At 63.8% G+C, this 55,631-nt stretch carries 54 protein-coding genes and 1 tRNA gene (2 of these 55 running past the window's edge); 35 read left to right on the plus strand and 20 right to left on the minus strand.

The features are described 5' to 3' along the window. A protein-coding gene (locus tag HG250_RS09545) for a terminase large subunit (RefSeq protein ID WP_170005031.1) crosses the window boundary here: on the plus strand, positions 1-1,485 show its 3' portion. Its footprint begins 111 nt before the window's first position; 1,485 of the gene's 1,596 nt are visible here — the last part of the coding sequence; the start codon falls outside the window, past its left edge; it ends in the stop codon at positions 1,483-1,485. Here the strand turns inward: HG250_RS09545 and HG250_RS09550 are convergent. Next, positions 1,482-1,673 carry a hypothetical protein gene (locus HG250_RS09550; protein WP_170005033.1) on the minus strand — a complete coding sequence of 64 codons (192 nt, stop codon included), beginning with the start codon at positions 1,671-1,673 and terminating at the stop codon, positions 1,482-1,484. The genes HG250_RS09545 and HG250_RS09550 overlap by 4 nt on opposite strands. Positions 1,674-1,772: 99 nt before the next feature. On the opposite strand from HG250_RS09550, the gene HG250_RS09555 reads away from it, so the two are divergent. The 7 genes from HG250_RS09555 to HG250_RS09585 all read left to right on the plus strand — a co-directional run bounded on the left by HG250_RS09555 (position 1,773) and on the right by HG250_RS09585 (position 7,093). Beyond that, complete coding sequence (locus tag HG250_RS09555) at positions 1,773-2,135, plus strand: hypothetical protein (RefSeq protein WP_170005035.1); 363 nt, start codon at positions 1,773-1,775, stop codon at positions 2,133-2,135. 94 nt (positions 2,136-2,229) lie between these two features. After that, positions 2,230-2,751 (plus strand): hypothetical protein, encoded by a 522-nt coding sequence (locus HG250_RS09560; protein WP_170005037.1) that lies wholly within the window; start codon positions 2,230-2,232, stop codon positions 2,749-2,751. A 153-nt stretch (positions 2,752-2,904) separates the two neighbouring features. Further along, complete coding sequence (locus tag HG250_RS09565) at positions 2,905-4,119, plus strand: phage major capsid protein (protein ID WP_170005039.1); 1,215 nt, start codon at positions 2,905-2,907, stop codon at positions 4,117-4,119. Then, positions 4,119-4,661 (plus strand): HK97 family phage prohead protease, encoded by a 543-nt coding sequence (locus HG250_RS09570; RefSeq protein WP_170005041.1) that lies wholly within the window; start codon positions 4,119-4,121, stop codon positions 4,659-4,661. Before HG250_RS09565 ends, HG250_RS09570 begins: the two co-directional genes overlap by 1 nt. Further along, positions 4,658-5,830 carry a phage portal protein gene (locus HG250_RS09575; protein ID WP_240957042.1) on the plus strand — a complete coding sequence of 391 codons (1,173 nt, stop codon included), beginning with the start codon at positions 4,658-4,660 and terminating at the stop codon, positions 5,828-5,830. The genes HG250_RS09570 and HG250_RS09575 overlap by 4 nt, the downstream gene beginning before the upstream one ends. A gap of 4 nt (positions 5,831-5,834) precedes the next feature. Beyond that, positions 5,835-6,032, plus strand: a complete 198-nt coding sequence (locus HG250_RS09580) for a hypothetical protein (protein ID WP_170005046.1) — start codon at positions 5,835-5,837, stop codon at positions 6,030-6,032. Continuing rightward, entirely contained in the window at positions 6,029-7,093 is a 1,065-nt protein-coding gene (locus tag HG250_RS09585) for a tyrosine-type recombinase/integrase (protein ID WP_170005048.1), read from the plus strand. The genes HG250_RS09580 and HG250_RS09585 overlap by 4 nt, the downstream gene beginning before the upstream one ends. Before the next feature lie 33 nt (positions 7,094-7,126). Here the strand turns inward: HG250_RS09585 and HG250_RS09590 are convergent. Beyond that, a tRNA-Gln gene (locus HG250_RS09590) sits at positions 7,127-7,200 on the minus strand. Positions 7,201-7,387: 187 nt separating this feature from the next. Here HG250_RS09590 and HG250_RS09595 point away from each other — a divergent pair. Further along, complete coding sequence (locus HG250_RS09595) at positions 7,388-8,704, plus strand: Ppx/GppA phosphatase family protein (protein WP_170005050.1); 1,317 nt, start codon at positions 7,388-7,390, stop codon at positions 8,702-8,704. After that, positions 8,701-9,366, plus strand: a complete 666-nt coding sequence (locus HG250_RS09600) for an RlmE family RNA methyltransferase (protein ID WP_170005052.1) — start codon at positions 8,701-8,703, stop codon at positions 9,364-9,366. The genes HG250_RS09595 and HG250_RS09600 overlap by 4 nt, the downstream gene beginning before the upstream one ends. Before the next feature lie 102 nt (positions 9,367-9,468). Here HG250_RS09600 and HG250_RS09605 read toward each other — a convergent pair whose 3' ends face one another. Next, entirely contained in the window at positions 9,469-10,167 is a 699-nt protein-coding gene (locus HG250_RS09605; protein ID WP_170005054.1) for a c-type cytochrome, read from the minus strand. Positions 10,168-10,354: 187 nt separating this feature from the next. On the opposite strand from HG250_RS09605, the gene HG250_RS09610 reads away from it, so the two are divergent. The 7 genes from HG250_RS09610 (at position 10,355) to HG250_RS09640 (ending at position 16,971) form a co-directional block, all read left to right on the plus strand. Continuing rightward, positions 10,355-11,269, plus strand: coding sequence for a prephenate dehydratase (locus HG250_RS09610; protein ID WP_170005057.1), 915 nt, complete (start codon positions 10,355-10,357; stop codon positions 11,267-11,269). 105 nt (positions 11,270-11,374) lie between these two features. Then, positions 11,375-12,688 (plus strand): mechanosensitive ion channel, encoded by a 1,314-nt coding sequence (locus HG250_RS09615; protein ID WP_170005059.1) that lies wholly within the window; start codon positions 11,375-11,377, stop codon positions 12,686-12,688. 58 nt (positions 12,689-12,746) lie between these two features. Then, entirely contained in the window at positions 12,747-13,259 is a 513-nt protein-coding gene (locus HG250_RS09620) for a GNAT family N-acetyltransferase (protein ID WP_170005061.1), read from the plus strand. A gap of 189 nt (positions 13,260-13,448) precedes the next feature. Beyond that, positions 13,449-14,582, plus strand: a complete 1,134-nt coding sequence (ispG, locus tag HG250_RS09625) for a flavodoxin-dependent (E)-4-hydroxy-3-methylbut-2-enyl-diphosphate synthase (protein WP_170005063.1) — start codon at positions 13,449-13,451, stop codon at positions 14,580-14,582. 5 nt (positions 14,583-14,587) lie between these two features. Further along, complete coding sequence (locus HG250_RS09630; RefSeq protein ID WP_170005065.1) at positions 14,588-15,334, plus strand: hypothetical protein; 747 nt, start codon at positions 14,588-14,590, stop codon at positions 15,332-15,334. Between the two features lie 37 nt (positions 15,335-15,371). After that, positions 15,372-16,277 carry a histone deacetylase family protein gene (locus HG250_RS09635; RefSeq protein ID WP_170005067.1) on the plus strand — a complete coding sequence of 302 codons (906 nt, stop codon included), beginning with the start codon at positions 15,372-15,374 and terminating at the stop codon, positions 16,275-16,277. A 70-nt stretch (positions 16,278-16,347) separates the two neighbouring features. Beyond that, a complete protein-coding gene (locus HG250_RS09640; protein WP_170005069.1) occupies positions 16,348-16,971 on the plus strand; it encodes a murein L,D-transpeptidase catalytic domain-containing protein in 624 nt (207 codons plus the stop codon). Between the two features lie 78 nt (positions 16,972-17,049). Here HG250_RS09640 and HG250_RS09645 read toward each other — a convergent pair whose 3' ends face one another. Then, positions 17,050-18,474 (minus strand): L,D-transpeptidase family protein, encoded by a 1,425-nt coding sequence (locus HG250_RS09645; protein ID WP_240957043.1) that lies wholly within the window; start codon positions 18,472-18,474, stop codon positions 17,050-17,052. Positions 18,475-18,638: 164 nt separating this feature from the next. After that, entirely contained in the window at positions 18,639-18,839 is a 201-nt protein-coding gene (locus HG250_RS09650) for a hypothetical protein (RefSeq protein WP_170005071.1), read from the minus strand. Positions 18,840-19,115: 276 nt separating this feature from the next. On the opposite strand from HG250_RS09650, the gene acnA reads away from it, so the two are divergent. After that, positions 19,116-21,791 carry an aconitate hydratase AcnA gene (acnA, locus tag HG250_RS09655; protein ID WP_170005073.1) on the plus strand — a complete coding sequence of 892 codons (2,676 nt, stop codon included), beginning with the start codon at positions 19,116-19,118 and terminating at the stop codon, positions 21,789-21,791. Positions 21,792-22,073: 282 nt separating this feature from the next. Continuing rightward, on the plus strand, positions 22,074-22,877 hold the full coding sequence (locus tag HG250_RS09660; protein WP_205763594.1) for a hypothetical protein: 804 nt from the start codon (positions 22,074-22,076) through the stop codon (positions 22,875-22,877). Positions 22,878-23,422: 545 nt separating this feature from the next. Here the strand turns inward: HG250_RS09660 and ruvB are convergent. Together ruvB and ruvA are read right to left on the minus strand one after the other, a co-directional pair. Next, positions 23,423-24,463 carry a Holliday junction branch migration DNA helicase RuvB gene (gene ruvB / locus HG250_RS09665; RefSeq protein WP_170005075.1) on the minus strand — a complete coding sequence of 347 codons (1,041 nt, stop codon included), beginning with the start codon at positions 24,461-24,463 and terminating at the stop codon, positions 23,423-23,425. 7 nt (positions 24,464-24,470) lie between these two features. Continuing rightward, positions 24,471-25,070, minus strand: a complete 600-nt coding sequence (gene ruvA / locus HG250_RS09670; RefSeq protein WP_170005077.1) for a Holliday junction branch migration protein RuvA — start codon at positions 25,068-25,070, stop codon at positions 24,471-24,473. Between the two features lie 103 nt (positions 25,071-25,173). Here ruvA and aroC point away from each other — a divergent pair, with 103 nt between their 5' ends. The 4 genes from aroC (at position 25,174) to ahpF (ending at position 31,191) form a co-directional block, all read left to right on the plus strand. Then, positions 25,174-26,247, plus strand: a complete 1,074-nt coding sequence (gene aroC / locus HG250_RS09675; protein ID WP_170005079.1) for a chorismate synthase — start codon at positions 25,174-25,176, stop codon at positions 26,245-26,247. Positions 26,248-26,421: 174 nt separating this feature from the next. Beyond that, the gene (gene katG / locus HG250_RS09680) at positions 26,422-28,626 is read left to right on the plus strand and encodes a catalase/peroxidase HPI (protein ID WP_170005081.1); all 2,205 of its coding nucleotides are present in this window, start codon (positions 26,422-26,424) and stop codon (positions 28,624-28,626) included. A gap of 252 nt (positions 28,627-28,878) precedes the next feature. After that, entirely contained in the window at positions 28,879-29,460 is a 582-nt protein-coding gene (ahpC, locus tag HG250_RS09685) for an alkyl hydroperoxide reductase subunit C (protein ID WP_420821324.1), read from the plus strand. A 141-nt stretch (positions 29,461-29,601) separates the two neighbouring features. After that, on the plus strand, positions 29,602-31,191 hold the full coding sequence (gene ahpF, locus HG250_RS09690; RefSeq protein ID WP_170005085.1) for an alkyl hydroperoxide reductase subunit F: 1,590 nt from the start codon (positions 29,602-29,604) through the stop codon (positions 31,189-31,191). Between the two features lie 30 nt (positions 31,192-31,221). On the opposite strand, the gene HG250_RS09695 is transcribed toward ahpF, so the two are convergent. Genes HG250_RS09695 through HG250_RS09705 form a run of 3 tightly spaced genes read right to left on the minus strand, consistent with a single transcriptional unit; the run spans position 31,222 to position 33,744 of the window. After that, a complete protein-coding gene (locus HG250_RS09695) occupies positions 31,222-31,827 on the minus strand; it encodes a Smr/MutS family protein (protein ID WP_170005087.1) in 606 nt (201 codons plus the stop codon). Beyond that, positions 31,824-33,062 carry a murein transglycosylase A gene (mltA, locus tag HG250_RS09700; RefSeq protein ID WP_240957044.1) on the minus strand — a complete coding sequence of 413 codons (1,239 nt, stop codon included), beginning with the start codon at positions 33,060-33,062 and terminating at the stop codon, positions 31,824-31,826. The genes HG250_RS09695 and mltA overlap by 4 nt, the downstream gene beginning before the upstream one ends. Before the next feature lie 16 nt (positions 33,063-33,078). Continuing rightward, positions 33,079-33,744, minus strand: coding sequence for a Tim44/TimA family putative adaptor protein (locus HG250_RS09705; RefSeq protein WP_170005089.1), 666 nt, complete (start codon positions 33,742-33,744; stop codon positions 33,079-33,081). A 290-nt stretch (positions 33,745-34,034) separates the two neighbouring features. Between HG250_RS09705 and secB the strand changes: the two genes are divergently transcribed. From secB to HG250_RS09725, 4 genes are all read left to right on the plus strand, one after another. Beyond that, a complete protein-coding gene (gene secB / locus HG250_RS09710) occupies positions 34,035-34,550 on the plus strand; it encodes a protein-export chaperone SecB (RefSeq protein WP_170005091.1) in 516 nt (171 codons plus the stop codon). 49 nt (positions 34,551-34,599) lie between these two features. Continuing rightward, positions 34,600-36,198 (plus strand): murein biosynthesis integral membrane protein MurJ, encoded by a 1,599-nt coding sequence (gene murJ, locus HG250_RS09715; RefSeq protein ID WP_170005093.1) that lies wholly within the window; start codon positions 34,600-34,602, stop codon positions 36,196-36,198. A gap of 37 nt (positions 36,199-36,235) precedes the next feature. Beyond that, entirely contained in the window at positions 36,236-37,258 is a 1,023-nt protein-coding gene (trpS, locus tag HG250_RS09720) for a tryptophan--tRNA ligase (protein WP_170005095.1), read from the plus strand. A 170-nt stretch (positions 37,259-37,428) separates the two neighbouring features. Next, positions 37,429-38,130, plus strand: a complete 702-nt coding sequence (locus tag HG250_RS09725) for a DUF4136 domain-containing protein (RefSeq protein ID WP_240957045.1) — start codon at positions 37,429-37,431, stop codon at positions 38,128-38,130. A gap of 73 nt (positions 38,131-38,203) precedes the next feature. Here the strand turns inward: HG250_RS09725 and dut are convergent, their stop codons facing one another. Together dut and HG250_RS09735 are read right to left on the minus strand one after the other, a co-directional pair. Further along, a complete protein-coding gene (dut, locus tag HG250_RS09730) occupies positions 38,204-38,668 on the minus strand; it encodes a dUTP diphosphatase (protein WP_170005097.1) in 465 nt (154 codons plus the stop codon). Further along, positions 38,661-40,418 carry a bifunctional phosphopantothenoylcysteine decarboxylase/phosphopantothenate synthase gene (locus HG250_RS09735; protein WP_170005189.1) on the minus strand — a complete coding sequence of 586 codons (1,758 nt, stop codon included), beginning with the start codon at positions 40,416-40,418 and terminating at the stop codon, positions 38,661-38,663. Before HG250_RS09735 ends, dut begins: the two co-directional genes overlap by 8 nt. Before the next feature lie 262 nt (positions 40,419-40,680). Here HG250_RS09735 and HG250_RS09740 point away from each other — a divergent pair, with 262 nt between their 5' ends. Further along, positions 40,681-41,094, plus strand: coding sequence for a DUF4345 family protein (locus HG250_RS09740; protein WP_170005099.1), 414 nt, complete (start codon positions 40,681-40,683; stop codon positions 41,092-41,094). Here the strand turns inward: HG250_RS09740 and ubiB are convergent. Further along, positions 41,091-42,656, minus strand: coding sequence for a 2-polyprenylphenol 6-hydroxylase (gene ubiB, locus HG250_RS09745; RefSeq protein ID WP_170005101.1), 1,566 nt, complete (start codon positions 42,654-42,656; stop codon positions 41,091-41,093). The two genes, HG250_RS09740 and ubiB, sit on opposite strands and share 4 nt — an antisense overlap. Positions 42,657-42,661: 5 nt before the next feature. Next, complete coding sequence (locus tag HG250_RS09750) at positions 42,662-43,435, minus strand: class I SAM-dependent methyltransferase (RefSeq protein ID WP_170005103.1); 774 nt, start codon at positions 43,433-43,435, stop codon at positions 42,662-42,664. A gap of 75 nt (positions 43,436-43,510) precedes the next feature. On the opposite strand from HG250_RS09750, the gene mutM reads away from it, so the two are divergent. The 4 genes from mutM to HG250_RS09770 all read left to right on the plus strand — a co-directional run bounded on the left by mutM (position 43,511) and on the right by HG250_RS09770 (position 47,722). Then, on the plus strand, positions 43,511-44,323 hold the full coding sequence (gene mutM / locus HG250_RS09755; protein ID WP_170005105.1) for a bifunctional DNA-formamidopyrimidine glycosylase/DNA-(apurinic or apyrimidinic site) lyase: 813 nt from the start codon (positions 43,511-43,513) through the stop codon (positions 44,321-44,323). A 213-nt stretch (positions 44,324-44,536) separates the two neighbouring features. Next, entirely contained in the window at positions 44,537-44,797 is a 261-nt protein-coding gene (gene rpsT / locus HG250_RS09760; RefSeq protein ID WP_170005190.1) for a 30S ribosomal protein S20, read from the plus strand. A gap of 567 nt (positions 44,798-45,364) precedes the next feature. Beyond that, a complete protein-coding gene (dnaA, locus tag HG250_RS09765) occupies positions 45,365-46,837 on the plus strand; it encodes a chromosomal replication initiator protein DnaA (protein ID WP_420821319.1) in 1,473 nt (490 codons plus the stop codon). A gap of 96 nt (positions 46,838-46,933) precedes the next feature. Beyond that, a complete protein-coding gene (locus HG250_RS09770) occupies positions 46,934-47,722 on the plus strand; it encodes a HesA/MoeB/ThiF family protein (RefSeq protein WP_170005109.1) in 789 nt (262 codons plus the stop codon). Here the strand turns inward: HG250_RS09770 and HG250_RS09775 are convergent. Beyond that, positions 47,708-48,433 (minus strand): NAD-dependent deacylase, encoded by a 726-nt coding sequence (locus HG250_RS09775; protein ID WP_170005111.1) that lies wholly within the window; start codon positions 48,431-48,433, stop codon positions 47,708-47,710. The two genes, HG250_RS09770 and HG250_RS09775, sit on opposite strands and share 15 nt — an antisense overlap. 35 nt (positions 48,434-48,468) lie before the next feature. Between HG250_RS09775 and dapB the strand changes: the two genes are divergently transcribed. The 3 genes from dapB to HG250_RS09790 all read left to right on the plus strand — a co-directional run bounded on the left by dapB (position 48,469) and on the right by HG250_RS09790 (position 50,404). Continuing rightward, positions 48,469-49,224 (plus strand): 4-hydroxy-tetrahydrodipicolinate reductase, encoded by a 756-nt coding sequence (gene dapB / locus HG250_RS09780; RefSeq protein ID WP_170005113.1) that lies wholly within the window; start codon positions 48,469-48,471, stop codon positions 49,222-49,224. Further along, entirely contained in the window at positions 49,221-49,919 is a 699-nt protein-coding gene (nth, locus tag HG250_RS09785; RefSeq protein WP_170005115.1) for an endonuclease III, read from the plus strand. Before dapB ends, nth begins: the two co-directional genes overlap by 4 nt. Before the next feature lie 68 nt (positions 49,920-49,987). Beyond that, positions 49,988-50,404 carry a hypothetical protein gene (locus HG250_RS09790; protein ID WP_170005117.1) on the plus strand — a complete coding sequence of 139 codons (417 nt, stop codon included), beginning with the start codon at positions 49,988-49,990 and terminating at the stop codon, positions 50,402-50,404. Positions 50,405-50,415: 11 nt separating this feature from the next. Here the strand turns inward: HG250_RS09790 and HG250_RS09795 are convergent, their stop codons facing one another. The 5 genes from HG250_RS09795 to yidC all read right to left on the minus strand — a co-directional run. Further along, a complete protein-coding gene (locus HG250_RS09795; RefSeq protein ID WP_170005119.1) occupies positions 50,416-51,654 on the minus strand; it encodes a dicarboxylate/amino acid:cation symporter in 1,239 nt (412 codons plus the stop codon). A 113-nt stretch (positions 51,655-51,767) separates the two neighbouring features. Then, the gene (gene dapE / locus HG250_RS09800; protein WP_420821320.1) at positions 51,768-52,943 is read right to left on the minus strand and encodes a succinyl-diaminopimelate desuccinylase; all 1,176 of its coding nucleotides are present in this window, start codon (positions 52,941-52,943) and stop codon (positions 51,768-51,770) included. Continuing rightward, positions 52,943-53,605, minus strand: coding sequence for a glutathione S-transferase family protein (locus HG250_RS09805; protein ID WP_170005121.1), 663 nt, complete (start codon positions 53,603-53,605; stop codon positions 52,943-52,945). The genes dapE and HG250_RS09805 overlap by 1 nt, the downstream gene beginning before the upstream one ends. Before the next feature lie 162 nt (positions 53,606-53,767). Next, positions 53,768-54,445, minus strand: coding sequence for a ribosome biogenesis GTP-binding protein YihA/YsxC (gene yihA / locus HG250_RS09810; RefSeq protein WP_170005123.1), 678 nt, complete (start codon positions 54,443-54,445; stop codon positions 53,768-53,770). Then, on the minus strand, positions 54,442-55,631 hold the 3' portion of the coding sequence (yidC, locus tag HG250_RS09815; protein WP_170005125.1) for a membrane protein insertase YidC. Its footprint extends 646 nt past the window's final position; the window shows 1,190 of its 1,836 coding nt (coding positions 647-1,836); the start codon falls outside the window, past its right edge; it ends in the stop codon at positions 54,442-54,444. The genes yihA and yidC overlap by 4 nt, the downstream gene beginning before the upstream one ends.

A 55,631-nucleotide genomic window follows, 5' to 3' on the forward strand; every position in this document is an offset into this window, starting at 1 on the left:
CGCGTCATCGCCTTTCTGGAAACCCTACCGATCGTCTCTGGCCTTCGCGCTGGCGAGAAGCTGGAGCTGCTAGAGTTCCAGCGGCAATTCGTGCGCGGCGTCTATGGGCCGCGTGCTGCTGACGATACGCGCCTGATTCGCCTTGCTGCGCTGAGCGTGGCGCGCGGCAACGGTAAATCCGCCCTGCTGTCGGGGCTGTCGCTGGCGCACCTGCTAGGGCCGTGCCATGAACCCTATGGCGAATGCTATGCGGCTGCGCTTGATCGGGAGCAGGCTGGCGTCCTGTATCGGCAGACGCGGGCCTATATCGAGGCAACGCCGTGGATGGCGGCGCGGGTGAACGTTCGCGACCAAACAAAGGAAATCACCGACGAAGAAACCGGCTCAATCTGGCGGGCGCTCACGTCCGACGCTCGCAAGGCGCACGGCCTCGCCCCTTCCTTCTGGGTGGCTGACGAGGTGGCGCAATGGCGCAGCCGGGAACTGTGGGACAATCTGGCGACCGGCATGGGCAAGCGGACGGCCGCGCTAGGCGTCACTATCAGCACCCAGGCTGCTGACGATCTGCATTTCTTTTCCGAGATGCTGGACGGGGAACCCGTGTCGACGGTTTACACGCAGCTGCACGCTGCACCCGATGATTGCGCGCTGGATGATTGCGAAGCCTGGGCCGCAGCCAATCCCGCTTTGGGCGAGTTTTTGAACGACGAGCAATTTGCCGACGCGGCAACGCGGGCGATGCGCTCCCCGTCATTCGCCCCAAGTTTCAGACTATTGCAGCTCAATCAGCGGGTGGCGGCTGAGGGCAGGTTTATCGAACAGGCGGACTGGGATGCGAATGCGGAACCCTTCGACGTTGGCGAGCTGGAGGGCAAGCGGTGCTATGGCGGGCTGGATCTGTCGAGCACCCGCGATCTGACTGCGCTGGCGCTCTACTTTCCCGACGAAGGCAAACTGCTCGCCTGGCACTGGTTTCCTGCTGACACGATCGCCAAGCGGGTCGAGACGGATCGCGTGCCCTATGATCGCTGGGCTGCTGAGGGATGGGCAGAAACCACGGTCGGCAATGCGCGTGACGATCTGGCGATTGCGATGCAATTGGCGGACATTCGCAGCCGGTATGACGTGCAAGGGATCGCCTTCGATCGCTGGCAGATGGCACGGCTGAAGAAGCTGCTGAGCGATGAGGGCATTGACCTGCCGATGACGGACTTTGTGCCCGGCTTCAAGAGCTACGCGGCTGCGGTGGATGCCTTCGAAACGGCGCTGCTGAACCGGCAGATGCAGCACAATGATAACCCGCTGCTGCGCTGGCAGGCGGGCAATGTCATCGTGGAAACCGACAGTGCCGGAAACAGAAAACCGACCAAAGCAAAGAGCCTCGATCGGGTGGATGGGATTGTTTCCGCAATCATGGCCTGCGGCCTCGCCGCTACAGACGAAGGGCCGCAGGTTTATTCAGGCGGTGGCGTGGAGTGGGTTTAGAAGCTCGCCTTTTCACGCCGAAAGCCGTTACGAACCACATGGTGGCATTCTTCATAAAGATCGAGCCAGTATTCTCGACTCTTCGGAACACCTTTTTCGAAAGCACCAATTTTAGACGCCAAGTCGAGAGCTACCCTCTCGACAGAACCCGCATCCGGGAAGTTCGTGATTCTCATATCGTCTGACATTGACCTAGACTCCCTCTGGTCGCATAACACCAAGCAGGACGACCCAGCGCGCCAACGCTGAGCCGCCCCTAACCACAACCGATCAAGTGAGGATCAATCATGGCTACCAATATCCCTACAGGCGGATTCCGCCCTGTCACCCTCCCGTATCAATTTCCCCCCACGCCTGCCGTATCGCGCATCCTGTCGCGGTTCACGCGCGCGGAGCTGCACGGCTTCATCGCGGTGGCGATCGATCTGGCGGACACGTTGGACGGCGATGCCGATCTAGAATGCGAACGGGTGGAAGATGACTTTTTCGCGCCACAATCTGCGCAGCTCGACACCGGACCCGGCTGCCCGATTAGCGATCCCGATAGCAGCGTGGACGATCGCGGCTGCGATGATGACGACATGGACCTGGACGAAGGCTGTTTCGACTCTGGGCAGGAGATTTCAGGCGGTGGAAGCGGCGGCTGCTGAGTGACTTATCCCCGGTCTTTGGCGAGATCGGGTATTATCCGCTTGCCTCATGCAATTGCATCAGCTAGGCCACATGCAAACGCATGAGGTCCGAATGAATATTCAAGATCGAAAAAACCTAGACGAAGCACTGTTCCCGGTGGCCGTCGCTGCTGTCGCGGCGAAAGTTCCGGCCAACACCATTCGCTCCTGGTTTCAGCGCGAACAGGTTACGCTGCAAAGCCGTGATGCAAAGGCTTCGGCAAATGGCCTTCCACACTTGCTGACCCTGCGGAGTGTCCTCGCTTTGGCTGCTACCGCCGAACTGGTGCGGCAGGGCGTGAAGCCGGGGGACGCCTACTCTTCGGCATGCGAATGGATCTACGTTTGCGAGCAATATGAAGGAAAAGAGCGATTGGACGCGGGCCTTTATCCCGACAGTTACACTGTCCTGATTAGCTCACCCTACGGTCGCTCTACCAAAATCGTTGCGGTGCCGCTTGAAGGCGAAGGGAAGCTCTCGATCTCGCTCTTCGACGTGTTCGGGATGCACCGAAACGGCGCTCGCTTGATCTGGCTCGATTTCATCCATCGCGATGCGATCGGCGTTTGTGCGGGCTTCCTGCGTGAAGACTGAGTTTAGCCGATCGACCCGGCTCGCCATGCCCGGCGCTGGCGAAGGAGCATGCCCGGCGCTGCTCCATGTCGAACCCTTTGGCCAACGTCGCGAGACAGTGGGCAATCTGAGCGCCGGGGCACGATGCCCCGGCCACATAGAAGGACTGAAAGCATGAAAACTGCGGAACTGCTAGAGCAGCGCGCGGCCCTGGTGGACCGCATGAACACTGCCCACGAAAAGGACGACAACGCGGCTTTCGAAGCTGCGGAAACCGAATTGCGCACCCTCGATGGCAAGCTGGAACGCCAGCGCAAGATTGATGATGCGGAACGTGCCGAGAGTGGCCGTGCGCTGGTGACGCGAGACGGCGGCGAATTTGCTGAATTGCGCAACCAGAGCCTTGTCGAGACGCTTCGCTATGGTGCTGGAATGCCCGTTGCCGATCGCGCCAAGATCGAGCGCGAGCAGGCGATGCTTGCGGAGCGCGCCGGGGCACCGGCCAAGGGCGTCTATGTTGCCACCGAGGCTTTCGAGCAGCGTGCAGCCATGACTACCGACACGGCTGGCACTGTTACGCCGACCGACTTCCGACCGGACCTGTTCACGTCTGCCCTGACTGCAACGGCGATTGTCACCCGCCTGGGCGCGACAACGCTTTCCGGCCTGACTGGCGATGTTGTCATTCCGCGTGAAACCGGATCGCCTAACGTCGCCTGGGTGAACGAAAATGAGGCGCTGCCGGTCGACGGCGCTTCCTTCGATTCTCTCACCCTGACCCCGCATCACGTCGGCGTCATCACCGAGCTTTCGCGGCAACTGCTCCAGCAGTCATCGCCTCAGGTCGAGCAGCTGGTGCGCAACATGATGAGCCGCAATATCGCGCTGGAAATCGACCGTGCAGCGATCGCGGGCAGCGGAACGGGCGCTGAGCCGCTTGGCATCCTGAACGACGCTGCTGTTCCGTCTGTGGCATTCGACACGGATTTGTTCACGACTTCGGCAAACATGATCGCTGCGGCAGACATTGCGAATGTCGGCACGTCGCGGGCCTTCCTTTCGACCAACGGCGTTCGCGCTGACGCGACGAAGCTGCGCGATGCTGATGGGCACCCGATCACCTTGGCAGAAACTTTCCATGGCGAGACGACCTACTTCACTAATCAGGCACCCGATGAATTGGGTGCAGGCACTGACGAGCACGGGCTGGTCTATGGCGACTGGAACGATCTGCTGATCGGTATCTGGTCGCAGCTCGACATTCTGGTGAACCCGTTTGCAGAGACAGCCTATTCCAAGGGCAACATTCTGGTGCGGGCAATGGCGACTGTGGACTTCGGCGTTCGCCGCCCGGCTTCCTTCGTGAAGGCATCGGGAGTCCTTGTCTAATGAGCGCGGCGGCAACCCTTGAACGGCGTGCAGCCAGCGAGGTTCGCACTTCGGGGCGGCGCATCGAGGGCTATGCTGCCACATTTGAAGCTGAGGCAGACTTGGGAAGTTTTCGGGAGCGCATCGCCCCCGGCGCTTTCCGGTCTGCGCTGACTGGTGATATTCTGGCCTTGCTCGACCACGATCACGGCAAGGTTCTGGGGCGCACCCGCACCGGCAGTCTCACGCTGAAAGAGGACACGCGCGGCCTGGCCTTCGCGCTCGATCTGCCTGACACGGCAGCGGGCCGGGACGTTCTGGCGCTTGCCGAGCGCGGCGATTTGGGCGGAATGTCTTTCGGGTTCACCGTGCCGGATGGCGGCGAAGAATGGGAGGGACGCACCCGCACGCTGCGCACGATCGGCTTGCGCGAAATCAGCGTCGTTTCTGCATGGCCTGCCTATGAAGGCACGGAAATCGCCCTGAGGGCGCTCCAGCGCCATGACGGGGCACACAAGCGCGCAAGGGCGCTTCGGCTGGCGGAGGCACGGCAATGGGCATGATCGCACGCACATTGAGCCTAATGGGCCTTGAACGCCGCAATGATGCTTCCCCGCTGGACCCCAGCTGGCAGGCGCTGGCACCGATGACGGGACACTATGCTGGCGTGTCTGCACGGGCAGCAGAGAATATCTCGACCGTCTTGGCCTGCACCACGGCAATTGCGTCGGCCCTAGCTTACGTTCCGGCGCTTGTTTACCGGCGCGACGGCGGCACGCGATTGGAGCAGCCTATGCACCCGCTGGCACGCCTTGTTCGCGGTGGGCCGAATAGTGCGATGACTTGGCCCGACCTCATCGAGCACTGGATTGCATCGGCGCTACTTACCGGCAATGGCCTTATCGAAATTGAGCGCAATGGCGGCGGGCAGGTTTCCGGCCTGTCATTCATCCCCTGGGGCAATGTCACGGTGCAAGAGCTTTCCAGCGGACGGCTTGCCTATGATATTTCTGACGGCAAGGGCAATTCGCGGCGCCTGCTGGAGGGCGAGGTGCTGCACCTTCGCGACCGCACGAATGATGGCAAAATCGGCGTTTCGCGGCTTTCGCGATCGGCTGACACTGTGACCGGCGTGGAACTGACGAACCGGCACGCTCGCAACTTTCTCGCCAATGGGGCGAATCCTTCGGGCGTAATCAAGCACCCTGGCACTATGACGCCTGAGCAGAAGAACGACCTGCGGCACCAGTTCAATGCGAAGCACGCTGGCGCAAGCAATGCAGGGCGTGCGCTGATACTCGACGGCGGACTGGAATGGCAGGCGGCGCAAATATCGCCTGAGGATGCCGAGCTGCTGGAAACGCGGCGCTTCGGCGTGGAAGAAATTGCCAGGCTGTTCCAGGTGCCGCCGCCGATCGTCGGGGATTACACCCACAACACTTTTACCAATTCCGAGACGGCGGGCCGCTGGTTCGCGACGTTCTGCCTCGCACCCTGGGCACGCAAGATTGAAGCGGAGTTCGCCCGTTCGCTGTTCGCCACTGGCGCACCTTACGAGCTGGAGCTGGACCTATCCGGCTTCCTTCGCGGCGATCCCGAAACCCGCTGGAACGCGCACAAGATCGCACTGGAAACTGGCGTGCTCGATGCTGATGAAGTGCGGCAGGTCGAGGGCTGGAATCCGCGTGCGCGAAGCGAAGCTACACAAGGCAGTTCGGAGGCGGCAGAATAGAGCCATGTCCGGACGCAAAGCCCTTATCTCGAAAGACGATTTAGAGCGGATGGCCTGCGCTGTCGCGGCTCACGGCGTCGTTTTGAAGGGCCGCGTCGATCCGCTGGGCGGGTTCACTTTTACTATGACCCCGCAGGCGGGACAGGCGGCTTCTGCCAATGACGATCTGGACGTGCGGCTAGACGAGTTCGGCGCGTCATGAAAAGCCGCTTCGAATTTGTGACGAGCTTTGCGGATCGGCACGGCAAGCGGCGCTACAGGTTCCGGCGCAAAGGCTTTCCGTCGCACTATTTCAAGGCTCCTTACGGCACCAAAGAGTTCGCCCGCGAATATGCCGCGTGCATGGAAGCAGAAGCACCGGCAATCGGAGCCGAGCGCGTGCGGCCGGGCAGCGTTTCCGATGTCATAGCCCGATATTACAGCGACTCAGCGTTCCTCGACCTGCGACCCGCAACGCAAGCGGTATATCGCGGCGTATTGGAGCGGTTCCGATCGACGTTCGGCAATGATCCTATGCGGGACTTTGATGCGCAGCGTATCCAACGGGTGATGAATGCGATGCGTCACAAGCCGCACGCGGCGACAAGGCTTAGGAAGCTGCTCGCACAGCTATTCATCGTGGCGCGGCGCGAACGGATAGTGCCGGGCACGTTTGATCCTGTAAAGGACACTCGCCCGCCTAAGGCTGAAAGCGAAGGTTATCACCGCTGGACTGAGGACGAGCTTTCTCTGTTCGAAGCTAAGCACCCGCTGGGCACTAAACCCCGCCTGGCCTTTGCGTTGCTGCTCTATGGGGCGCAACGAAGCGGAGACGTGCGCTTTCTGACCCATAGCGCAATCGCTGGCGGTCGCATTCGCTTGAAGCAGAGCAAGACCTCCAACGCTGTCGATGTTCCCGTTGTCGAGCCGCTACGCGAAGCACTGGAAGCGGGGCCGCTGGGCAACCTGCTGCTGCTGGAAAACAAGGATGGCAAGGCGTTTAGCGCGAAGGGCTTTTACAACATGACCAAGCGCGCCTGCATCGCCGCGGGCCTGCCTCATTGCTCAGCGCACGGGCTGCGCAAGGCTGCTGCACGCCGCCTGAGGGACGCTGATTGCAGCGACGAAGAAGGCATGGCGATCACCGGCCACAAGACTGTTCGCGAGTTCCGGCGCTACGCTGGGGACACAGGAAATGCGGCCCGCGCTGATAGCGCAATGGCCAAAGCATACGGGAAGGAAATGTCTAACCCGGCAGAAAAGTTAGACAATGCATCACGCTAACCAATTGGGAGTATTGGTAAAATGACAGGTAAGTGGATGCCCCGCGAGGATTCGAACCTCGATTGACGGAGTCAGAGTCCGTAGTCTTGCCATTAGACGACGGGGCAATCGTGGGGGCCTCTAGAGTGCGGCAATTAACGGGTCAAGGCACTTTTGCCCGCGGTGCCGCAGCGGGATGCTCCGCTTGCCGGCGCGCTGCCGATTGCGGCTGCCCTTGCCCTGCTGCCGCTGCCGCGCTAGCATTCCCGACAGGTCCCCGTGCGAACTGCGCGGGAGGAAAAGAAAGTATCAGATATGGCGGATTCCATTCCGCCGGACGTCACCGACAAGGCTGGTGGCAAGAAAGGCGCAGGATCGGGTAAGGTCGCCGATTTCCGCTACAAGCGTCCCTCCCAGCCCAAACAGCGCCGTCCCGAAAAGTCGGGGCAGCAGGCGCACGGAACCGGCCCGTCGAAGGGGCCCCGTCCGGACCGCAAGCGGCCGCGAAAGGCCGACAAGACGAAGCAGCGGGGTCGCGCCGACGCAAATGGGCAGGATGGCGATCGGCCCACCGGGGCGCAGATCGCAGGCGCCGGACGCAAGCCGAACGCCGCAGGCGGCGCTGGCCATTCCCGAGTGCCCGCCGGGCGGCAGGCCTATGCCGCGCTGGATCTTGGCACCAACAACTGCCGCCTGTTGATCGCGCGCCCTTCAGGGCCGGATTTCACCGTGATCGACGCCTTCAGCCGGGTGGTCAGGCTGGGCGAAGGCCTCGCCATGTCGGGGCGGTTGAGCGATATTGCCATGGACCGGGCATTGGGCGCCCTGCATGTCTGCGCCGAGAAACTGCGCCGCCGGAACGTCCATCTGGCGCGCTCGGTGGCGACCGAGGCCTGCCGGCGCGCGGCGAACGGGGCCCGCTTCATCGAAAGGGTGCGCGAGGAAACCGGGATCGTCCTCGATATCATCTCGGCGCAGGAAGAAGCCCGTCTTGCCGTGCTCGGCTGCCATGTCCTGCTGGAGAGCGGGGCGGGCCAGGCAGTGATCTTCGACATTGGCGGCGGATCGACCGAACTCGTGCTGATCGAACCCGGCGGCCCGGTGCCGCGTATCGTCGATTGGCAAAGCGTGCCCTGGGGCGTCGTCTCGCTGACGGATACCGTCGGCAGGTCCGAAGGTGACACGCGCGATGCACGCCTTGCCCGCTATGCCGAAATGCGGCGGCTCGTCTCGGGCAGCTTCGCGCCCTTCGCCGGGCGGGTCGCCGATGCCGCACGGGGCGAAGACATCCGCCTGCTCGGCACCAGCGGCACGGTGACGACGCTCGCCAGCCTGCATCTCGAACTGCCGCAATATGATCGCCGTGCGGTCGACGGGCTGATCGTCCCCTCGGCATCCATGCGCGGCATCAGCGACCGGCTGTCGGCCATGTCTCCGGCCGAGCGGCGCGCCCTGCCCTGCATCGGAAACGATCGCGCCGACCTGGTCGTGGCGGGCTGCGCGATTCTGGAAAGCATTCTCGATCTCTGGCCAGCCGACCGGCTTGGCGTGGCGGATCGCGGCATACGCGAAGGTATCCTGCGCAGCCTCATGGCTGCGGATCATGCCGATCTGGCGAGGGCAGAAGCATGAGAGGTTCACGCAGCGATCCGGACAAGCGCGTCCGCACGGCGAAGGGCCGCACCGCGTCCAGTACCCGGTGGCTGGAACGGCAATTGAACGATCCTTACGTCAAACAGGCGAAGGCCGACGGCTATCGCAGCCGCGCGGCCTACAAGCTGCTGGAACTGGACGAGCGTTTCGCCCTGGTGAAGGGTGCGAGGCGCGTGGTCGATCTGGGGATCGCGCCGGGCGGCTGGGCACAGGTGGTCCGCAAGATCTCCCCCAAAGCGGCCATCGTCGGGATCGATCTGCTCGAAGTGGAGCCGCTGGAGGGGGTTACCATCCTGCAGATGGATTTCATGGCCGATGCCGCGCCAGACATGCTGACACAGGCGCTGGACGGACCGCCCGATCTGGTCCTGTCGGACATGGCGGCAAATACCGTGGGTCACAAGCAGACCGATCATCTGCGCACCATGGGCCTTGTCGAAGCGGCCGCCGACTTCGCCATCCAGACCTTGGCACCCAATGGCGCCTTCGTGGCGAAGGTACTGGCCGGCGGAACCGACAAGGAACTGCTCGACCTGCTGAAGCGGCATTTCCGCACCGTGAAGCATGCCAAACCGCCCGCCAGCCGCAAAGGCAGTTCGGAATGGTATGTCATCGCGCAAGGCCGCAAACCGCAGGTTTAAGGCATGGCCGGACGCAGAGCTATTGCGCGTGATTTACAGTCATTGCGACAGGTGGGCTGATTCAGACCTGTGGCTTGGCGTAAGCGGCAGCCGAACCGCCTGTCACTCGCCCGGCTTGGTGCCGCTGTTCGATACCGCGGCACCTGCGCCGGGCACCGGCTGTTCGTCGGACATCGCGCCCGCTGCCTGAGCAGCGCTGTCGATGCCGCCGCCCTCGATCGGACCCGGCCCTTCCGCAGCGCCGTCAATGCCCACTTCCTCTCCCAGTATCGGTTCGGCTTCGGGTTCCGGCAGCGGCGGCCCGCCGCCATTTTCGCGCAGATACAGAATGACGGCAGCGCGATCTTCGGCGCTGGACAGTCCGGCGAAGCTCATCTTGGTGCCCGAAGCAAAGGCACGCGGGCTTTTCAGCCAGGCGTCCATCGCCTCGTAATCCCATTCGCCGCCATGTTCGGCCAGGGCCGAGCTATAGGCGAACCCTGCGGCATGCTTGCCGATGGGCTTGCCGAGAACGCCCCACAGGTTCGGGCCGATACCATTGGCGCCGCCCTGCGCGATGGAATGGCAGGCTGTGCATTTGGCAAACACCTTCTCACCGGCAAGCGCATCGGCGCTGGCGAGCAGGGTGGCGAGCGACGGGCCGGCTTCCCCGCCGCCTTCCTCGACGACACCTTCGATGGGATAGCCCATCTCCTCGGGCCGTTCAGTCTCGAACCAGCGGGAGGAAATGCTGGAAAGGCCCAGCGCCACGATCGCGGCACCCAGTACCCAGCCAGCGGCGGTGTTGAAACGATCGTCCATAATCTATCGCGTCTCTACATTTGCCTGCCCGTCGAATCCTGCCGCACATACGGCAGGGGCAGATTTGCCGCATGCTCTAGTCAGGCCTGCCGCGAGTTGCAAGAGGCTGCCCTGCCGGAGCAGCGCTTCGCCCGCGCCAAGGGCATATTGCTTGCCCCGCTGCCGGTCCCCCTTTAGCGGGGCCGCCATGCGCAGCTTCCCAGCCCCAGCCCTCGCCATGGTCGAAAAGATGCAGGCCGCGGCCGCAGCAGAGCCATCCCGCGCCATCGCCCTGCAGGGCGCGCCGGGCGCAAATTCGCACCGCGCGGCGCAGGAATTCGCGCCGGAGGCGCTGCCGCTGCCCTGCTTCAGTTTCGAAGACGCCATCGAAGCCGTGAAGAATGGCCGCGCCGGTTCCGCGATCATTCCTATCGAGAACAGCCAGCACGGCCGGGTAGCCGACATCCATTTCCTGCTGCCGGAAAGCGGCCTTGCCATCGTGGCCGAACATTTCATGCCGATCCATCATGCCCTGATGGGCCTGCGCGGAGCCGATGGTGCGATCGGCCCGTTCGAGGCTGCCTACAGCCACCCGCAGGCACTGGGCCAGTCGCGCCATTACCTGCAGGAACGCGGCATCGTGCCGCTCAGCTACGCAGATACCGCCGGCGCCGCCGCCTATGTCGCCGAATTGGGCGATCCGTCCCTATGCGCCATCGCCCCTGCCATCGCCGCCGATCTTTACGGGCTTGAGATCGTCGACCGGCGCGTCGAGGATGCGGCCGACAACATGACGCGCTTCGTCCTGCTCGCGCCCGAACCGCTCGATCCGGCGAGCCTTGCGGGCGAGGTCGCGATCACGACCTTCATCTTCGAGGTGAAGAACATTCCCGCCGCCCTGTTCAAGGCCATGGGCGGTTTTGCGACCAACGGCGTCAACATGACGAAGCTGGAGAGTTACCAGAAAGGCGCCAGCTTTTCCGCCAGCATGTTCTATGCCGACATCATCGGCGCACCCGGCGATGCCGGGGTGGACCGCGCACTGGACGAACTTGCCTTCCATTGCAAGGAACTGCGCATTCTGGGCAGCTATCGCCAGGCACGGGGACGCGATCTGGCCTGATCCCCCGAAGTCGTTCGGGAACCTTCCCTTATTTTGGGAACCTGCCCTTATAATGACGGTTGCTCTGTGTTAGGCACGCGTTACGCAAGTTCAGGGGAGAACATAATGCGCATGGGCAATTACCGCTTCAACCAGGATGCAGCAGTGCAACTGGCTGAGAATATCATTCTCGCAATCATCATTCTTATCGTCACCTGGGCCTTGGCCAGGGCGGCGAAATGGGCATTCGCCAAACTCGTCGACAATGTGCGGTTTTTCCAGCGCCACACCGGCAATGGGCACAGCCTTGGTGAAAGCCTGGGCAAGATCGTCGCCCTCATCATCTGGCTGTTCGGCCTGATTGCGGTGCTCAACGTATTTGACCTTGGACCAGTCATGGCGCCCGTGCAGCGTTTGCTGAACGACATCGCCGGCTTCATCCCGAACCTGATCGGCGCTGCGCTGATCTTCTTCATCGGCCTGATGATTGCGCGCATCCTGCGTGATCTGACGGTGACTGCCCTCCAGACCTTCGATTTCGACAAATGGGTCAATCGCGGCGGCGCTGCCGAAGTCACCGGCAATCACAAGATCAGCCAGACCATCGGCACGATCGTTTTCGTGCTGATCATCATTCCTGTCGCCATCATGGCGCTGGAAGCCTTGGACCTGCAGACGATTTCCGAACCCGCCAGCAACATGCTCGCATTGATCTTCGATGCCATTCCGCGCATCATCGGCGCGGCCATCCTGCTCGGCATCGGCTATCTGATCAGCAAGTTCGTCGTGGAAATCCTGAAGGAAATCCTGCCCGGCCTGGGTGTCGACCGCGCCATCGGTTCGACCGATATCCTGCCGGCAGGCACCAGCATCACGAGCATCATCGCCCGCATCGCGCAGATTGCCATCATCCTGTTCTTTGCCATCGCGGCAACGCGCCTGCTCGGGTTTCCCGAACTGACACAGATCCTCGACGCGGTGCTCGAACTGGGTGCGCAGATCATCTTCGGCGCGGTCGTCATCGTGATCGGCTTCATGATCGCCCGCCTGCTGGAACGGATGATCGGGGGCGGCGAAGGCGAAAGCAGCCTTGCCGGACAGATCGTGAAATGGGCCACCATCATCCTGTTCACCTTCATGGGCCTGCGCTTCATGAGCGTGGGCGAGAACATCATCGAGATGGCGTTTGCAGCACTGGTGATCGCAGGCGCGGTCGCCTTCGGTGTCGGCGGAGCGCTCGCCTTCGGTCTTGGCGGCCGTCAGTGGGCCGGTCGCAAGCTGGAGGAAATGGACAGCAAGGTGCGTGAAGAGCGCAGCAAGCTGAAATCTTCGGGCAGCAGCAGCCGCAGCACCGCCGTTTCGGCGCCGGCAACCAGCGCCGCTTCGCAGCGGACGACCGATCCGATCGTCCGCGACGACGATCTGCCCCCCGGGGCCTGATCGCTGACGAAGCGATGGCTTGAAACCATCGCCTGAATACAGATAGGGGCGCGGGATCATGATCCTGCGCCCCGCTTCTTTGGACGATACCAAATCTCTTGCCGCACTGGGCCGCGACAGCTTCGTCGCTGCTTTCGGGCATATCTACCAGACGCCCGATCTCAAACGCTTTCTGCAGAACGTCTATGCGCCGGAAGTGGTCGCCCGCGAAATCGCGCATCCGGACCGGATTTACTGTCTGGCGATCATGGACGAGCGGCTCGCCGGCTTCTGCAAGCTTGCCCTTGCCAGTCCCTATGCCGCCTGTTCCGATGCCCGGAGCCCGATCGCACTCGGCCAGCTCTATACGCAGCCCGATCTGACGGGCCGGGGTTTGGGCGCAGCCTTGATGGATTGGACGCTGGAGGAAGCGAGGCGTCGGAATGCGGACGCCATCCAGTTGACCGTTTACAGCGACAATCCCGGAGCGCAGCGGTTCTATGCGCGCTATGGCTTCACCAAGATTGCCGATGTGGATTTCTGGGTAGGCAATCACCGGGACGATGAATTCCTGTTCGAACTGCGGCTGTAACGAACACTACATTCGCTCGCAGGCACCTGACCGGAGGCAATTCCCAGTTCACTCCGAACCTGTTAAGGCGGCTGTGATGACCGACGCTGCGACCCTGCTGCGACTTCGCTGCCATCCGGCGGCAAGGCTCCGGCCGCAGCAGATGTGCCCCTGCCCTGATCCTTCCGAACCAGAGAACGGCCCCCACCCATGAATGCCATCCGCCCCTGGCGCACCATCGAGCGCCGCAAGAGCCGCCAGATCATGGTCGGCAACACGCCCGTCGGCGGCGATGCTCCCATTACCGTTCAGACGATGACCAACACGCTGACATCCGATGCGCGCGCGACAATCGACCAGATTCGCCGGTGCGAGGAAGCGGGGGCGGACATCATCCGCGTCTCCTGCCCCGATCGGGAAAGCACGGCAGCCTTCGGCAAGATCGTCAGGGCCGCGCGCGTGCCGCTGGTCGCCGATATCCATTTTCATTACAAGCGCGCGCTGGAGGCTGCCGATGCCGGTGCCGCCTGCCTCCGCATCAACCCCGGAAATATCGGCAGCAGCGAACGGGTGGCAGAAGTCGTCCGTGCCGCAAAGGCGAATGGCTGCGCGATCCGTATCGGGGTGAATGCCGGCAGCCTCGAACGTGACCTGCTGGAAAAATATGGCGAACCCTGCCCCGAAGCGCTGGTCGAAAGCGCGATGGATCATATCAAGCTGCTGCAGGATCATGACTTCCACGAATATAAGGTCGCGGTGAAGGCCAGCGACGTGTTCCTGGCCGTAGCCGCCTATCAGGGCCTGGCCGATGCCGTCGACTGCCCGCTGCATCTCGGCATCACGGAGGCAGGCGGGTTGATCGGCGGCACGGTCAAGAGCAGCATCGGCCTCGGCAATTTGCTCTGGTCGGGTATCGGCGACACCATCCGCGTGTCCTTGTCAGCGGAACCGGAAGAGGAAATTCGCGTCGGTTTCGAGATGCTGAAGGCGCTGGGCCTGCGCACCCGCGGCGTGCGGGTGGTATCCTGCCCCTCCTGCGCGCGGCAGGGTTTCGATGTCATCCGCACCGTCCAGGCGCTGGAGGAGCGGTTGCAGCACATCAAGACGCCGCTGTCGCTGTCCGTCCTCGGCTGTGTGGTCAACGGCCCCGGCGAGGCGCGCGAGACCGATATCGGCATCACCGGCGGCGGCGCGGGCAAGCACATGGTCTATCTGTCGGGCGTGACCGACCATCATGTGCAGAGCGCCGACATGCTCGACCACATCGTCGATCTGGTCGAGGCGAAGGCTGCCGAGATCGAGGATTCGATGAATGATGCCGGGCGGTTGGCGGCGGCGGAATAGGCGTGGTGCGGCAGCTTCTCGCCCGCTTCGGCTCCGTGCTGCGAGACGGGTTCCGTATCTGGTGGCTGGCGCCGCTGGTCCCGGCGCTGGTTGCCGTGCCCGAAGCGATCCAGCATGTCGTCGAGATCAGGATCGGGATGTTCGAAAGCCGCGAAGCCTTCAACCTGCTGGCGGGCGATCCCCGGCGCATGGCCTGGGGCTATCCCAAGGTGGCCGGAGTGCTGCTCGCCATCCTTGCCACCGTTCGCTTTCTGGGAACGCGGAACCGCAAGGACGCATGGTGGGATTTGCGCGATGTTGCCTGGAAGAACCTGCTGTACGCGGTTGTCCTGATTGCCGCTTCGATCGTTCCCGGCTTGCTGCTGGAAGGCAGCATGGGTGCGGATGCGGCCGAGTGGGTGCACAGAGCCTTTTCGCTCGCCATTCTGCCGCTGCTGCCCCTCATGGTTCTGGCCCTTGCCGGTGATAGCAAGCTGAGCTTGCGCCGCGCCTATCGCTTGCCGGGATGGGTCGCATCGCTGCGCCTGCTCGTTTTCGTGGCGATCGTCTGGGTGCCGCTGCAAAGGTGGCACGGGCTGAACCATACATGGGCGCTGGGCGCGCCGGATGTCGCCGTATGGGCGCTGATGACGCTCGACGTAATCGTCGTCGGGGTGCTCGCGACGATGGCAGGCAGCGCGATGTGGCACGGTGCCCGCCCTGTCGTACCCGATGCCGGAGCGAACAGCCCGCACGCTCCCGCTGCCGCCTGACGCAACCTTGCTCCACGTCGTTCACCATGCCGATTACATGGCGCCGCCGCCCGAGAGCGGCACGTTCAAATTCGACAAATATGCGCTGGTGATGGTGGCGCTGCGCGAAAGCGGCTACCCCATCACCGAACATGCGCCGCCGCCCTGCCCGCGTAAATGGCTCGAAGCGGTGCATGACCCCGAATATGTCGACCAGGTTTTCACCGCGACCGTTCCGCGGGACAAGGAACGCCGCATCGGCTTTCCCGTGACGCCGCGCATCGCCTCGCGCGTGCGGCATACGAATGGCGGTACCTGGATGGCGGCGCAGCTTGCCATGCAGCATGGCTATGCCGCGAACAGCGCCGCCGGCAGCCATCATGCGCTGCATGATACCGGGGCGGGATATTGCGTGTTCAACGATCTGGCAGTCAATGCCAACCGCCTGATTGCCGAAGGTGCGGCGGACCGGGTGCTGATCGTCGATCTGGATGTGCATCAGGGCGATGGCACCGCCAGCCTGATGGCGGGCCGGGCCGATGTATTCACCTTTTCCATGCACGCGGCCAAGAATTTCCCCGTCCGCAAAGCGCGCAGCGGGCTGGATGTCGAACTGGCCGACGGCACCGGAGACGAGGCTTACCTCGCCGAACTGGCGCGGCATCTGCCGGTGCTGATCGACGGATTCCGCCCCGATATCGTGCTGTATCAGGCCGGTGTCGATCCGCACCGGGACGATCGCCTCGGCCGGCTGAACCTAAGCGATGACGGTCTGGCCCGGCGGGACACTTACGTAGTGAGCGAAGTGCGCCGGCGCGGCCTGCCAGTGGCCAGTGCACTGGGCGGCGGATATGGTGCCGACCAGCAGATCGTCGCGGGGCGTCATGCGGCATCGATGCTGACCATGGCGCGGGAGAACACCCGGTATCCGCAGCCTGAAGCTTCACGCTCTGCGGCAGGATGACTGTGCCCTGCGACGATGCCGCGAATTACATTCACGACAGGTTAGGCGCCTTGCTGCTATGGGTGCGCGTATGAATAGACGTGACCTCCTGAAGGCGGGCATGGTGGCTGGGGCGGCAATGGCCTTCCCCGCGCGCCTTCCGGCCAGCCCCATCGCCCTGAATTTGCGCGACCGACAGTTGATGGAGATCGCCCGGCGCGAGATCGCGCGCGCGCCTGCGGACGTCCTGTGGCACCGCGACCGGGTGGCTATCGCGGATTTCGCGCTTCATTCGTCCATTCCGCGCTTCCATTTCGTCAATCTGGAAAACGGGATCGTTGAGTCGCATCTGGTCAGCCATGGCACCGGATCCGATCCGGAGCATGACGGCTTTCTCAACCTGTTCTCCAATGTCGAAGGCAGCAATGCGACCAGCAGCGGCGCCTTTGCCACCCGCAACTGGTATTCGGGCCGCTATGGCACATCCGTCCGTCTGCTGGGGCTGGATTCCACCAATTACAACGCCCTCGACCGGGCTATCGTGATGCATCGGGCCGATTATGCCGAACCCGAACATGTTGCGCGCTGGGGCCGACTGGGCAGGTCGAACGGCTGCTTCGCGATGGGCGAGGCGGATTTCAAGAAGGCGCTGGTGCAGGTGGCTGGCGGCCGCCTGATCTTTGCGGACCGGCTGAACCTGCCGCCGCCGGACTGACCGTCACCGTCTTTGCACCGCATGGAAATGGCGCGGAAACCTGCCGGTCTCCGCGCCATTTTTCGCGTTTGCTGTCAGTCAGGCACCCGGCGCTTCCAGCGGCACCACTTCTTCGTCCGTCACGCGGGCGCGGTTGGCGATGCGCGGCTTGTCCAGCGCGGCGAGGACTGGCGCGTCGCGGTCGTAAATATCGTCGAAGGTCGCCAGCTTGCCGTCAATGTCGCGGGCCATGGTGAAATAGGTGATGTAGACAGGCATCGTCTTGTCGAACCCGACGCGCGTGTATTTGCCCGACGTGTTATGCTCCACGCCTTCTTCTGCAGACAGGCCCGCCTGCAGAATAGCCATGGTGATCGCCAGTTCGCTGGCGCGTTCGGTGCGGATGCAGCCATGGCTCAGCGCGCGATTGGCCTGCGAGAACAGATTGCGATTGGGGGTGTCGTGCAAAAAGATCGCATGCTCGTTCGGCATATCCAGCTTCATCCGCCCCAGCGAATTGGTCGGCCCGGGCTGCTGCACCACGCTGATCCAGCCATTCTCCCCCTTGGTGGCGACATAGCCGGCGCGCTTCGCCCACGCCGGATTGTTCAGCACTTTCGCGCCCAGCCCCTCGCCCTTCACGATGCTTTGCGGCACCGTCCAGTTCGGGTTGAAGATCACGCCCTCGACGCTTTCCGCCAGCTGCGGGGTCGCGGTACGGCCCGGCTTGCCGACGATCGTGCGATAAGTGCTGATGATCTTGTCGTTCACCGTCAGGCGGAGTTGATATTCCGGCACATTGGTTATCAGATATTGCCCGCCAAGATCGCGGCCGAGCCAGCGCCAGCGATCCATATTGGCGCGGATCAGCTTGCGGCGCTTGCTATCGGACTTGGGCGTCCTGGCCAGTTCGGCTCTCAGCACGCCATAGTCGGGGTGCAGCGGCGCAACTGATTTCAGCGCCGCAGCGATATCGCCGCTGTCCAAAGCCTGCTGCATGATATCCGCGGTGCGGTAGCGGTCGGGATCCGGATCGACGACGAACCACTGGCGGCGCGATTCCATGGGCGTGCGTCCGTCCCGCATGTCCTCGATCAGGTAAGTGAAACTGCGACTTGCGATTTCGTTCAGGCCAGCGCCCGCACCGGCGGAGATCGCCGCCTGCAATTCTGCAAGGTGATAGTCGCGCGGGTCGAGACCTTCCGATCCTATGTCCTCGATCACCTTAACCAATGCGCCGGCCTGTGCCACGGTCCAGGTCTGCACGGCAGGGGTGACGGGCTGGACGACCTCATTGTTCTCGACGAACAGGGGCGTAGTTCCCACAGGCGTGCCGGCGGGAGGAGCAATCGCAGGCGTAATCGTCCGCTGGTCTCCTGCCTGCGGCTGGGCCGCGGCAGCGGGACGTTCGCCCGGCAATATGGCAGCCGGCGCTCCCCGTGCCGTCTGTGCCGAGACGGCCTGCGGCATGGCGGAGAAAATAGCGGCCGAAGCCAGAAGGCCCCATTGAAACGATCTGTTCATTGCATAAGCCTCTTGCGCTGATGGCGGCGCAGCGGCCGCGGCATAAGCGGCCATTCTAGCGCGATGTTCTGCGCAGCACTATCCCCGAAGATGCCTTGCCACAGGCTGAATTGCTGCGGCCGAATTGCTGCAACCTGCCGGAAGATCGCGCTTCCTGGCCGCATTCAGTCCGTCACCTGCACCGCTGCGGCGGGTTCCGTCCCATGATCCGCCCCATGATCCGCTGAAGTGAATGCTGCTGCGAAACAGGCGATGACCGCCAGCGAGGTGACTCCTATTCCTGCGCGCAGCCACCAGTCGCGCCGCGATGCGATCAGGTCTGTCGCACCGCTCCTGGCGCTGCTCTGGTCCGTCGAATGGTTCACGATTCCCCCCCCCGCCCCCCGGCTCTTCCTCCAAGCGCAGCCCCGCGCCCTGCGGTATTCTTCGGCATCTGCCGGCGCAACTCAAGATATTTCTGCCGATCCCCTTGCAAATAGGGAAGAAACCGGCTGCGAGCCTCCGCCGCCTTGACGAAACGCGCTTTCTTGCGCAGTTGGACCGCAATTCGGTTTCATGCGTTCATCCGGGTGAAACCTTTTGCCACTTTCCCTTTCGCGGCGGGTCGGCAGTTGAAATTCGCAAGCAAAGGACGCGCAAGCATGACCATGGTCGGCAAGAATTCGCTCGATACACGCAGCACCATGACGGTGGGAGGCAAGGATTACGCCTATTACTCCCTCGCCAAGGCTTCGGAGACAATCGGCGATGTCTCGCGCTTGCCATTTTCCATGAAGGTGCTGCTCGAAAACCTGCTGCGCTTCGAAGATGCCGGCCACACCGTCTCCGTCGAAGATATCCGCAAACTGGCCGACTGGCAGAAGAACCCGAAGACCGGCAGCGAGATCCAGTATCGCCCGGCGCGTGTGCTGCTGCAGGATTTCACCGGCGTGCCCTGCGTCGTCGATCTGGCCGCCATGCGCGATGCGATCAGCAATCTGGGCGGCGATACCGCCAAGATCAATCCGCAGGTGCCAGTCCATCTGGTGATCGACCACTCTGTCATGGTCGATGAATTCGGCCATCCGAAAGCCATGGAACAGAACATGGAGCTGGAATATCAGCGCAATGCGGAGCGCTACGATTTCCTCAAATGGGGCGCACGCAGCCTCGACGATTTCAAGGCCGTTCCTCCGGGCACCGGCATCTGCCACCAGGTGAACCTCGAGCATATCGGGCAATGCGTCTGGACGAGCGAGGATGAGGACGGCAACCTGGTCGCCTATCCCGATACCTGCGTCGGCACCGACAGCCACACCACCATGATCAACGGGCTTGGCGTGCTTGGCTGGGGCGTTGGCGGGATCGAGGCCGAGGCCGCCATGCTGGGGCAGCCGATCTCCATGCTGGTCCCCGAGGTCGTGGGCTTCAAATTCACCGGCCGGCTGCGCGAAGGCGTGACTGCCACCGATTTGGTGCTGACGGCAACGCAGATGCTGCGCCAGCATGGCGTCGTCGGCCGCTTCGTCGAATATTTCGGCCCCGGCCTCGCCAGCCTCAGCCTCGCCGACCGCGCCACGCTGGCCAACATGTCGCCCGAATATGGCGCGACCTGCGGTTTCTTCGGAATCGACGACAAGACGCTCGACTATCTGCGCCTGACCGGCCGCGACGAAGACCAGATCGAACTGGTCGAGGCCTATGCCAAGGAACAGGGCTTCTGGCACGACGATGCCAACCCCGACCCTGTTTTCACCACCACGCTGGAGCTTGACCTCGATGCGGTCGTTCCTTCGCTTGCCGGGCCAAAACGCCCGCAGGACAAGGTCGTGCTTCCCGAAGTGGACGATCTGTTCAACAGCGACCTGCGCACGACCTACAAGAAGCTGGCGGCAGAGCGCGTTGATGTCGAAGGCCGCCCGCACGATATCGGCGATGGCGACGTGGTGATCGCGGCAATCACCAGCTGCACCAACACCTCGAACCCCGACGTGCTGATCGCCGCGGGCCTCGTCGCCCAGAAGGCGCGGGCGCGCGGCCTGAAGCCGAAGCCCTGGGTCAAGACCAGCCTGGCACCGGGATCGCAGGTGGTTACCGATTATCTGATCAAATCCGGCCTGCAGGACGATCTCGACGCCATGGGCTTCGGCCTGGTCGGCTATGGCTGCACCACCTGCATCGGCAATTCGGGGCCGTTGGCGCCGCCCATCAGCGCCGCGATCAACAACAACAACATCGTTGCCGCCAGCGTACTGTCGGGCAACCGGAACTTTGAAGGCCGCGTCAGCCCCGACGTGCGCGCGAACTTCCTTGCCAGTCCGCCGCTGGTGGTGGCCTATGCGCTGAAGGGCACCGTTACCGAGGACATGATCGAAAGCCCGATCGGGCAGGATCAGGACGGGCAGGACGTGTTCCTGAAGGACATCTGGCCGAGCAACCAGGAAGTCGCCGATCTGCGCAACGCCAATATCGATCGCGGCATGTTCGAACGCCGTTACGCCGACGTCTACAAGGGCGACGAGCATTGGCAGGCCATCGACGTAACCGGATCCGACACCTATCAGTGGCGCCCCGGCAGCACCTATATCGCCAACCCGCCCTATTTCGACGGAATGGAGATGACACCCGCGCCGATCACCGACATCGTCGATGCGAAGCCGCTCGCCGTGCTGGGCGATTCCGTCACTACCGACCACATCAGCCCCGCCGGATCGATCAAGGCGGACAGCCCGGCAGGCGAATATCTGCTGGCCAATCAGGTCGCACGCGCGGATTTCAATTCCTATGGCAGCCGCCGGGGCAACCATGAAGTGATGATGCGCGGCACCTTCGCCAATATCCGCATCAAGAACGAAATGGTTCCGGGTGTCGAAGGTGGCTACACCACCTACAAGGGCGAACAGATGGCCATCTACGATGCCGCCATGAAGCACCGGGAGGACGGCACGCCGCTGGTCGTCGTAGCGGGCAAGGAATATGGTACCGGTTCCAGCCGAGACTGGGCGGCGAAGGGCACAATTCTGCTGGGCGTGCGTGCGGTGATCGTCGAAAGCTACGAGCGGATTCACCGGTCGAACCTGGTGGGAATGGGCGTGCTGCCGCTGCAATTTGCAGAAGGGGAAAGCCGCACGACGCTTGGCCTCAGGGGCGACGACAGCTTCACCATTCGCGGCTTGGGCGATCTGTCGCCGGGCCAGGATGTCACCGTCGATGTGACGCGCGCCGATGGGGAAAGCTTCTCGTTCACGGCGAAGTGCCGGATCGATACGGCGAACGAAATGGATTACTACCGGAATGGCGGTATCCTTCAATATGTGCTGCGCAAATTGGCCGCCTGAGCGGGCGCCGCTGCATCGAACACGGGAAGGGCGGCCTGCGGGCCGCCCTTTTCGCTTACGGTTCGGAACCAGCGCCTGATCCTTACCCGGCGGAAGTGTTCAGGGGCGCAGCAAAAAGGCGGCTCGCACCGAGCCGCCTTTCCCATTTCACGATCGTCTGAAGACGCTGGTCAGGCGGCCTGTCCAGCTTTCAGCTTGCGCCGGCCCAGCACCGCTGCGGCGGCAAGGCCAAACAGGATCATTATGGGCGGAGCCGGCACCTGAGTGCCGCTGCTGCTCGACGTGGTCGATGTAACCCCGCCCGAACTGGTGCTCGAACTGGTGGACGTGCTGGTGGACGACGACGAGCTGGTCGACGAAGTCACATTGCCTGACGAACTGCTGCTGGTCGAGCTGCTGACGTTGCCTGACGAGCTGGTGCTGGTGGAGCTGCTGACATTGCCCGAGGTCGAGGAACTGGTCGAGCTGCTGCTCGTCACATTGCCCGAACTGCTGCTCGATACATTGCCCGAGGTCGAGGAACTGGCATTGTTGCCCGAACTGCTCGAAACATTTCCCGACGAACTGGAAACATTGCCGGAAGAAGTCGAGGTGGAAGTGCTCACCCCGCCTGTAGAGGTACTCACCCCCCCGGTTGACGTGCTGATCCCTCCCGTAGAGGTGCTCACCCCGCCGGTTGACGTGCTCACCCCTCCCGTCGAGGTGCTGACCCCGCCGGTGGAGGTCGTGCTCCCGCCCGTCGAAGTCGACGTCGATCCGCCGCTCGTCGTGAAACCGCCGGTGGAAGTGGATGTCGATCCACCCGTGGTGGTCAGACCGCCGGTGGAGCTCGAACTGGAAGTCGATCCGCCGTTGTTAGAATTGTCGATATCCACGATCACGCCGCCGGAGGAGCTCGACGAGCCGGTCGTCGTCGACGTGATGGCGACGCTGCCCCCGCCCGAACCGCCACCGCCGAAGAACCCCCCGAAGAAGCCGCCACCCGGACCTCCGCCGAACCCGCCGCTGCCGCCAAGGATCGTCACGCCGTCACCGCCGCCGCGAACCGGATTGCCCGCCGGCAACGGAGCGGGCACCGCCGTATAGGCCATCCGGTATTGCGGCGGGCATTCTTCCGCATATTGGCCGCCGGGGGCAGGGACGCCCGCCATGCCGGGTGCGATCGGGCCGACCGGTTCGCATTCGACCACCCGCCGGGTGATCCGCCGTTTGCGGGGAACGTCCTTCGGAATGCTGCGCCGGGCGATCCGGGGCGCTTTCACGGATTTGACCGGCTGCGCCTTCTGCGCCTTCACGGATTTGTAGGATGGACGATCGGTGATCGGCTTTTCCGCGACATGCACGGCGCCGCCTGCCAGCATCGCACCGCCCGCTGCGGTCGCCGAGAGTTTTGCCAGGGCTGTCTTCACGGACATGGATAAACGCTTTCATTATACTTCTGAAGGAGCCTTCAGGCCGGCGCATCCGGCAATCGGTTCGTCCCTGTTGTACAGGAAACGGCAAGCGGCCGCTTCGGGCAATGACGTTAACCACTTATCGTCGCCTTGAATCGATAATTCTCCATCCGCTGCGGGCTTTCACCGGGCAATGTCCCACTATGGAACCGAATTGGGACAAAAACTTGCCATAGATCAAGAGCTTTCGTCGAACAGGCCGCTTTGTTCGCCGCCTGCAACCCCCTTCAGCGGACACAATTCCAGATGCGCCCAGCCCGAGTCGTTCAGGCACCGCCCCCGCGCAGTGCGGGCGACCAGCCCCAGCTGGATCAGATAGGGTTCGATCACTTCTTCCACGGTGTCGCGCGGTTCGGACAGTCCGGCGGCCAGCGTTTCGACGCCGACCGGCCCGCCCTTGTAGATGGTGGCGATCATGGTGAGATAGCGCCTGTCCATGGCATCGAGCCCCAGCCGGTCCACTTCCAGTCGCGACAGTGCCTCGTCGGCCACGGCGCGAGTTACTATAGGGGCGTTCGCCACCTCGGCGAAATCGCGCACCCGCCGCATCAGGCGGCCCGCGACCCTTGGCGTGCCCCTGGCGCGCCGCGCAATCTCTGTCGCACCGCCCGCATCGATGCCCATGCCCAGCAGCCCCGCCCCGCGCGTGACCACCTTTTCCAGCTCCTCGACCGTGTAGAAATTGAGCCGCACGGGAATGCCGAAACGGTCGCGCAAGGGAGTCGTCAGCAGGCCCTGCCGCGTGGTCGCGCCCACCAGGGTGAAGGGCGGCAGATCGATCCTCACGCTCCGCGCCGACGGCCCCTCGCCGATCATGATGTCGAGGGCGCGGTCCTCCATCGCGGGATACAGCACTTCCTCCACCACCGGGTTCAGGCGGTGAATCTCGTCGATGAACAATACGTCGTGCGGTTCCAGATTGGTGAGCAGGGCTGCAAGGTCGCCAGCTTTGGCGATCACCGGCCCGCTTGTCGCGCGGAATCCAGCCCCCAGTTCGCGCGCCACGATCTGCGCCAGCGTGGTTTTGCCGAGGCCCGGCGGGCCGAAGAACAGCACATGATCCATGGCCTCGCCGCGCGATTTCGCAGCCTCGATGAATATGCGCAGATTTTCCCGTGCCGCTGCCTGACCGACAAATTCGCTTAACGACTTCGGGCGCAATGCCGCATCGGGATCGTCGGGCTGGCGCATGGGTGTAAGAGCGGTGTTCTCGATCATCCCCGCCCTATCCCGCCGCCCGCTTCAGCGCCACGCGAATGAGTTCGCCTTCTGCCGCGCCATCGCCCAGTTCCGCCTGCGCGGCGGCCACGGCGTTGGCGGCGACACTCGGCTTGAAACCAAGGTTCTCCAGAGCGGAGACCGCATCACTGCCTGCCCCGCCGATCGGCGGCGCCGCACCGGACTGGCCGGGCAGCGTCGGCATGGCGCCGGCCCTGTCCTTCAATTCATTGACGATGCGCGCCGCCAGTTTCGGCCCCACCCCTTGCGAACGGGCGATCATCGCGGCGTCGCCGCCCGCGCAGGCGGTCTGCACCTCGGCGATCGTCAGGGCCGAGAGGATTGCGAGCGCGACTTTGGAGCCGACACCCTGAACGCCGGTCAGCAGGCGGAACCAGTCGCGCTCCGCCGCTTCGGCGAAACCCAGCAGCCGCATGTCGGTTTCGCTTACCTGCAGATCGGTGAACAGGGTGCAGGCTCCGCCCACATCGCCCAGCGCCGTCAGCGTCCGCGACGAACAATGGGCGAGATAGCCCACCCCGCCGACATCGACGATGGCCCAGTCTGCGCCGGTTTCGTCCAGCCGCCCTTTCAGCTTTGCAATCATGTTTTGTTCTTGCGGACAAAGCGGCGCGCGGTCCACCCAAAAATGCCGTGCGCCGCTCATCCGCTGGTGGACAGGCTCCGCCGCTTTGCCCATGGATGCCGGCATGAGCGTGAATATATTCGGGCGGGTCTTCCGCTTCTCGACCTGGGGGGAAAGCCACGGACCGGCGCTGGGCGCGGTGGTGGACGGATGCCCGCCGGGGCTGGAACTGGATGAAAGCACCATCCAGCCATTCCTCGACGCGCGCCGACCGGGGCAATCTAAATTCACTACGCAGCGCAAGGAACCCGACGCGGTCCGCATCCTGTCGGGCGTGTTCGAGGGACGCACCACCGGCACGCCGATCAGCCTGATGATCGAGAATGTCGACCAGCGGTCGAAGGATTACTCCGAGGTCGCTCGAGCCTATCGCCCTGGACATGCCGATTATGCCTATGACGCGAAATATGGCTTTCGCGACTATCGCGGCGGTGGGCGCAGTTCCGCACGGGAAACCGCGGCCCGGGTCGCGGCGGGCGCGGTGGCGCGGCTGGTGATTCCCGAAGTTGCAATCACCGCTTTTGTCAGCGAGATCGGCGGGGATGCCATTGATCCGGCCAAATTCGACGAAGAGGAAATCGGCCGCAACCCCTTCTGGTGCCCCGATGCCGAAGCTGCTGCGCGCTGGGCGGAACGCGTGGACGAGGCGCGCCTGAGCGGATCGTCGCTCGGCGCGGTGGTCGAATGCAGGGCACAAGGCGTGCCGGCGGGATGGGGCGCGCCGGTCTATGCCAAGCTGGACGCCGACCTTGCCGCCGCCATGATGGGCATCAATGCGGTGAAAGGCGTGGAAATAGGCGACGGGTTCGGCGCGGCGCGGCTGAGCGGCGAGGAGAATGCCGATCCGATGCGGCCCGCGCAGGATGGCGGCGGTCCGCAGTTCACGGCCAACCACGCCGGGGGCATCGCCGGCGGCATCTCCACGGGCCAGCCCCTCGCCTTGCGCGTCGCGTTCAAGCCAACGAGTTCGATCCTGACCCCTGTGGACACCATCGACAGCGACGGCGCCGCGACCCGGATCCGGACGAAAGGCAGGCACGATCCCTGCGTCGGCATTCGCGGCGTTCCCGTGGTCGCCGCGATGATGGCGCTGGTGCTCGCCGATCACAAGCTGCTGCACCGGGCGCAGTGTGGGTGATCGGGGGCGGTTGACGGCAATCGGAAGAACCGATTGAAGCACGTTCATTGATTAATCCACTTGAACCTATCGGAACAATGGATTTTGCGCTTGCGGGCGGTGCTGATACCTTTTGCAGAATGATCGGGCGTGCATGCGCATGCGTCCGCAATAAATCGCAAGAGGAGAGTACAGATGGCCGAAGCTGATCCCCAGGCAGGTGGCGGTTGCCCCTTTTCCACCACCCGCACGACACTGACCGGTCGCGGCAATCGCGACTGGTGGCCCAACCAGCTGTCGCTCGATATTTTGCATCAGAAAGGCATCAGCGGCGACCCGATGGGCGACGATTTCGACTATGCCGAAGCGTTCAAGTCGCTCGACTTCGAGGCCGTCAAGGAAGATCTGCGCGCGCTGATGACGGACAGCCAGCCCTGGTGGCCGGCCGATTACGGTCATTACGGCCCCTTCTTCATCCGCATGGCGTGGCATAGTGCAGGCACCTATCGCACCGGCGACGGACGCGGCGGGGCCAATGCCGGGCAGCAGCGGTTCGCCCCGCTGAACAGCTGGCCCGACAATGCCAATCTCGACAAGGCGCGGCGCCTGCTCTGGCCGATCAAGCAGAAATATGGCGCGAAACTGAGCTGGGCGGATCTGATGATCCTGACCGGCAATGTCGCGATCGAGAGCATGGGCGGCCCGGTCTTCGGCTTCGGCGGCGGACGGCGCGACGTGTTCGAGCCGGAGAAGGACATTTACTGGGGCACCGAGGAAGAATGGCTCGGCGATACGCGCATCTCGGAAGAGAAGGTGCTGGAAAACCCGCTGGCCGCAATCCAGATGGGCCTGATCTACGTGAATCCCGAAGGTCCGGGCGGCAATCCCGACCCTGCCGCGTCGGGCCGCGACATTCGCGAAACCTTCGCGCGCATGGGCATGAATGACGAGGAAACCGTTGCCCTGACTGCCGGCGGCCACACTTTCGGCAAATGCCATGGTGCCGGCCCCGCCGAACTGGTGGGCGCGGAACCCGAAGGGTCCGACATCGCCACGCAGGGGTTCGGCTGGGTCAGCGAACATGGCGACGGCCACGGCGGCCATGCCATCACCAGCGGCCTGGAAGGTGCATGGACCTCCACGCCGACCCAGTGGGACATGGATTATTTCCACCTGCTGCTGGATTACGAATATGAACTGGTGACCAGCCCGGCGGGCGCCAAGCAGTGGCAGCCGATCGACCAGAAGGAAGAGGACATGGCGCCCGACGCCCATGACCCCTCGCGCAAGGTGCCGACGATGATGACCACCGCCGACATGGCGATGAAGGTCGACCCTGCCTATCGGGAGATCGCGACGCGATTCCGCGACAATCCGGACCATTTCGCCGACGCCTTCGCCCGCGCCTGGTTCAAGCTGTGCCACCGCGACATGGGCCCGAAGATCCGGTACCTCGGGCCAGACGTTCCGGCGGAAGACCTGGTCTGGCAGGACCCCATACCGGCGGCGGATTACGCTTCCATCGACGATGGTGACGTTGCCGATCTTAGAAAGAAACTGCTGTCTTCAGGGATTTCCACCTCCGATCTCGTCAAGACGGCGTGGGCCTCGGCCTCGACATGGCGCGGATCGGACCATCGCGGCGGCGCCAATGGTGCCCGCATCCGCCTGGCCCCGCAAAAGGATTGGGAGGTGAACGAACCGCAGGAACTGGCGCGTGTGCTGGGCGTGCTGGAGGGCATCAAGCGCGATTTCGATGGCGCGGCCAGCGGCGGCAAGAAGGTTTCGCTCGCCGATCTCATCGTGCTGGGTGGCAGCGCCGCGATCGAGAAAGCGGCGAGCGATGCCGGGCATGACATCACCGTGCCTTTCGCACCGGGCCGGACCGATGCCAGCGCCGAACAGACCGATGCCGAAAGCTTCGACGTTCTCGAACCGAAGGCGGATGGTTTCCGTAACTATCTGAGCACGAAACACAGCGTCGCGACCGAGGAACTGCTGATCGACCGGGCGCAATTGCTCGGCCTCAGCGCTCCGCAGATGACGGCGCTGGTCGGCGGCCTTCGGGTGCTCGGCGCCAATCACGGCGGCAGCGACGAAGGCGTGCTGACGGAGCGGAAGGGCCAGCTGACGAATGATTTCTTCGTCAATCTGCTGGACATGACGACCGCCTGGAAGGTCGTGGACAAGAGCGGTGACGAAAAATTCGTCGGTTATGACCGCCGGACGGAAGAGAACCGCTGGACCGCGACGCGCACCGATCTCGTCTTCGGATCGAATTCGCAGCTTCGCGCCATCTCCGAAGTTTACGCAGAGAACGGCCACGAGCAGAAATTCGTGAAAGACTTCGTCGCTGCCTGGACCCAGGTCATGAATGCGGATCGCTACGACCTGACCTGATCGCCTGCCATTCCGCCCGCCGGGACGGAACGCACCGTCGCCTTCAGGGGCGGCGATGCGTCCCTTTTTCTGCGCCATCAGCTACCGATGGCACCGCCTTTGCCAGGGGCATGTCGGTTCCGGTGGCATTTCCGATAACAGCTATCGAAACACTCAATTTCAATTCCGCGCGATCATGCTTATCTCGCACTTGCAACATCATTCGCACTCAATGTGGGTGCACCGCAAAACGGAGAATAGATAATGGCCACAATGATCGGCAAGGAACTGAAGCCTTTCGTCGCACAAGCATTCAAGCCCGACAGCAGCGGCGCAGCCGGCAAGGGCGATTTCGTCGAAGTGACCGATGGCGACGTGCGCGGCAACTGGGCCGTATTCTTCTTCTATCCCGCAGACTTCACCTTCGTCTGCCCGACGGAACTGGAAGATCTGGCCGCCCAATACGACACGCTGAAGGGCATGGGTGTGGAAGTCTATTCGGTATCGACCGACACCCACTTCAGCCACAAGGCATGGCATGAAAGCAGCGAGAAGATCGGCAAGATCCGCTTCCCGATGCTCGGCGACCAGAACCATACGATTGCGAATAATTTCGAAGTGTTGCGCGAAGGACAGGGCCTCGCCGACCGCGCCACCTTCGTCGTCGACCCCGATGGCGTAATCCAGATCCTGGAAATCACCAGCGAAGGTGTCGGCCGCAATGCCAAGGAACTGGTCCGCAAGATCAAGGCTGCGCAATATGTGCGCGCCAATCCCGGCCAGGTCTGCCCGGCCGCCTGGGAAGAAGGCGGCGACACGCTGGCCCCCTCGCTCGACCTGGTCGGCAAGCTCTGATCACGGGCCTTCTGCCCTGACGGGTAAACGACAGGGCTCGGGACGGAAACGCCGCCCCGGGCCCTTTTCTTTTAACGCCTGCGTGGTGCCTTCCAAGGCTGCACACAGGTTGTGCTTACGAATACCGACGGAGAACTCATCATGCTCGATGCTGATATGAAGCAACAGCTCAAGACTTATCTGGGCAATTTGCGTGAGCCGATCGAGCTCGTCGCCAGTCTCGGCGATGATGCCAATTCGGCGAAGACTCGCGACCTGCTGAACGAGATTGCGGAACTGCACGATCATGTTTCCGCCAGCTTTGATGGCGACGACGTGCGCAAACCCAGCTTCATCATCCGCCGTGCCTCGGACGCCGGCAAGTGGGTTCGCTTCGCAGGGCTGCCCATGGGGCACGAATTCACCTCGCTGGTGCTGGCGCTGCTGTGGGCCGGCGGTCACCCGCCGAAGGTCGATCAGGAGGTGCTGGACCAGGTGGCGGAGCTGGAAGGCGAATATGATTTCGAGATGTATTTCTCGCTCTCCTGCCACAATTGCCCCGATGTCGTTCAGGCGCTGACGCTGATGGCGCTGACCAACAGCAAGATCAACGCGACGCTGATCGAAGGCGGCGCGCATAAGGACGAAGTCGACGCCCGCAACGTGATGGCGGTGCCCGCCATCTTCCTGAACGGCGAACCCTTCGCGAACGGCAAGATGGGCGTGGAGGAAATCCTTGCCAAGCTGGATGGCAACGCGTCGGCCCGTTCTGCGGCGAAGATGGCGGAGAAGGACGATTTCGAGGTCCTCGTGGTCGGCGGCGGCCCTGCCGGTGCGGCAGCCGCGATCTATACCGCGCGCAAGGGCTTCTCCACCGGCATAGCCGCCGAACGCATGGGCGGGCAGGTGCTCGACACCATGGGCATCGAGAACTTCATCTCCACCCCCTATACCGAGGGGCCGAAGCTGGCCGCGCAGCTGGAGAGCCATGTTCGCGAATACGACATAGACTTGATGAATTTGCAGAAGGCGGAAAAGCTCATTCCCGCGAGGTCGCCGGGCGGGTTGCATGAAGTGGTACTGGAAAATGGCGCATCGCTGAAGGCGCGCAGCCTGGTTCTGACCACCGGCGCACGCTGGCGCAATCTGGGCGTGCCGGGCGAATTCGAATATCGCAGCCGCGGTGTCGCCTATTGCCCGCATTGCGACGGCCCCTTGTTCAAGGGCAAGAGCGTCGCCGTCATCGGTGGCGGCAATTCGGGTGTGGAAGCCGCCATCGACCTCGCCAATATAGTCGAGCACGTGACGCTGGTCGAATTCGACAGCCAGCTGCGTGCCGACGAGGTGTTGCAGAAAAAGCTCCGCAGCCTCGGCAATGTCGATATCCTGACCTCCGCCCAGACGACGGAGATCAGGGGCGATGGCGAACGCGTGACGGGCCTCGTCTGGAAGCACCGCGAAACCGGCGAGGAACGCACGGTCGATCTCGCCGGCGTCTTCGTGCAGATCGGCCTCGTTCCGAACACCGAGTGGCTGAAGGACAGCGGCATCGAATTGTCGAAGCACGGCGAAATCGTGATTGACGACCGCGCGGCGACCAATCTGCCGGGCATCTTCGCGGCGGGCGATGTCACGACCGTGCCCTACAAACAGATCATCGTGGCGATGGGCGAAGGGTCCAAGGCAGCATTATCCGCCTTTGATTACATCATTCGCACCGAACCTGCGGAACTGGTGGCTGAGGCAGCCTGATATTCACGGCAGGATAAATCCTGATCGGCGTCATCCCCCCCGGCGCAGGATCAGGTAGAGCGCGCCGTCGCCCCCGTGGCGGCGGTGCGCTTTTCTAATCGCGGCGATGCTGCCCGCATGCGGCCCGGCTGCCAGCCAGTCGAGGATCTTTGCACGAATGGCACCGCGTTTGCTGCCACGGTCGGCCGCATCGACCGGGCGCGGCTTGCCGGTGACGACAAGCACCAGCCGCGCCCCCATCGATCTGGCCTGCCCGATGCCGACGTCCAGCCGCTGATAAGCGGAATCAAGCCCATGGCCATGCAGGTCGAGCGTGAAATCAGGCGCTATGCTGCCCGTGTGCAGTTTGCGGTTCCAGTGGGAATCGAGACCGGTTTCGGGCTTCGGCAGCTGGCGCGGGACCGGGCCGGCTGCTGGCTGTGTCCTGTTCGGTGCGGCGGATGACGGCACCCGCTTCTGCTTGAGGAAGATTGGAGGCGCCTTACCTGCGGCTCCCTTCATCCCGACCGCTGCAGTTTCGCCTGAGCCGGGCCGCGGCACGGCGGGCCGCTGGCGCCCCGGCAGTGGCGCGACGCTGGCCGCAAGATAGGCCCATGCCGCCTGTTCTTCCGCGCTCAGGCCCCGAGGCGGCCTCATGGCCGGGTCAGGCGGGCAACCGTTTCCTTCGGCAGCAGCAGCAGCGCCTGCCCGCGCGCGCTCATCCCCCCGGCAATTTCGCGCGCATCGGCACCTGCGCCCCAGAAGGTGTCGAAGCGATTGGCCCCCTTGATCGCGCCGCCGGTGTCCTGCGCGATCCACAACCCGTTCGCCACGGGGCGGTCCAGCATCAGCCAGACAGGGGCGCCAAGCGGAACGAAAGCAGGATCGGCCGCCACGCTGGATTCGCGCCGGACCGGCACTTCCAGTGCGCCGAGCGGCCCGTCGCCGATCAGTTCACGAAAGAAGATCCAGCTCTTGTTAAGGCGCATCATCTCGCGCCCTTCCTCGGGATTTTCCCGCAGATATTGCACGATGCCCTGCATGCTTCCGGGATATTGCCCCGGTCGGTCGCCCAATAACCCGCGTTCGCGCATGATCGAACCGAGGCCTGCATATTCGCGGCCGTTCTGCGCGGCATAGCCGATCCGCATCACGCTGCCATCGGGCAGGCTCAAGCGGCCCGAACCCTGGATTTGCAGGAAGAAGAACTCGATCGGATCGGCCGCCCAGGCGATTTCGAGGCCCCGTCCTGCCAGCGCACCGTCCTCGATCGCGGCGCGGTCGAAATAGGGAACGAAAATGCCGAATTCGTCATAGCGACCGAGCGGCGGGCGGCCCGTCCGCTCAGTTTCAGGATAATCGGCGGGCCAGGCGCGGATCAGGTCGGGCGGCGTCCGGTAAACCGGCACGTCGTAACCAAGCCGCCTTTCGCGGCTGCCGAGAATTTCAGGTTCGAAATAGCCGGTGGCGAAGGCGGTGCCGTCGCCGACCCGGGCCGTGTCGAAATAGGTTGCAAAGAAACGCGGTGCATCGGCAGATGGCCAGCCCGCCGCCGCAGCGCAGGCTGCCTGCCAGTCCGACCGATCGGTAAGGCCGCTGGTGTCATTGCGGATCAGCAGTTTGGGGCATGATTCGCTGAAGGACCACAATCCGGCAGCGGCGTCCGGTACCGTCATGCCAAGCTGGGCTACAGCCGGGCCGCGAACCACATAGGCTGCAGCGGGAGCCGGCACCTGCACTCCGGGCGGCGGAAGCTGCACCCCGGTCGGCGGAACAGGCGCGGGAAGCGCGATCTCAGGCGCAGGTCCCGCAGGCACCATGCGAAAACACCCTGCCAGCAACATCAGCATCGTCGCCGAAAGGAAGACCCGGAGAGCCGGCAAACGTGTCATGCGAATCGTCTCAGGCTCAGCCTTCGTCGGTTTCGTCGAGTGTCCAGTCGGGCGCGGCGGCATCGACATTGCGCATGAAGGTCCAGACGTCGCGAGTCTCGATGGCATCGTCCATCGACCCGGCGATGACAGTGCCCTCCCTGTCGCGGGTCACGGCCGCAATGTCAGCGACGAAGCGGACCGCGATGCGGGCCATCCTGCCGTCCAGTTCTGCCGAATCGATCTTTGCTTCCTCGATCCGGACGAGGCGGTTGTCCATCACCTCACCCGCGCGGTCGCGCGCGTCGATGGCGCTGGCGAAGCTGTCATAGACATCGTCGTCGCATAATTCGCGCAAGGTGGGCTTGTCGCCCTTCCAGAATGCCTCGAGAACCATGGCGTAAGCGCCCTTCGCTCCTTCGAGAAAGCCGGTAATGTCGAAATTGCGATCGGCGGCAGCGATATTGCGGATGCCGCTTTCCACCGCCGGCATCACGCCTTCCAGCTCAACCGTGCGCACCGGCTGCGGGCGCGCCTGCACGATGGTCCGGTCGGCAGCGGTATTCTCGGCATGCGTTCTCTTCACATCCTCCAGCCGGGTCGGCACATGCTCTTCCTCTTCCGCGCGGCGCCCGAGGACGGAATAGAGCCGAAGGCCGAGGAAGGCCGCGATCATGGCGAGAATGACGATCTGTAGTATCACTGCGTACCTGCTTTCCACCGATGCCGGCGCACCGGAACTTTCCTGTATATTCGCGCTTGTCCTGCGAACCTGCCCTAAATAGGGACTGATTTCAATCGAACAACGCGCCCCGGGGGCAGGATCAGCCATTTCGTGCGGCGGTCACGCCAGCCCGGCGCCAGGGCATATCGACCGCATTGCAGCGCCCTCTGCACGGTGCTAGGCGCGCCGGCAATCGTACCGCCGCGAAGGCGGCTTCTCCGCCGCCGGCAATGGCGTGCAAAGTCTCGAGAAAACGGAAAGATCGCAAGATGGCAGAAGACAATGACGTGCTCGCCGACCTCGGCATGGATCAGGCGAACGGCGCGGACAACCAGCCCGTGGCCGGAATGGTGACCCAATATGTGAAGGATCTTTCGGTCGAAAGCCCGAACGCGCCGGCATCCTATCAGTGGCGCGACCAGCCGGCCATCGACCTGCAGTTCAACATCGGCGCCAACCAGGTGAACGAGGAGATGCACGAGGTCGAACTGAAGGTGAATGTCACCGCCAAGGGCGAACAGGGCAATTTCTACCTCGTCGAACTGTCCTATTGCGGCCTGGTCGGAATGCGCAACCTGCCGGAAGATCAGGCCCACGCGTTTCTGTATGCCGAGGCACCGCGCATCCTGTTTCCCTTCGCCCGCCGGGTGATTGCCGATGCGACGCGCGATGCCGGATTCCAGCCGCTGATGCTCGAACCGATCGACTTCAACGGCCTGTATATCCAGCAATTGCAGCAGAAGCGCAGCCAGGAAGCCGCAGGCGGCTCCGACGCGGTCAACTGACGGCCCATCCGGCACCTGTCGCCGGCCTGAACAATCTGGATAACAGCCGATGAGCCTGGTCAAGAATGTCGGCACGATCGGAGGGCTGACCGCGCTCAGCCGGGTCTTCGGCTTCCTTCGCGACATGCTGCTGGCGCGGGCGCTCGGCGCCGGTGCGGCTGCCGATGCGTGGCAGATCGCCTTCATCCTGCCGAACACCTTCCGCCGCCTGTTCGCCGAAGGGGCCTTCTCCGTCGCCTTCGTGCCCATGTACAGCCGCGCGTTGCATGGGGATGCGGGCGGGGAAGAGGCCGCGCAGAAATTCACCAACGATGTTCTGGCCGTGTTCGTCTGGGTGCTGCTGGGGTTCACCGCCGTGGCGATGCTGGCAATGCCGGGGCTGGTCTGGCTGCTGGCGAGAGATTTTCAGGAGGTGCCCGGCAAATTCGAACTGTCGGTCACATTGTCGCGAATCACCTTCCCCTATCTGGCGCTGGTCAGCCTGGTGGCGATGATTTCGGGCGTACTGAACGCCCGTTCCCGCTTTGCGCCCGGCGCCTTCGTGCCGGTGTTGCTGAACATCGTCCTGATCGCCGCGATCGGCATCGGCTATTGGCTGCGTGCGGGAACCGAGAACCTCGCCATTACCGCCTATGCGCTGGCATTCGGCCTGTTCGCCGCAGGCGTGGCGCAGCTTGCTTACATGATCTGGGCGACCCGGCGCGCCGGGGTGAAGCTGGTGCTGCGGCGCCCAAAACTCTCGCCGGAGGTGAAGCGCCTTTCCTATCTCATCCTGCCAGCCACCTTCGGGGCGGGCATTTACCAGATCAGCCAGTTCGTCGATACATTCTTCGCCACCAGCCTGCCGCAGGGGTCGCTGACCCTGCTGAAATTCGCCGACCGCCTGAACCAGATGCCGCTCGGCATCATCGGCATCGCGCTCGGCACGGCGATATTGCCGATGCTGGCCCGCCATATCCAGACCGGCGACAATCGCGAGGCGCAGCGCCTGCAATCCAACGCGGTCGAGATCGCGCTGCTGCTGACGCTGCCCGGCGCGGCGGCACTGGCCGTCTGTGCCGAGGCCTTCACGACCGCCATTTTCCTGCAGGGCAAGATGGAGCCGGCAGACGTCGCCATCATGGCGAACATCACCGTGGCGCTGGTGATCGGTTTGCCCTCCTATGTGCTGATCAAGGTTTTCCAGCCCGCTTTCTTCAGCCGCGAGGATACGAAGACGCCGGTGTGGATCGCGGCCGCAGCCCTGGCGGTCAACATCGCGATCAATTTCTATGTCGTCCCGCGTTATGGCATCGTCGGCCTTGCCGGGGCGACCGCATTCACCGCCACGCTGAACGTCGCGACACTCTATGCCATCCTGCAGATGCGCGGGTGGTTTCACTGGAGCTGGAAACTGAGCAGCCGCATCCTGCGCCAGATCGTGGCCACTGCCGCGATGGGCCTGGCCCTCTGGCTGCTGATGGGCGTGCTCTCTCCATTTTTCAGCGGCAGTGTGCCGGAACGCGTCCTGTCGCTCTCGGCGCTGATCGTTATAGGCCTGATCGTGTTCTTCGGCACGGCTTTCGCGGTGGGCGCTATCGACAAGGACCTCATCGCCCAGCTACGTCGCCGCAAGAAGAAGGCAGGCGACACCCCGATCACCGAATGACCGGAGCCGCCCGGCTTATCCAGATTTGAGGAATTTCATGCGCGTCGTTTCCGGCATCCAGCCCACGGGCAATCTGCATCTCGGCAATTATCTGGGTGCCATCCGCAACTGGGTGCGGATGCAGGACGATATGCCGGAAGGCGGGCAATGCCTGTTCTTCCTTGCCGATCTGCATGCGATTTCCATGCCGCACGATCCGGCTGCCTTGCGGAACGGAACGCGCGAGATGGCGGCGGCGCTCGTCGCTTGCGGAATCGATCCTGCGCGATCCATCCTGTTCAACCAGGCGCAGGTGCCGCAGCACGCCGAATTGCAATGGCTGCTCACCGGCACGGCGCGCATGGGCTGGCTGAACCGGATGACGCAGTTCAAGGACAAATCTGGCAAGAACCGCGAAGGGGCCAGCGTGGCCTTGTTCACCTATCCGGTTCTGCAAGCCGCCGACGTGCTGCTGTACCAGGCGACGCATGTTCCCGTCGGCGAGGATCAGAAACAGCATCTGGAACTGGCGCGCGACATCGCACAGAAATTCAACAATGATTTTGCGGGTGAGAGCGACGAAAGTGGCGTTTTCACCCTGCCCGAACCGATTGTCCCGCCCGAAGCCGCGCGCATCATGAGCCTGCGCGACGGCAATGCGAAGATGAGCAAGTCCGATCCGTCCGAAATGGCGCGGATCGACCTGACCGACGATGCCGATACGATCACGCGCAAGGTGAGGAAGGCGCGCACCGATGCCGAACCCCTGCCGTCAGAGATGGCGGGACTGGACGAACGCGCCGAGGCGCGAAACCTCGTCACCATCTACGCCGCGCTGGCGGCATGCGAACCCGCAGAGGTGCTGCGCCAGTATGGGGGACAGGGTTTCGGTACTTTCAAGCCCGCGCTGGCGGAAGTGATGGTCGACCATCTCGCGCCGATCAACGCCCGCTTCCGGCAACTGACCGGCGACGGAGAAGCGCTGGATGCCATTCTGGCGCGCGGGGCCGCCCGCGCCCGCGAACTTGCGCAGCCGACACTGGCCCGGACTTATGCTGCGTTGGGGCTGATGCGCGGCTGAGGCGGAGGAGGGAACCCGGCCGGCGGTTCAGCGTTCTGGCATGGTCCTTGCTGTTAACAAAGTGCAAGGTCGATATTCAAACTGGGTTCACGGTTCGTTTCATATAAGAACCGCTAGACGGTGCTGTCCTGACGCAGAATGGATAGTTCCTGATTTCTAGGGGAAAATCCATGACGATCACGTCCGATAACAGCGCGAACCGATGGGGCCGCCGCCTCAGACTGGCAGCCGCACCGCTGATGCTGGCCGGGCTGGCCGCTTGCGCCACGCCGTTCAACGCCGATGTTTCGCGTTTCCGTACCCAGCTTCCGGCACCCACCGGCACGACCTTCGCCGTAGTTCCCCAAGATCCCGAATTGCAGGGCGGGCTTGAATTTGCGCTCTATGCCGATCTGGTCGAGGCTGAGATGCGGCAGCTCGGCTATACCGAAGCCGATCCGGCCACTGCCGATCTGCTGGTCCGCTTCGATTACGGGGTCAGTAACGGGCGCGAACGCATCCGGTCCACCGGCACCGTCGATCCGTTCTATTCGCCCTGGTATCGTTATGGCCGGGTGTCGCCCTTCTACCGGTCGCGCCTCGGCTATTACGGCCGCAGCTGGGGCTACGGGTTCTACGATCCCTTCTTCAGCCAGCCGGATTTTCGCAGCTACACCGTTTATACCAGCGGCATCGATCTGAAGATCGACCGGCGCGTCGATAACCAGCGGCTGTTCGAAGGCGAGGCGGAGGCTGTGTCGACCTCGAACCGGCTGCAATATCTGGTGCCCAATCTGGTCGATGCGATGTTCACCGACTTTCCGGGACAATCGGGCGAGACCGTGCGCATTTCCATTGCGCCTGAAGACAAGAAGGTCCGCCGGATAGACTGACGGCGGATCGTAACAGCATCACCGAGGAAGGCGGGTCTGGCAACGGGTCCGCCTTTCCTTTTGCGTCACGCGTTCAGATATCGAGAGAATCGCTGCCGCCGGTGGATCCGAAGCCCCGCTCGCCACGTTCCGTGCCGTCAAGGTTGGCGACTGCGTGCCACAGCGCCTGCGTCACGGGCGCGATGACGAGCTGCGCGATCCGATCGCCGCGCCGGATGGTGAAATTCGCATCCCCATGATTGATCATGATGATCTTCAACTCGCCGCGGTAATCGGAATCGATCGTTCCGGGGCTGTTCGGGACAGTGATGCCGTACCTCAGGGCGAGGCCGGACCGGGGCCGCACCTGGATCTCGAACCCTTGCGGTATCGCCATCCGCAATCCGGTGCCCACCGCATGGCGCTGCCCCGCAGCCAGTACGATGTCTTCGGCCGATACCACGTCCATCCCCGCAGCACCCGCCGTGGCATAGGCAGGCAGGGGCAGGTCTTCGCCACCGGGAAGGCGCACGATGTCGATGCGAACGGGTTCAGGCATCGTGATCGCCCGCTGTTTCGCGGCTGGACAGAAAGGCGGCCATGCGCTGCACCAGTTCGAATGCCACATCTTCCTTCGGCATTTCGTCGAGGCTTTCCACGCCGGATTTGGTAATGATATGGACGGCGTTCATGGCCCCGCCCATCACGCTTTCGCCCACCGCGCCCGACACGTCATTGGCGATGATCCAGTCCGCGCCCTTGCGCTTGCGCTTGGCCACCGCATTATTGACGACATCCTGCGTCTCGGCGGCGAAGCCGATCAGGAGCGGCGGCTTGTTCGCGCTGCCCGCCACGCTGGCGAGGATGTCGGGATTTTCCGCCAGCAGGATCGCTGGCGGGGCGGAACCGCGCTTCTTCATCTTCTCTTCCGCTACGTCGCGGCTGCGCCAGTCGGCCACTGCCGCGACCATCACGGCTGCATCGGCTGGCAGCGAGGCTTTTACCGCAGCCGCCATGTCGCGGGCCGATTCGACGTCGATCCGGTCGACGCCATGCGGGGTCGGCAGCGCGACCGGCCCGGCAACCAACGTGACTCGCGCGCCCGCATCGGCGGCGGCGGCGGCGATGGCGAAGCCCTGTCGCCCGCTGGACCGGTTGGCGATGTAGCGCACCGGATCGATGGCTTCCCATGTCGGCCCTGCCGTAACCAATATGTGCCGGCCATATAGCGGGCGATGTTCTGGATCGGTCTCGAACGCCGGCTGGCCGTCGAGCGGATCGGATCGAGATGCCGACGAAAGGGCAGCGGTGATCGCCGCATCCATGGGCAGATTCACGAGCTGCGGTCCTGTATGGCCCGCCCCGGTTGATATAGGGTGATTAATGGCGTCGGGGTCGGTCGGGTGGGCCGACCGCGCCGCACCCTTGCCCGCCAGAAGCAGTCCGCCAGGGTTCGGCTCCGGCAACGCGATCCGATCGAGTCCGTTGCGCTCTATAGTGTCTCCGCCACGATCCCCATCAGCCTCGACCTCCTCTTCCGGCGGCGTGCTTTCCTCGTCATGTGCGACGGGGCGGCGGGAATACCTGCGCGAAATCAGCGACGACAGCAGCCCGCCCAATCCGCCGCTGCGGGCTTCGGTCTCCGGCTCCAGCGCCTCGCCCGCAAGGTCGTCAGCCGTGACCGGCGTATCATCGTCAGCGGGAACCGGCACTTCGGCGACCGCAGAGGCCTGTTCTTCCGTTTCCAGCCCGAACATGGCGGCGATCTCCGCCCACACCGCAGCCGGTTCCGGCAGGCGGCCGGGGCCGAATTCGCCGCAGGCCATGGCTCCGATGTCCGGCTCCATGACGTGAACGCCCGCCTGCCGCAGCCAGGCGACATTTCGCTGGGTAGCCTCGTGGTTCCACATCCGCACATTCATGGCGGGCACGGCCATCACCGGCTTGTCGGTGGCAAGGATCAGCGTGGTCGCCAGATCGTCGGCGATGCCCGCCGTCATTTTCGCCAGCATATTGGCGGTGGCAGGGCATACCACCACGAGATCGGCCTGTCGGCTGAGCTGGATATGGCCCATCTCGGCCTCGTCCTTCAGATCCCACAAGGTCGTGTGAACGGGATTTTCGCTGAGCGCGGCCAGCGCCATCGGCGTGACGAACTGGCTGCCGCCTTCGGTCAGCACGCAGGTCACATCGCCGCGCACGGTTCCCCCGGCGCTATCCGCACCCTTGCGGATGAGGCGCACGAGTTCGCAGGATTTATAGGCGGCAATTCCTCCGCCGACGACCAGCAGAATACGCAATTCATCCATCATCGCGGCCCCTCGGCGTGATGGACGGGATACCGGCGAGCGGGCAGCCCGGTCAGGCAAGATATGATCAAATCCATGTCCTCCCTCCCCAGGCCTGCGCGATACCCTGCCACGCGAGCCGCTCCTGTTCAAAATGCAATCAAACTGTCAGAACACCTAGCGTTTGCCACTACCCCTTGCCAAGCGCTGGTTAATTTTTGCTTCCCTTCCCGCCATCGGGCAAGGTGGTGTTCCTGCTACTGGCCTGCTTCTGGAGTCTTCGATGCGCCTTATCCTTACCGCCCTGCTGTTCATTGCCGGTCTGTTCTTCGTGTTTCTGGGGATCGGATTCCTGCTGACCCCCGCCAGTTCGGGGCAGGGTTTCGGGCTGACGACTTCGGGCGTGGAAGGGCTGGCCACGATCCGGGCCGACATGACCGCCTTCTTCATCGTGGCCGGCGGTTGCATGATCTGGGGTGCATGGCGGCGCCGGGGCGACCCCCTGCTGATCTCGGCCGCGCTGTTCGCCCTCGCTTTCATCGGCCGGGCGGTCAACGCCATCGCTGCCGGCCCCCATGACGATTTCTGGGCGCCGATGCTGGTCGAAGCGCTGGCGGTGATCCTGTGCCTCGCCGCCTATCGCATGCTGCCGCATCGGGACTTCGCCGGCGGGCTGAATCGCCAGTTTGGTCGCTAGAAGAGGATGCCCAGCACGGCGGCAAGGGCCACGGCCCCGCCGCCCAGTGCCGCAGCGGCGGCATAGCCGAGCCACCCGCCGCCGGAACCGGCGGGTCTGCGCCGCCGTTCCCAAACCAGTTCTATATCCGGCAGGGGCGGCGGTTCGGGCGCGCCGCCGCGCGGGGGGAAGCGTTCCTCCACCCGGCGCACGAGGTCGGGCAGGCCGAGCAGGGTCGTGACATCGGCGCGGATGCGCTGTGCCAATGCGGCTTCGGGGCCAAGCTCGTCGCGGATCCATTCGCGCACGAATGGGGCCGACACGTCCCACATGTTGATCTCAGGGTCGAGCTGGGTGGCGATCCCTTCGACCATCACCATCGTTTTCTGCAGCAGCAGCAGATGGGGCTGGGTCTGCATGTCGAAATCGCGGGTGATGGCGAACAATCCGTCGAGCATCTGCCCGACGCTGAGTTCGCTGACCGGCTTGCCGCGCATGGGTTCCCCCACGGCCCGCAATGCAGTCGCGAATTCATCGACCGAGTGATAGCTCGGCACATATTGCGCCTCGAAATGAATTTCGGCGACCCTGCGGTAATTGCCTGTGGTCAGGCCATAGAGGATTTCCGCCAGCCACTGACGCGCGCGGCGATCGATCCGGCCCATGATCCCGAAATCGATGGCGACGATGGTGCCATCGGCGCGCACGAACAGGTTGCCCTGGTGCATGTCGGCGTGAAAATACCCGGCGCTGATCGCCTGCGTCAGGAAGGCCAGCACAAGCCGCCGGGCCAGGTCGGGCAGATCGTGCCCGGCGGCGACCAGCGCCTCGCGATCGGCAATCTTGACCCCGTCGACCCAGGCCAGGGTCATGACCCGGCCATTGGTCCGGTCCCAGTCGATTTCGGGCACCTCGTACCCGGCTACCGCATGCATCGACCCCGCCAATTCGCTGGCCGATGCCGCTTCGCGCCGCAGATCGAGCTCGCGATTGGTCCAGCGTTTGAAATTGGCGATGGTGAGCGCCGGCCGCAGGCGCGCGGCTTCCCCGCCCAGTCCTTCCAGATGCGCCGCCGCCCACTCATAGGTCGTGATATCGCGGGCGAATTGTTCACGGATGCCGGGCCGCAACACCTTGACCGCAACGTCGCGCCCCTCGGTCGTCACCGCGCGATGCACCTGCGCGATGCTGGCTGCGCCTACCGGCACCGGATCGATCGAAGTGAACAGGCTGTCCAGCGGCGCGTCGAAACTGGCCTCGATCGCCGCCCGGATGTGTTCGAAGGTCACCGGCGGCAGGCTGTCCTGCAGGCTGAGCAGATTATGCGCCGCTTCCTCGCCGACGATATCGGGCCTTGTCGCCAGGGTCTGCCCCAGCTTGATCGCGGCGGGACCGATGGCGCGAAAGGCCCCCGCGTAATCGGGCCGCCGGGGCTGGCGGGTGCCGAAGCGTGCTATACGGGTCAGGCGGCGAACCTGGGTCGGCGTGTTCGGGTCAGCCTCGATTCCCCGCAGCGCGCCATGCCGCGCCAGAATGCGGCCCCAGCTCAGCAAGCGCCAGATATGAGTTGCGGTTCTTGCCACCTGGTTCAGGTCTTCCAGCCGGAATGGATGGCGACCAGCCCGCCCATGATGGGCTCGACCCGGGTGCGCACGAAGCCTGCATCGCGTATCATCTGCTCGAACCGGGGCATGGCCGGGAAGCGGCGGATCGATTCGACGAGGTAGCGATAGCTGTCGGCATCGCCGGCGATCGCCTTGCCGATGCGCGGCACCAGCCGGTGCGAATAGAGGTCGTAGGCTTCCTTGAACCCCGGCCATTCGGTGGTCGAGAATTCGAGGCAGAAGAACCGCCCGCCGAATTTCAGCACGCGGTGCGCCTCTGCCAGGGCGGCATCGATCCGGGTCACGTTCCTGATTCCGAAAGCGATGGTATAGGCATCGAAGCTGCGCGAGGCGAAGCTCAGTTCCTCGGCATTCTGGCGCGACCACACCAGCGACTCCAAGCTTGCGCCTGAAATCCCGCCACGTCCGGATGATTTCCGCATCGCCCGTTCCATGCCGACATCCAGCATCTCCTGATTGATGTCGGCCACGGTTACATTCGCGCCGCGCGCCGCCATCCGGAAGGCGATGTCGCCCGTGCCGCCCGCCATGTCGAGGATCGCCTCGCCCGGCTGCGGCTTCACCCGGCGCACGAAACGGTCCTTCCACAGCCGGTGCATGCCGCCCGACATGGCGTCGTTCATGATGTCGTATTTTGCCGCCACCCCGGAAAATACCGCACCGACGCGCCGCGTCTTCTCCGCCGGATCGACATCTTCGTAGCCGAAGGAAACGCGGCTGTTCTCTTCACCGTTCATGGGCCGTGCCATAGGGGCAATTGTGCGGGGCGCAAAGGGTGTTAAAGCCCTGGTCCGAAACCTGCGAAGGCGACCATGCCCGAACTTCCCGAAGTCGAAACCACCGTGCGCGGGCTGGCCCGCTATCTTAAAGGCGAGCGCCTGACGCGCGTGGCCGTCAACCGGCCCGATCTGCGCCGCCCCTTCCCCGCCGATCTGACGCAGGCGATGACCGGCGCGGTTGTCACCGGGCTGGAACGGCGCGCCAAATACGGGCTGCTGCATACCGACAGGGGCTGCACGCTGGTGTTCCACCTGGGGATGAGCGGGCGCTGGCGGATCGACCCCGAACAGGCGGACAGGCACGACCATCTGGTGCTGCATACCGAAAGCCATATCTTTGCGCTCAACGATGCGCGGCGATTCGGCTCGGTCGATCTGGTGGACCGCTCCGCGCTGGACCAATGGCCGCCCTTTGCCGCGATGGGCCCCGAACCGCTGGGGGAGCGGCTTACCCCCGGCCATCTCCACGCCGCGACGCGCGGTCGCAAGACGGCGATCAAGGCGATGCTCCTCGATCAGCGGATCGTGGCGGGCCTCGGCAATGTCTATGTCTGCGAGGCACTGTTCCGCAGCGGGATCAGCCCGCGCCGGCAGGCCGGCAGGGTCAGCCGTGCCGCATTTGCCCGGCTGGTGCCCGCCATTCGCGACGTGCTGCACCAGTCGATAGCGGATGGCGGATCGACCCTGCGGGACTATGCCCGTCCCGATGGGCAGCTCGGCTATTTCGCCACCCGCTTCGACGTATATGGCCGCGAGGGCGAGACCTGCCATCGCTGCGACGGCACCGTCAGGCGAATCGTCCAGGGCAGCCGCAGCAGCTGGTTCTGCCCGTCCTGCCAGGAATAGGCGCGGGCCTGCTCGGCTTGAAAGCGGGCATGCCGCCCCCATCTTGTGTTGACGATTCGCGCTGCCGAGGTTAAGGGCCGAGCTTTCCGGCGGATCATCGCCGATTTTCCGACCCGCACGGGCATCTGAGCCAGCATGGCCCGCGATGCGCAGGTGACAATCGATTTACTGGAAGGTTCGCCTGCGGGCAGCCTTCGCGAGATAAGGACGAACATGGCCAATACGCCGCAAGCCAAGAAGCGCATCCGCCGCAACGATGCCCGCGCCGCAGTGAACGGCGCGCGCGTCAGCCGCATCCGCAATTACGTGAAGCGGGTCGAAACCGCCATCGAAGGCGGCGACAAGAACGCAGCACAGGCTGCGCTGAAGGATGCGCAGCCCGAACTGGCTCGCGGCGTCGCGCGCGGCGTGATGCACAAGAACACGGCATCGCGCAAAATGTCGCGCCTGTCGAAGCGGGTCGCCGCTCTCTGATTATCTTTCCCTGATCGCCGCCCCCTGATTTCCGCCCGGCATCTGCCGGAACGGTCCGGGCGCTGCGCGAATCGTTTGCGGGCCGCATGTCTGGCCCCGATGCGAGCCGTCGCTGATCCGATCTGTTTGCCAAAAAGGCCGGCGCTATCTGCGCCGGCCTTTGTCTTGTTCGCAGGGTCTGCGAATTCCGGCCTGTCGAAGCCGGGCAAACCAGGCGCTGCAACCGCCTGCGCAAAAGCTTCGATTTCCCGTGATTCGCACCCGTTCGGAGCGCACCGACGCCCCCTGATTCGGCTCACTCCAAAGAACAGAAATGACGGAAATCTGCCACTTTGACGGGGTTCTGCGGGCCAGTCGAGTCAACCGAATTATTTAAGATTTTTTGCAGGCCATGCCCTTTACTCGCCCCCCTCGCCGGTCATAAACCGTGCCTCGGCAGGGCTCGATACGGCCCTGTGATCTAGCGACGAATTGCCGGGGGGCCTTCCGAATCCACCATGCGATTTCGGGATCCGGCGAAGCTTTGCCTGCGACCGGCAGGCGAGGCTGACAGGGTGGGGAATGGTGATGGGCAAGGCGGATGAGAGCGCGATGGAAGATATCGAAGCGGTAAACCTCGCGGCCGACTGGTCCGACATCAGCCTGGGTCTGCGCAAGGATCTTGGCCAGCAATTGCACAGCCAGTGGATCAAGCCGATCCAGCTCGGCGGCTTCTGCAAGGCGACGGGAACGCTCGATCTTTACCTGCCGACCGAATTTTCCGCCAATTGGGTGCAGGACCGGTTTGCCGACCGCCTTTCGCTCGCCTGGAAAATCGCCCGCAGCGAAGTGCGGCAGGTCCGCATCGCCGTCCACCCCGGTCGCCGGCAATTGCCTGAATTGCGGATCGACAATGCGGGCAGGCGAATCGCTGCCAATGATGGCGGCTCCCCTGCGTCCGCCAGCACCGGCAACAGCGGCAACGCCTTTTCCTCCGCTGGCTATGGGCAGGCCGCTTTCGACGATCCTTCCTTCGCTCCCGTAGGGCTGGACGCATCGCTGACATTCGGCGCCTTCGTCACCGGCGAATCCAATATTCTGGCCTGCAACGCCGCACAGCGCATGGCCGCGCCCGAGAAACCGCAATTCTCGCCCCTCTACCTCAAGGCCGCGACTGGCCAGGGCAAGACGCATCTGCTGCACGCCATCGGCCATGCCTATCTGGCGGATCACCCCCGAACACGGATCTTCTATTGCAGCGCCGAACGCTTCATGATCGAATTCGTCCAGGCGCTGAAGCAGAACCGGATGATGGAATTCAAGAGCCGGTTGCGCAGTTTCGACCTGCTGCTGGTGGACGATATCCAGTTCATCATCGGCAAGGCCAGCGCGCAGGAGGAACTGCTCTACACCATCGACGCCCTGCTGGCGGAAGGCAAACGCCTGGTCTTTGCTGCCGACCGCGCGCCGCAGGCGCTGGACGGCGTGGAACCGCGCCTGCTCAGCCGCCTGTCCATGGGCCTCGTCGCCGATATCGCGCCCGCCGATATCGAATTGCGCCGCGCGATCCTCGAATCCAAGCTGACCCGCTTCGCGCCGCTCGACGTGCCGGCCGATGTGATCGACTTCCTCGCCCGGACTATTACCCGCAACGTGCGTGAACTGGTCGGCGGCCTCAACAAGCTGATCGCCTATGCACAATTGACCGGTCAGGAAGTCAGCCTGAACCTCGCCGAGGAACAGCTGACCGATATCCTGTCCGCCAATCGCCGCCGGATCACTATCGACGAAATCCAGCGCACGGTCTGCCAGTTCTACCGCATCGATCGCAGCGAAATGTCGTCCAAGCGCCGCGCCCGCGCCGTGGTCCGCCCGCGCCAGGTGGCGATGTATCTGGCCAAGGTGCTGACACCGCGCAGCTATCCCGAAATCGGCCGCAAATTCGGCGGACGCGACCATTCCACCGTTATCCACGCGGTGCGCCTGATCGAGGATCTGCGCGGGCGGGATGCGGATATGGACGGCGATGTGCGCAGCCTGCTGCGCCAGCTGGAAAGCTGAAGCCCGCGGGCGGATTTCCGCAGCTTGCGAACCGGCTTTCCACGCATGTCCACAGACCTATCGACAGGGCGCGCGCCCGCATCGTAAGGCGTGGCGATGCCGCTTGAACCCGAACGCCTCGACCGATTTGCCCGCAATATCATCCTGCCCGAAATCGGCGGTGCCGGACAGGCGGCGCTGGCCGGTGCCCATATCGCGCTGATCGGTCTCGGCGGAATAGGCTCGCCTGCGCTGCAATACCTGGCTGCTGCCGGAATCGGGCGGCTGACTTTGGTCGATGACGGCGACGTGGAACTGTCGAATCTGCAGCGGCAGACGCTGTATACCCAGCGCGACATCGGCCATGCCAAGCCCGTTGCCGCCCGGCGCTGGCTGGCCAATTTCGACAGCCACATCGAAGTCGAGATCCGCGACAGGCGGATCCATGCCGGCAATGCTGCCGGCCTTGTCGAGGGGGCCATGGTGGTTCTGGACGGCACCGACAATTTCGCTACCCGCCTCGCGATTTCGGACGCCTGCGTTGCGATGCACGTTCCGCTGCTCAGCGCCGCGATAGGGCGCTTCCAGGGGCAGGTCGCTGCCTTTGCGGGCCACCGTCCCGATTCGCCCTGCTATCGCTGCTATGTCGGCGATGCTTTCGACAGCGACGATTGCGACACCTGTGCAGAAGATGGCATGCTGGGCGCCATGGCAGGCTGGGCGGGCAGTTTCGCGGCGATGCAGGCATTGCGAATAGTTTTGCAGGGCAAATCCACTTTCGGCACGCCGCAGTGGGGGCGGCTGCACCTTCTCGACGGGCTGGCGCCCTCCATGCGCACGCTCACCATCGCCAAGGACCCGCACTGCCGCGCCTGCGGAAATCCCGCATCGTCAGCCGCCGAGTAGTTCCTCCACCCATTCGGGCACGATCCTGCTGGCCGGGCCGAGGCGGCTTTCATCGAACCAGTGCGACCCTTCGCTGCGTTCGAGGTTCAGTTCCAGCGTCGGGACACCTGCCCGTGACGCCTGGGCGACGAAGCCGGCCGCAGGATAGACCGCGCCCGAGGTGCCGATGGAAACGAACAGATCGGCTGCGAGCAGCGCGGCCTCGATCCGCTCCATCCCGTAAGGCATTTCGCCGAACCAGACGACATCGGGCCGCAGGTGCGCCTCGCCGCAGGACGGGCAGGGCGGCCGGTGCAGCAGTTTTTCGCGCCACGGATGCCGGGTGCCGCAGCCGGAACAGAGCGCACTCAGCGCCTCGCCATGCATGTGCAGAATCCGCTTCGCACCTGCGCGTTCGTGCAGATCGTCGACATTCTGCGTGACGATCAGCAGGTCGCGCCCGGTGCCATGCCATTCCCGGTCCAGTCTCGCCAGCGCGTGATGCGCTGCATTGGGCTGCTTGTCCGCTATGGCGCTGCGGCGCATGTCGTAGAAACGCTGCACCAGATCGGGATCGCGCCGAAATGCCTGCGGCGTGGCGACATCCTCCACCCGGTGCCTTTCCCACAGGCCGCCACCATCGCGAAAGGTGTCGATGCCGCTTTCGGCGGATATGCCCGCCCCGGTCAGGATGACGATATTGCCCGATGGGCGGTTGAGATCGGAAGCCATGCGGGCCATGAAACACGCCACGCAGGAGAAGCGCAATGGCGAGCATCGGGATTATCGGCAGCGAGGGGCGCATGGGCCGCGCGATTGCGGAAGCTGTCGCAGCGACCCGGCATGATCTGGCGGGCGGCGTCGACCGAGGGGGCGATCTCGGCACCCTTGCGGCGAGCTGCGACGTGCTTGTCGATTTCTCGTCGCCCGCCGCTTTGCCCGCGAATCTGGAAGCAGCATCGCGCGCGGGCATACCCATGCTGATCGGCACGACGGGGTTGTCCGCTTCGGATCATGCGCTGATCGAAGACCATGCTGCAAGACTTGCGCTGCTGCAGACGGGAAACACCTCGCTGGGCGTTACCCTGCTGGCGTCGCTGGTGCGGGAGGCCGCGGCGCGGCTCGGCCCCGAATGGGATATCGAGATCGTCGAGATGCATCACCGCCGGAAGGTCGACGCGCCCTCCGGGACCGCCTTGCTGCTGGGCGAAGCCGCGGCGGCGGGGCGCGGCGTGGCGCTTGCTCCGAATGCCCGCAGCGGACGTGACGGGCATACCGGCCAGCGCGAGACCGGCACGATCGGCTTTGCCGCCCTACGCGGCGGCACCGTGGCGGGCGAGCACAGCGTGATCCTGGCGGGAGAGCAGGAACGCATCACCCTGTCGCACCATGCCGAGGACCGGAGCATCTTCGCGCGCGGCGCGCTGCGCGGTGCGGAATGGCTGATCGGACGGGCGCCCGGCCGCTATGGCATGGAGGATGTTCTCGGCCTCGGTTCGCACACCGCAACGGGCCCGGCGTGACGAAGGATCAGATCTTCGAATTCTTCCGCCGGCTGGCAGAGGACAACCCCTCGCCGGAAACCGAGCTGGAATATGGGAACCCATTTCAGCTGGTCGTCGCCGTCGCCCTGTCCGCCCAGGCGACCGATGTGGGCGTGAACAAGGCGACTCGCCACCTCTTCGCGCGAGTGCATACGCCCGAGGACATGGTCGCACTGGGCGAAGAGGGGCTGAAAGACCATATCCGCACCATCGGCCTGTTCAATTCCAAGGCGAAGAATGTCATCGCCCTGTCGCAGCGCCTGATCGACCACTTCGGCAGCGAGGTTCCCCGGGATCGCGACGCGCTGGTCACGCTGCCCGGTGTCGGGCGCAAGACCGCCAATGTCGTGATGAACTGCGCCTTCGGGATGGAAACCTTCGCCGTCGATACGCATGTGTTCCGTGTCGGGAACCGTACCGGCCTCGCCAAGGGCAAGACGCCCGAAGCGGTCGAGGCGAAGCTGGAGAAGCGGGTGCCGCAGCCCTTCCGGCGCGACGCCCATCACTGGCTGATCCTGCATGGCCGCTATATCTGCAAGGCGCGGACGCCCGAATGCTGGCGCTGCCCCGTGATCGACCTGTGCTCCTATCGGCAGAAGGTGCTTTCCCCACCCGAAAAGCGCAACGCCGCCGCGGCACCGACCAAGATACGAGCCAAGGAACAGGGCGCCTAGACCGGCGTTGATCCGGCAAGGGGCATCGGAACAGATTTGGCGTGCCCCGCAGCCGATGGAGATCCCCGATGCGCCGCCCTGCCCTCACTACCTGCTCCGCCCTGCTGGCTGCGGCATCCCTGTCGGCGTGCTCCAGCCAGTTGCAACCGCCCGATGCGTCCGCCGACGTTTCCCCGGTACGCGTGACGGGCGCAGCGGAAAATTGCCTCAACACCCGCAACATCAGAACATCGCATGTGCAGAGCGACCGGGTCATCGATTTCGAGATGACGGGCGGACAGGTCTATCGCAACACCTTGCCCAATCGCTGTCCGGGGCTGGGCTTCGAACGGGCATTCAGCTACGATACGACGGTGGGCCGGCTGTGCAATCCGGACATCATCTACGTGCTCCGCGACACGGCAGGCAGGATCGAACGCGGCGCAGGCTGCGGGATCGGGAATTTCGTTCCCGTCGATTATACCGATGGGCGCATGACGGACTGAACGCCTGACCCTCAGACATCGTCGGCGCTGATCATCTCTGCGCGGTCGATCTCACCCGTCATGGACGCGACCGTCATGGTGATCGCGGCATCGCCCGAGACATTGGTAACGGTCCGCATCATGTCCATGATCCTGTCGACGCCTGCAACCAGGGCGATGGTTTCCAGCGGCACGCCGACCGCGCCGAACACCAGCGCCATCATGATGAGGCCCGCCCCCGGAATACCGGCTGCGCCAATGGCACCGGCGGTGGCGAGGATCGAGATCATGAAATAGTCGCCCCAGTCGAGAGACACCCCGAACACCTGCGCGCCGAACAACGTGGCAAGGCCGAGATACATCGCCGTGCCGTTCATGTTCACCGTGGCGCCCAGCGATACGACGAAGCTGGACACGCTGGGCGACACGCCCAGGTTGCGCTGGGTGCAGCGCAGCGTCACCGGCAGGGTCGCATTGCTCGACGCCGTGGAATAGGCCACCGCCATCGCATCGATGATGCCGCGGAAAAAGTCGCGCACCGGCAGGCGGGCGAGGAATTTCACCATGGCCGAATACATGACGAAGATGATGATGAGGCAGCCGAGGTAGTTCAGCCCCACCAGCTTGGCGAGGGCGATCAGCGCATCGGACCCTTGTGTGCCCGCCACCCAGGCCATCAGCGCGAACACCCCGAAGGGCGTCAGTTCCATCACCACCGCCGTGACCTTCTGCATGACGATGGAGCCGGAATCGAAGATCCGGGCGACAGGTTCGCCGTCCTTCTCCGCCATCAATATGCCGATGCCGATGAGCATGGCGAAGACGATCAGCGGCAGGACGTTCACATCGGCCATGACCTGAACCGGGCTTTGCGGAACGATGGACAGGAGCATGTCGCGCCAGCCGGTATCCTGCGGTTCGGGGATCGCGCCGCGTTCGATGCTGCCGACATCCAGCCCCGAACCGGGGGCGAGCAGCGTTCCCATCAGGAGGCCCAGCCACACGGCGATCTGCCCGGTGACGATAAACAGCAGCGCGGCGCGTCCGCCGACGGAGCCCAGCTTCCGCAGATCGCCGATGGCTGCAACGCCTGCCACAAGGCTGAAGAAGATGAGCGGGACGACCAGCATCTTGATGAAGGCGATGAAAATATCGCCGATGATCTTGATGCTTTCCGCGCCCGGACCCCAGACGAGGCCGGTGACGATGCCGAGCGCGAGGGCGGCGACGACCCGCTGCCACAGGGGGATTGCGAACCATTTACGTGTCATTCTGCGGTCATTCCCCCATCGCAGGCGACCGTGCGCCCGGCGCTCGCATCGCTCTCGTCCCTGGCCTTCTGCCCATGTGCGGGCAATAGCGCAAGGCGGGCTGCCGCTGCCGCTTACGAAGCGAGCGCTGCCTGCACGATACGCCGGTAGATCCGCGTCAACGTCAACAGATCGTCCACGGCCACGGCTTCGTCACGCTTGTGCATGGTTGCGTTCACAAGGCCGAATTCGATGACCGGGCACAGGTCCTTGAGGAAGCGCGCGTCGGAGGTGCCGCCGCTGGTGCTCGCCTCGGGGCGGACGCCGGTTTCGGCCTCGACCGCCGAGGCCACCAGTTCGGAAAACTCGCCCGGCAAGGTGAGGAAGCTCTCGCCGGAAATGATCGCCTTCGCACTGCCGCCATGGCGAACAGCCACCTCCTCCACCCGGCGCACCAGTTCCTCGCCGCGATGCAGATCGTTGAAGCGGATGGAGATACGCGCTTCGGCGCGGGCAGGGATCACATTATGCGCCGGGTTGCCGACGGCCATGTCGGTGATTTCCAGATTGGAAGGCTGAAACCAGTCCGTGCCTTCATCCAGCACCAGCGCCTGCAATTCGGCGAGCATGGCGACCAGCGGCGGAATGGGATTGTCCGCCAGATGCGGATAGGCGACATGGCCCTGCACCCCCTCGACCGTGAGCCAGATGTTGACCGAGCCGCGACGGCCGATCTTCATCATGTCGCCCAGCCGGTTTACCGAGGTCGGCTCTCCCACCAGGCACAGGTCCGGCATGTCTCCGGCGGCGCGGATATGATCGATCAGAGCGCGGGTGCCGTATAGCGCCGGCCCTTCCTCGTCCCCGGTGATGATGAAGCTGATCGTGCCTGTTTCGGCAGGAATATCCGCCACCGCCGCCGCCATGGCAGCGATCGAACCCTTCATGTCCACGGCGCCCCGGCCGAACAGCAGATCGCCGCCCGGAGCCTGACGTATTTCCGGCGCGAAGGGGCCGCTTGCCCAGCCCTCACCCGGTGGAACCACATCGAGATGACCGGCGAAGGCGAAATGGCGCGAGCCTGCCGGGCCTGTGCGGATCGCGAACAGATTCTCGACCGGACCGTCGGGTGCCTCACCGGCAATGAAGCGATGGACCGCAAAGCCTTGCGGTTCCAGCAGACCAGCCATGACATCGAAAACGCGTCCCACGGCCGGTGTGACGCTGGGCACAATCATCAGCGCCACGGCATTTTCGAGAGCGCCCATGCTCCTGTCGCCAGCGGGCACGCTGTCCGAAACGGTCGCCATCAGGCCGGCATGCCTTCATATTGCGCCAGAACCCAGTCCTCATCCTCGGCCGCCGCGATCCAGCCCTGCATCCATTCATGCTCCCATACCGCCTGCATGTAGGCCTGCGCGAAGCCTGGAACGCCGATACCATAGGTCAGGAAACGGCTGACGACGGGAGCGTAGAATATATCCGCCGCGCCGAAGGTGCCGAACAGGAACGGCCCGCTGGTGCCGAACCGCGCCCGCGCCTCCGCCCAGAGTTGCAGGATGCGGACGATGTCATCACGGCAGTCCTGCGAAAGCTGTGCATTCTCCACCCGCCGCCGGATGTTCATCGGGCATTCGGCGCGCAGCGAGCGATAGGAGGAATGCATCTCCGCCACGAGGGAACGGGCCATGCCGCGCGCCGAATCCTCCTTGGGCCAGAAGCGGTCGCGCCCGACCTTGTCGCCGAGATATTCGAGGATGGCCAGGCTGTCCCAGATGACGGTCTCGCCATCCCACAGGATCGGCACCTTGCCCGATGGCATGATGTCTTCGGACGTCTGCTTGGCATGGTCCCATTCCTCGCCGCCGATATTCACCGTCAGTTCCTCGAAGGACAGGCCCGACTGCTTCATCGCCAGCCAGCCGCGCAGGCTCCAGCTGGAATAATTCTTGTTGCCGATAATCAGCTTCATCCGAATCTCGCCCCGTCGCCCTGACGCATCACTGCCCGATCATTGAAACGGACATTCCGGCATGGTGCCGGCTGCATATCTGTCCCGCCGGGTTAGAGAAGGCGAAGCGGCCTGTCGAGGAAGCAGTGGTTGCGATCCGGGCGCAGGCGTTTCCGAGCGCCTTCAGATGCCTGCATCGGCCAGGATGGCGGCCCGCAGTTCGGGGATGCCCAGACCCTTCTCGGCGCTGGTCAGATGCAGGACGGGAAAGGCGGCCGGATGCTTGCGCGCTTCGTCGGCGACTTTCGCCGCCACCTCATCCAGCGCGCTGGCCTTGATCTTGTCCGCCTTGGTCAGCACGATACGGTAGCCGACGGCGGTTTCATCGAGCATCCGCATCATCTCGCGGTCGACATCCTTCAGCCCGTGGCGGCTGTCGACCAGCACCAGCGTGCGGTTCAGCACCTGCCGCCCTTTCAGATAGGTGCGGACCAGCGCCTTCCACCGATCCACCACCTTGGGCGGCGCCTTGGCGAAGCCGTAGCCCGGCATGTCGACCAGCCGGAACCGCGTCGGTTCACCCACCTCGAAGAAATTGAGTTCCTGCGTCCGCCCCGGCGTAACCGAAGCGCGGGCGATGGCCTTGCGGCCCACCAGCGCGTTGAGCAGCGAACTCTTGCCCACGTTCGATCGCCCGGAAAAGGCGATTTCCGGCACGGTCGGTTCCGGCAGGAATTTCAGCTGCGGGGCGGACAGGAGGAAATCGACCCGGCCCGAAAACAGCTTCGCCGCCTGCCGCGCCAGTTCGGCCCGCTCGCGCGCCTCCCGCTCTTCGCGTAGTGCTTCTTCCTCGGGCGTCATGCCTTGCTCTTGCCCTTGTCCCTGGCTGCGCCTGTTGCTGGCGATTCCTTCTCGCGCAGCTTGTCCTCGCGGTCCTTTTCCGCCTGCGCGCGCAATTGCGGGTGCTTGGAATAAAGGTATTTCTGCTGCGCCAGTGTCAGGATATTGGACGTCGTCCAGTACAGCAGCAGACCGGCGGCAAAGGGTGCCATCACGAACATCAGCACCCAGGGCATGATGTTGAACAATTGCTGCTGCACGGGATCGGTCATCGCCGGGTTCAGGCGGAAGGTCAGCCACATGGTGAAGCCGAGCAGCACCGCCAGCACGCCGATGGCAAGGAAGCTGGGCGGGGTGAAGGGCAACAGGCCGAACAGGTTGAGGATGGTCGCCGGATCGGGCGCGGACAGATCCTGGATCCACAGCACGAACGGCTTATGCCGCATCTCGATCGCCAGGATCAGCACCTTGTAAAGGGCGAAGAATACCGGAATTTGCAGCAGCATCGGAAGACACCCGGCCAGCGGATTGACGCCTTCCGACTTGTACAGCGCCATGATCTCCTGCTGCTGTTTCTGCTTGTCGTCCTTGTAGCGTTCCTGCAGCGCCTTCATCTTCGGCTGAATCGCCTTCATCGCCGCCATCGAGGCAAAGCCCTTCTGCGCGATGGGGAACATCAGCCCGCGAATGATGACAGTCAGCAGGATGATCGCGACGCCGAAATTGCCGACCAGATCGTATAGCAGGCGCAGCAGCCAGAAGATCGGCTTCTCGAACCAGCGGAACCAGCCCCAGTCGATCGCCAGGCCGAATTTTTCGACACCCGCATCTTCATAGACGTCGAGAACGGCGCTTTCCTTGGCACCCGCGAACAGGCGGGTGGTGCGCGTCACCTGCTGGCCCGACTGGATGACCACCGGTTCGTAGATGACATCGGCGCGGAAGATGTTGTTGCCGAGCGAACGGAAATCGGCCTCTGGCGAGGCGCCGTCCTGCGGGATGAGCGCACCGAGCCAGTAGATGTCGGTAAACCCGATCCAATGCGCCCGGCCTTCGCCCGACGCCCGGCGTGCTTCGGCAAGATCGTCGTAATCGGGGCCGAATTGCACACCATCGCCAAACGCGCCGATAGGGCCGGAATGGATGGTCCAGGTGTCGACGCTGGCGGTGCGGTCCGTGCGGTTGAGCGTCGCGAAAGGCTGCAGGG

Source organism: Pseudopontixanthobacter vadosimaris (genome assembly GCF_012979275.1).
Taxonomy (GTDB): Bacteria; Pseudomonadota; Alphaproteobacteria; order Sphingomonadales; family Sphingomonadaceae; genus Pseudopontixanthobacter; species Pseudopontixanthobacter vadosimaris.

What these genes read in the sequence shown, in the direction of transcription:
- ispG (WP_170005063.1), top strand. Translation starts at nt 13,449, where the DNA reads ATGAATGCCATCCGCCCCTGGCGCACCATCGAGCGCCGCAAGAGCCGC.
- dut (WP_170005097.1), bottom strand. Translation starts at nt 38,668, where the DNA reads ATGCCTGAACCCGTTCGCATCGACATCGTGCGCCTTCCCGGTGGCGAA.
- katG (WP_170005081.1), top strand. Translation starts at nt 26,422, where the DNA reads ATGGCCGAAGCTGATCCCCAGGCAGGTGGCGGTTGCCCCTTTTCCACC.
- HG250_RS09725 (WP_240957045.1), top strand. Translation starts at nt 37,429, where the DNA reads ATGACGATCACGTCCGATAACAGCGCGAACCGATGGGGCCGCCGCCTC.
- HG250_RS09575 (WP_240957042.1), top strand. Translation starts at nt 4,658, where the DNA reads ATGATCGCACGCACATTGAGCCTAATGGGCCTTGAACGCCGCAATGAT.
- trpS (WP_170005095.1), top strand. Translation starts at nt 36,236, where the DNA reads ATGCGCGTCGTTTCCGGCATCCAGCCCACGGGCAATCTGCATCTCGGC.
- dapB (WP_170005113.1), top strand. Translation starts at nt 48,469, where the DNA reads ATGGCGAGCATCGGGATTATCGGCAGCGAGGGGCGCATGGGCCGCGCG.
- HG250_RS09640 (WP_170005069.1), top strand. Translation starts at nt 16,348, where the DNA reads ATGAATAGACGTGACCTCCTGAAGGCGGGCATGGTGGCTGGGGCGGCA.
- HG250_RS09595 (WP_170005050.1), top strand. Translation starts at nt 7,388, where the DNA reads ATGGCGGATTCCATTCCGCCGGACGTCACCGACAAGGCTGGTGGCAAG.
- mutM (WP_170005105.1), top strand. Translation starts at nt 43,511, where the DNA reads ATGCCCGAACTTCCCGAAGTCGAAACCACCGTGCGCGGGCTGGCCCGC.
- HG250_RS09605 (WP_170005054.1), bottom strand. Translation starts at nt 10,167, where the DNA reads ATGGACGATCGTTTCAACACCGCCGCTGGCTGGGTACTGGGTGCCGCG.
- HG250_RS09750 (WP_170005103.1), bottom strand. Translation starts at nt 43,435, where the DNA reads ATGAACGGTGAAGAGAACAGCCGCGTTTCCTTCGGCTACGAAGATGTC.
- yihA (WP_170005123.1), bottom strand. Translation starts at nt 54,445, where the DNA reads ATGACGCCCGAGGAAGAAGCACTACGCGAAGAGCGGGAGGCGCGCGAG.
- HG250_RS09565 (WP_170005039.1), top strand. Translation starts at nt 2,905, where the DNA reads ATGAAAACTGCGGAACTGCTAGAGCAGCGCGCGGCCCTGGTGGACCGC.
- HG250_RS09585 (WP_170005048.1), top strand. Translation starts at nt 6,029, where the DNA reads ATGAAAAGCCGCTTCGAATTTGTGACGAGCTTTGCGGATCGGCACGGC.
- HG250_RS09620 (WP_170005061.1), top strand. Translation starts at nt 12,747, where the DNA reads ATGATCCTGCGCCCCGCTTCTTTGGACGATACCAAATCTCTTGCCGCA.
- dnaA (WP_420821319.1), top strand. Translation starts at nt 45,365, where the DNA reads ATGGGCAAGGCGGATGAGAGCGCGATGGAAGATATCGAAGCGGTAAAC.
- dapE (WP_420821320.1), bottom strand. Translation starts at nt 52,943, where the DNA reads ATGGCGACCGTTTCGGACAGCGTGCCCGCTGGCGACAGGAGCATGGGC.
- ahpC (WP_420821324.1), top strand. Translation starts at nt 28,879, where the DNA reads ATGATCGGCAAGGAACTGAAGCCTTTCGTCGCACAAGCATTCAAGCCC.
- HG250_RS09555 (WP_170005035.1), top strand. Translation starts at nt 1,773, where the DNA reads ATGGCTACCAATATCCCTACAGGCGGATTCCGCCCTGTCACCCTCCCG.
- HG250_RS09580 (WP_170005046.1), top strand. Translation starts at nt 5,835, where the DNA reads ATGTCCGGACGCAAAGCCCTTATCTCGAAAGACGATTTAGAGCGGATG.
- HG250_RS09560 (WP_170005037.1), top strand. Translation starts at nt 2,230, where the DNA reads ATGAATATTCAAGATCGAAAAAACCTAGACGAAGCACTGTTCCCGGTG.
- secB (WP_170005091.1), top strand. Translation starts at nt 34,035, where the DNA reads ATGGCAGAAGACAATGACGTGCTCGCCGACCTCGGCATGGATCAGGCG.
- HG250_RS09740 (WP_170005099.1), top strand. Translation starts at nt 40,681, where the DNA reads ATGCGCCTTATCCTTACCGCCCTGCTGTTCATTGCCGGTCTGTTCTTC.
- ruvB (WP_170005075.1), bottom strand. Translation starts at nt 24,463, where the DNA reads ATGATCGAGAACACCGCTCTTACACCCATGCGCCAGCCCGACGATCCC.
- HG250_RS09550 (WP_170005033.1), bottom strand. Translation starts at nt 1,673, where the DNA reads ATGTCAGACGATATGAGAATCACGAACTTCCCGGATGCGGGTTCTGTC.
- HG250_RS09645 (WP_240957043.1), bottom strand. Translation starts at nt 18,474, where the DNA reads ATGAACAGATCGTTTCAATGGGGCCTTCTGGCTTCGGCCGCTATTTTC.
- HG250_RS09570 (WP_170005041.1), top strand. Translation starts at nt 4,119, where the DNA reads ATGAGCGCGGCGGCAACCCTTGAACGGCGTGCAGCCAGCGAGGTTCGC.
- HG250_RS09600 (WP_170005052.1), top strand. Translation starts at nt 8,701, where the DNA reads ATGAGAGGTTCACGCAGCGATCCGGACAAGCGCGTCCGCACGGCGAAG.
- acnA (WP_170005073.1), top strand. Translation starts at nt 19,116, where the DNA reads ATGACCATGGTCGGCAAGAATTCGCTCGATACACGCAGCACCATGACG.
- mltA (WP_240957044.1), bottom strand. Translation starts at nt 33,062, where the DNA reads ATGACACGTTTGCCGGCTCTCCGGGTCTTCCTTTCGGCGACGATGCTG.
- HG250_RS09770 (WP_170005109.1), top strand. Translation starts at nt 46,934, where the DNA reads ATGCCGCTTGAACCCGAACGCCTCGACCGATTTGCCCGCAATATCATC.
- HG250_RS09695 (WP_170005087.1), bottom strand. Translation starts at nt 31,827, where the DNA reads ATGAGGCCGCCTCGGGGCCTGAGCGCGGAAGAACAGGCGGCATGGGCC.
- HG250_RS09775 (WP_170005111.1), bottom strand. Translation starts at nt 48,433, where the DNA reads ATGGCTTCCGATCTCAACCGCCCATCGGGCAATATCGTCATCCTGACC.
- HG250_RS09610 (WP_170005057.1), top strand. Translation starts at nt 10,355, where the DNA reads ATGCGCAGCTTCCCAGCCCCAGCCCTCGCCATGGTCGAAAAGATGCAG.
- murJ (WP_170005093.1), top strand. Translation starts at nt 34,600, where the DNA reads ATGAGCCTGGTCAAGAATGTCGGCACGATCGGAGGGCTGACCGCGCTC.
- HG250_RS09790 (WP_170005117.1), top strand. Translation starts at nt 49,988, where the DNA reads ATGCGCCGCCCTGCCCTCACTACCTGCTCCGCCCTGCTGGCTGCGGCA.
- aroC (WP_170005079.1), top strand. Translation starts at nt 25,174, where the DNA reads ATGAGCGTGAATATATTCGGGCGGGTCTTCCGCTTCTCGACCTGGGGG.
- HG250_RS09795 (WP_170005119.1), bottom strand. Translation starts at nt 51,654, where the DNA reads ATGACACGTAAATGGTTCGCAATCCCCCTGTGGCAGCGGGTCGTCGCC.
- ahpF (WP_170005085.1), top strand. Translation starts at nt 29,602, where the DNA reads ATGCTCGATGCTGATATGAAGCAACAGCTCAAGACTTATCTGGGCAAT.
- HG250_RS09635 (WP_170005067.1), top strand. Translation starts at nt 15,372, where the DNA reads ATGGCGCCGCCGCCCGAGAGCGGCACGTTCAAATTCGACAAATATGCG.
- HG250_RS09615 (WP_170005059.1), top strand. Translation starts at nt 11,375, where the DNA reads ATGCGCATGGGCAATTACCGCTTCAACCAGGATGCAGCAGTGCAACTG.
- HG250_RS09735 (WP_170005189.1), bottom strand. Translation starts at nt 40,418, where the DNA reads ATGGATGAATTGCGTATTCTGCTGGTCGTCGGCGGAGGAATTGCCGCC.
- ruvA (WP_170005077.1), bottom strand. Translation starts at nt 25,070, where the DNA reads ATGATTGCAAAGCTGAAAGGGCGGCTGGACGAAACCGGCGCAGACTGG.
- HG250_RS09805 (WP_170005121.1), bottom strand. Translation starts at nt 53,605, where the DNA reads ATGAAGCTGATTATCGGCAACAAGAATTATTCCAGCTGGAGCCTGCGC.
- rpsT (WP_170005190.1), top strand. Translation starts at nt 44,537, where the DNA reads ATGGCCAATACGCCGCAAGCCAAGAAGCGCATCCGCCGCAACGATGCC.